General features: G+C 64.2%; 44 protein-coding genes (3 of these 44 running past the window's edge). 24 read left to right on the top strand and 20 right to left on the bottom strand.

Going from position 1 to position 57,671, the window contains the following annotated elements:
- The 3 genes from XH81_RS24690 to XH81_RS24680 all read left to right on the top strand — a co-directional run.
- A protein-coding gene (locus XH81_RS24690; RefSeq protein WP_038971540.1) for a TolC family outer membrane protein crosses the window boundary here: on the top strand, nt 1-733 show its 3' portion. The gene continues 665 nt to the left of window position 1, outside the view; 733 of the gene's 1,398 nt are visible here — the last part of the coding sequence; its start codon lies off the left edge, out of view; its stop codon occupies nt 731-733.
- Between the two features lie 106 nt (nt 734-839).
- The gene (locus XH81_RS24685; RefSeq protein ID WP_370091933.1) at nt 840-1,124 is read left to right on the top strand and encodes a hypothetical protein; all 285 of its coding nucleotides are present in this window, start codon (nt 840-842) and stop codon (nt 1,122-1,124) included.
- 51 nt (nt 1,125-1,175) lie between these two features.
- Nucleotides 1,176-2,138 (top strand): amidohydrolase family protein, encoded by a 963-nt coding sequence (locus XH81_RS24680; protein ID WP_038947807.1) that lies wholly within the window; start codon nt 1,176-1,178, stop codon nt 2,136-2,138.
- Nucleotides 2,139-2,141: 3 nt separating this feature from the next.
- Here the strand turns inward: XH81_RS24680 and XH81_RS24675 are convergent, their stop codons facing one another.
- From XH81_RS24675 to XH81_RS24665, 3 genes are all read right to left on the bottom strand, one after another.
- A complete protein-coding gene (locus XH81_RS24675; RefSeq protein ID WP_028143190.1) occupies nt 2,142-5,258 on the bottom strand; it encodes an efflux RND transporter permease subunit in 3,117 nt (1,038 codons plus the stop codon).
- 38 nt (nt 5,259-5,296) lie between these two features.
- Nucleotides 5,297-6,541: an efflux RND transporter periplasmic adaptor subunit gene (locus tag XH81_RS24670; protein WP_028143191.1), complete on the bottom strand. Its 1,245-nt coding sequence runs from the start codon at nt 6,539-6,541 to the stop codon at nt 5,297-5,299.
- Nucleotides 6,542-6,686: 145 nt separating this feature from the next.
- Nucleotides 6,687-8,087, bottom strand: coding sequence for a CoA transferase (locus XH81_RS24665; protein ID WP_028143192.1), 1,401 nt, complete (start codon nt 8,085-8,087; stop codon nt 6,687-6,689).
- Nucleotides 8,088-8,145: 58 nt separating this feature from the next.
- Here XH81_RS24665 and XH81_RS24660 point away from each other — a divergent pair, with 58 nt between their 5' ends.
- Together XH81_RS24660 and XH81_RS24655 are read left to right on the top strand one after the other, a co-directional pair.
- Nucleotides 8,146-8,433: a hypothetical protein gene (locus XH81_RS24660; protein ID WP_008136644.1), complete on the top strand. Its 288-nt coding sequence runs from the start codon at nt 8,146-8,148 to the stop codon at nt 8,431-8,433.
- Between the two features lie 202 nt (nt 8,434-8,635).
- Nucleotides 8,636-9,406: an SDR family NAD(P)-dependent oxidoreductase gene (locus XH81_RS24655; RefSeq protein WP_028143193.1), complete on the top strand. Its 771-nt coding sequence runs from the start codon at nt 8,636-8,638 to the stop codon at nt 9,404-9,406.
- Nucleotides 9,407-9,552: 146 nt separating this feature from the next.
- Here the strand turns inward: XH81_RS24655 and XH81_RS24650 are convergent, their stop codons facing one another.
- Genes XH81_RS24650 through XH81_RS24640 form a run of 3 tightly spaced genes read right to left on the bottom strand, consistent with a single transcriptional unit; the run spans nt 9,553 to nt 15,210 of the window.
- Nucleotides 9,553-12,933: an error-prone DNA polymerase gene (locus tag XH81_RS24650; protein WP_271596399.1), complete on the bottom strand. Its 3,381-nt coding sequence runs from the start codon at nt 12,931-12,933 to the stop codon at nt 9,553-9,555.
- Complete coding sequence (locus tag XH81_RS24645; RefSeq protein WP_049801718.1) at nt 12,930-14,525, bottom strand: Y-family DNA polymerase; 1,596 nt, start codon at nt 14,523-14,525, stop codon at nt 12,930-12,932. The genes XH81_RS24650 and XH81_RS24645 overlap by 4 nt, the downstream gene beginning before the upstream one ends.
- Nucleotides 14,422-15,210 (bottom strand): ImuA family protein, encoded by a 789-nt coding sequence (locus XH81_RS24640; RefSeq protein WP_028143196.1) that lies wholly within the window; start codon nt 15,208-15,210, stop codon nt 14,422-14,424. Before XH81_RS24640 ends, XH81_RS24645 begins: the two co-directional genes overlap by 104 nt.
- Before the next feature lie 163 nt (nt 15,211-15,373).
- Here XH81_RS24640 and XH81_RS24635 point away from each other — a divergent pair, with 163 nt between their 5' ends.
- From XH81_RS24635 to XH81_RS24625, 3 genes are all read left to right on the top strand, one after another.
- On the top strand, nt 15,374-16,609 hold the full coding sequence (locus XH81_RS24635) for a putative DNA modification/repair radical SAM protein (protein ID WP_028143197.1): 1,236 nt from the start codon (nt 15,374-15,376) through the stop codon (nt 16,607-16,609).
- The gene (locus XH81_RS24630) at nt 16,609-18,051 is read left to right on the top strand and encodes a UdgX family uracil-DNA binding protein (RefSeq protein ID WP_028143198.1); all 1,443 of its coding nucleotides are present in this window, start codon (nt 16,609-16,611) and stop codon (nt 18,049-18,051) included. The genes XH81_RS24635 and XH81_RS24630 overlap by 1 nt, the downstream gene beginning before the upstream one ends.
- 98 nt (nt 18,052-18,149) lie before the next feature.
- Nucleotides 18,150-19,778 (top strand): inorganic phosphate transporter, encoded by a 1,629-nt coding sequence (locus XH81_RS24625; protein WP_028143199.1) that lies wholly within the window; start codon nt 18,150-18,152, stop codon nt 19,776-19,778.
- 149 nt (nt 19,779-19,927) lie between these two features.
- Here the strand turns inward: XH81_RS24625 and XH81_RS24620 are convergent, their stop codons facing one another.
- Nucleotides 19,928-21,097: a M20 aminoacylase family protein gene (locus XH81_RS24620; RefSeq protein WP_028143200.1), complete on the bottom strand. Its 1,170-nt coding sequence runs from the start codon at nt 21,095-21,097 to the stop codon at nt 19,928-19,930.
- A gap of 214 nt (nt 21,098-21,311) precedes the next feature.
- Here XH81_RS24620 and XH81_RS24615 point away from each other — a divergent pair, with 214 nt between their 5' ends.
- The 6 genes from XH81_RS24615 (at nt 21,312) to XH81_RS24590 (ending at nt 26,772) form a co-directional block, all read left to right on the top strand.
- Complete coding sequence (locus tag XH81_RS24615; RefSeq protein WP_028143201.1) at nt 21,312-22,931, top strand: GMC family oxidoreductase; 1,620 nt, start codon at nt 21,312-21,314, stop codon at nt 22,929-22,931.
- Nucleotides 22,932-22,943: 12 nt separating this feature from the next.
- Nucleotides 22,944-23,825 carry an alpha/beta fold hydrolase gene (locus tag XH81_RS24610; RefSeq protein ID WP_038947795.1) on the top strand — a complete coding sequence of 294 codons (882 nt, stop codon included), beginning with the start codon at nt 22,944-22,946 and terminating at the stop codon, nt 23,823-23,825.
- A 236-nt stretch (nt 23,826-24,061) separates the two neighbouring features.
- Nucleotides 24,062-25,006 carry a metallophosphoesterase family protein gene (locus tag XH81_RS24605; protein ID WP_028143203.1) on the top strand — a complete coding sequence of 315 codons (945 nt, stop codon included), beginning with the start codon at nt 24,062-24,064 and terminating at the stop codon, nt 25,004-25,006.
- A gap of 14 nt (nt 25,007-25,020) precedes the next feature.
- The gene (locus XH81_RS24600; protein ID WP_028143204.1) at nt 25,021-25,356 is read left to right on the top strand and encodes a cupredoxin domain-containing protein; all 336 of its coding nucleotides are present in this window, start codon (nt 25,021-25,023) and stop codon (nt 25,354-25,356) included.
- A 103-nt stretch (nt 25,357-25,459) separates the two neighbouring features.
- The gene (locus tag XH81_RS24595; protein ID WP_028143205.1) at nt 25,460-26,011 is read left to right on the top strand and encodes a sigma-70 family RNA polymerase sigma factor; all 552 of its coding nucleotides are present in this window, start codon (nt 25,460-25,462) and stop codon (nt 26,009-26,011) included.
- A complete protein-coding gene (locus XH81_RS24590) occupies nt 26,008-26,772 on the top strand; it encodes an anti-sigma factor family protein (RefSeq protein WP_028143206.1) in 765 nt (254 codons plus the stop codon). Before XH81_RS24595 ends, XH81_RS24590 begins: the two co-directional genes overlap by 4 nt.
- 155 nt (nt 26,773-26,927) lie before the next feature.
- Here XH81_RS24590 and hpnO read toward each other — a convergent pair whose 3' ends face one another.
- Nucleotides 26,928-28,319, bottom strand: a complete 1,392-nt coding sequence (gene hpnO / locus XH81_RS24585; RefSeq protein WP_018315705.1) for an aminobacteriohopanetriol synthase HpnO — start codon at nt 28,317-28,319, stop codon at nt 26,928-26,930.
- A 141-nt stretch (nt 28,320-28,460) separates the two neighbouring features.
- Here hpnO and XH81_RS24580 point away from each other — a divergent pair, with 141 nt between their 5' ends.
- On the top strand, nt 28,461-29,099 hold the full coding sequence (locus XH81_RS24580) for a DUF2147 domain-containing protein (RefSeq protein WP_028143207.1): 639 nt from the start codon (nt 28,461-28,463) through the stop codon (nt 29,097-29,099).
- On the opposite strand, the gene XH81_RS24575 is transcribed toward XH81_RS24580, so the two are convergent.
- Nucleotides 29,067-31,655, bottom strand: coding sequence for an MMPL family transporter (locus tag XH81_RS24575; RefSeq protein WP_271596398.1), 2,589 nt, complete (start codon nt 31,653-31,655; stop codon nt 29,067-29,069). The two genes, XH81_RS24580 and XH81_RS24575, sit on opposite strands and share 33 nt — an antisense overlap.
- A gap of 464 nt (nt 31,656-32,119) precedes the next feature.
- Between XH81_RS24575 and ispH the strand changes: the two genes are divergently transcribed.
- From ispH to XH81_RS24555, 4 genes are all read left to right on the top strand, one after another.
- On the top strand, nt 32,120-33,046 hold the full coding sequence (gene ispH / locus XH81_RS24570) for a 4-hydroxy-3-methylbut-2-enyl diphosphate reductase (RefSeq protein WP_028143209.1): 927 nt from the start codon (nt 32,120-32,122) through the stop codon (nt 33,044-33,046).
- 36 nt (nt 33,047-33,082) lie between these two features.
- The gene (gene hpnH / locus XH81_RS24565) at nt 33,083-34,243 is read left to right on the top strand and encodes an adenosyl-hopene transferase HpnH (RefSeq protein WP_271596397.1); all 1,161 of its coding nucleotides are present in this window, start codon (nt 33,083-33,085) and stop codon (nt 34,241-34,243) included.
- Between the two features lie 1,220 nt (nt 34,244-35,463).
- A complete protein-coding gene (locus XH81_RS24560) occupies nt 35,464-36,438 on the top strand; it encodes an alpha/beta hydrolase family protein (RefSeq protein WP_095424633.1) in 975 nt (324 codons plus the stop codon).
- 91 nt (nt 36,439-36,529) lie between these two features.
- The gene (locus XH81_RS24555; RefSeq protein ID WP_271596396.1) at nt 36,530-37,426 is read left to right on the top strand and encodes a hypothetical protein; all 897 of its coding nucleotides are present in this window, start codon (nt 36,530-36,532) and stop codon (nt 37,424-37,426) included.
- Nucleotides 37,427-38,393: 967 nt separating this feature from the next.
- Here the strand turns inward: XH81_RS24555 and XH81_RS24550 are convergent.
- The 6 genes from XH81_RS24550 to XH81_RS24525 all read right to left on the bottom strand — a co-directional run bounded on the left by XH81_RS24550 (nt 38,394) and on the right by XH81_RS24525 (nt 44,570).
- A complete protein-coding gene (locus XH81_RS24550) occupies nt 38,394-39,143 on the bottom strand; it encodes a phosphorylase (RefSeq protein ID WP_028143214.1) in 750 nt (249 codons plus the stop codon).
- Entirely contained in the window at nt 39,140-41,122 is a 1,983-nt protein-coding gene (gene shc / locus XH81_RS24545; protein ID WP_038947789.1) for a squalene--hopene cyclase, read from the bottom strand. The genes XH81_RS24550 and shc overlap by 4 nt, the downstream gene beginning before the upstream one ends.
- Before the next feature lie 51 nt (nt 41,123-41,173).
- Entirely contained in the window at nt 41,174-42,430 is a 1,257-nt protein-coding gene (gene hpnE / locus XH81_RS24540) for a hydroxysqualene dehydroxylase HpnE (RefSeq protein ID WP_271596395.1), read from the bottom strand.
- Nucleotides 42,430-43,269 carry a presqualene diphosphate synthase HpnD gene (gene hpnD, locus XH81_RS24535; RefSeq protein WP_028143217.1) on the bottom strand — a complete coding sequence of 280 codons (840 nt, stop codon included), beginning with the start codon at nt 43,267-43,269 and terminating at the stop codon, nt 42,430-42,432. The genes hpnE and hpnD overlap by 1 nt, the downstream gene beginning before the upstream one ends.
- The gene (gene hpnC, locus XH81_RS24530; protein WP_095424639.1) at nt 43,259-44,143 is read right to left on the bottom strand and encodes a squalene synthase HpnC; all 885 of its coding nucleotides are present in this window, start codon (nt 44,141-44,143) and stop codon (nt 43,259-43,261) included. The genes hpnD and hpnC overlap by 11 nt, the downstream gene beginning before the upstream one ends.
- Before the next feature lie 193 nt (nt 44,144-44,336).
- On the bottom strand, nt 44,337-44,570 hold the full coding sequence (locus tag XH81_RS24525) for a hypothetical protein (RefSeq protein WP_028143219.1): 234 nt from the start codon (nt 44,568-44,570) through the stop codon (nt 44,337-44,339).
- A 460-nt stretch (nt 44,571-45,030) separates the two neighbouring features.
- Between XH81_RS24525 and XH81_RS24520 the strand changes: the two genes are divergently transcribed.
- A complete protein-coding gene (locus tag XH81_RS24520; protein ID WP_028143220.1) occupies nt 45,031-45,528 on the top strand; it encodes a hypothetical protein in 498 nt (165 codons plus the stop codon).
- A 93-nt stretch (nt 45,529-45,621) separates the two neighbouring features.
- A complete protein-coding gene (locus tag XH81_RS24515; protein WP_095424915.1) occupies nt 45,622-46,455 on the top strand; it encodes a hypothetical protein in 834 nt (277 codons plus the stop codon).
- A 28-nt stretch (nt 46,456-46,483) separates the two neighbouring features.
- Here the strand turns inward: XH81_RS24515 and XH81_RS24510 are convergent, their stop codons facing one another.
- From XH81_RS24510 to XH81_RS24495, 4 genes are all read right to left on the bottom strand, one after another.
- Nucleotides 46,484-48,850 carry an efflux RND transporter permease subunit gene (locus XH81_RS24510; RefSeq protein WP_028143222.1) on the bottom strand — a complete coding sequence of 789 codons (2,367 nt, stop codon included), beginning with the start codon at nt 48,848-48,850 and terminating at the stop codon, nt 46,484-46,486.
- Nucleotides 48,851-49,057: 207 nt separating this feature from the next.
- Nucleotides 49,058-49,843: an ethanolamine ammonia-lyase subunit EutC gene (gene eutC / locus XH81_RS24505; protein ID WP_028143223.1), complete on the bottom strand. Its 786-nt coding sequence runs from the start codon at nt 49,841-49,843 to the stop codon at nt 49,058-49,060.
- 6 nt (nt 49,844-49,849) lie between these two features.
- Complete coding sequence (locus tag XH81_RS24500) at nt 49,850-51,436, bottom strand: B12-binding domain-containing radical SAM protein (RefSeq protein WP_028143224.1); 1,587 nt, start codon at nt 51,434-51,436, stop codon at nt 49,850-49,852.
- Between the two features lie 151 nt (nt 51,437-51,587).
- The gene (locus tag XH81_RS24495) at nt 51,588-52,970 is read right to left on the bottom strand and encodes an ethanolamine ammonia-lyase subunit EutB (protein ID WP_271596394.1); all 1,383 of its coding nucleotides are present in this window, start codon (nt 52,968-52,970) and stop codon (nt 51,588-51,590) included.
- A 222-nt stretch (nt 52,971-53,192) separates the two neighbouring features.
- Between XH81_RS24495 and XH81_RS24490 the strand changes: the two genes are divergently transcribed.
- Together XH81_RS24490 and XH81_RS24485 are read left to right on the top strand one after the other, a co-directional pair.
- Nucleotides 53,193-54,932 carry a methyl-accepting chemotaxis protein gene (locus tag XH81_RS24490; protein WP_271596393.1) on the top strand — a complete coding sequence of 580 codons (1,740 nt, stop codon included), beginning with the start codon at nt 53,193-53,195 and terminating at the stop codon, nt 54,930-54,932.
- 437 nt (nt 54,933-55,369) lie between these two features.
- Nucleotides 55,370-56,620 (top strand): hypothetical protein, encoded by a 1,251-nt coding sequence (locus XH81_RS24485; protein WP_028143227.1) that lies wholly within the window; start codon nt 55,370-55,372, stop codon nt 56,618-56,620.
- 162 nt (nt 56,621-56,782) lie between these two features.
- Here XH81_RS24485 and XH81_RS24480 read toward each other — a convergent pair whose 3' ends face one another.
- Nucleotides 56,783-57,671, bottom strand: the 3' portion of a protein-coding gene (locus XH81_RS24480; RefSeq protein WP_244439131.1) for an alpha/beta fold hydrolase. Its footprint extends 2 nt past the window's final position; 889 of the gene's 891 nt are visible here — the last part of the coding sequence; only part of the start codon is in view: it crosses the right edge, with 1 base visible at nt 57,671; its stop codon occupies nt 56,783-56,785.
- Nucleotides 57,660-57,671, top strand: the beginning of a protein-coding gene (locus XH81_RS24475; RefSeq protein ID WP_244439132.1) for a hypothetical protein. It continues 135 nt past the right edge of the window; only the first 12 of its 147 coding nucleotides appear in the window; the start codon lies at nt 57,660-57,662; its stop codon lies off the right edge, out of view. The genes XH81_RS24480 and XH81_RS24475 overlap by 14 nt on opposite strands.

Raw genomic sequence — 57,671 nt, 5'->3', positions numbered from 1 at the left:
CGGCAATGCGCCATCGCAGCTTCGGGCCGCCGAGGCCGTCGATCGCTATCTGCCGAAGAGCCGCGAAGACGCCATGACCATGGCAATCCGCCAGCATCCGGCGGTGATGGCCGCCAGCTTCGACGTCGATGTCGCCTCCACCAACATCCGCATCGCCGAAGGCTCATTGCTGCCGAGCGCCACCATCCAGGGCAACGCCAGCAAGAGCCGCAACAACGACCCGACGCTCGGCACCTTCGCCGAGGACCAGGCCTCGATCGTCGCCAATGTCACCGCGCCGATCTACGACGGCGGCCAGGCCGCCGCGCAGACCCGGCAGGCCAAGGAGATCACGGCGCAGAGCCGGCTCGTGCTCGACCAGGTCCGCAACCAGGCTCGCACGGCGGCAGTGAGCGCCTGGGTCGCCAATGAAGGCGCCAAGATCACCGTGTCGGCCTCGGAATCCGAAGTGAAGGCTGCGACCGTCGCACTCCAGGGCGTGCAGCGCGAGGCCGCCGGCGGACAACGCACCACGGTCGACGTCTTGAACTCGCAGGCCGATTTGATCCAGGCCAAGGCCCGCCTGATCGGCGCCAACCGCGACCGCGTCATCGCATCCTACACGCTGCTCAGCGCCATCGGCCATCTCGACGTCAAGACGCTCAGCCTGAACACGCCGGATTATTTGCCCGAGGTTCACTACCACCAGGTCCGCGACGCCTGGCACGGGCTGCGCACGCCGTCGGGGCAGTAGTTTCAATCTATCGGGCCGGTGCCCATGAAAAGCCGCCGCATCCATCTGACGGGCGCTTCGGGCTCCGGCGTGACGACGCTCGGCCGGGCGCTCGCGGGCCGGCTTCGTGACCGCGCCGCGCGAGATCCGGATGAAGCGATTGCGCGCCCGCGAGGCCGCCCATTTCGGCGCTGACGCCGTCGCGCCGGGCGGCTGGCGCCACGACGAGACCGAAGACTTCGTCGAATGGGCCTCTCATTACGAAGCGGGGGATCGCGAAGGTCGCAGTCTCGCCAAGCATGAAGCATGGCTCGCGGGCCTGCCCTGCCCGGTCGTGCGCGCGGACGGCTCACGTCTGCTTGCGGACATTGTCGAGCAGCTATGCAACGAAGCGCAGCTTCGATCCGGCTGATGTGGTACCGTCCCGGCACACTGCCAAATAAAACAACCAGGGAGAGAAACCGTGCTCGATCGACGCAGCGTCCTGCTTGCCTCCCTCGCCGCCGGAGTAGCCATGACCAACAGAGCCCACGCCCGCGCGGCGCAGCCTGCGACGCCGGTCAATTTCGACGTCCCCGCGCATGCCTGCGACTGCCACACTCACATTCATGGCGACGTCGAGAAGTTTCCGTTCTTCGCCGGGCGCGTCTACACGCCCGAGCCGGCAAGCCCCGAAGAAATGGCTGCACTGCACAAGGCGCTGCATATCGAGCGCGTGGTGATCGTCACCCCCAGCGTCTACGGCACCGACAATTCGTCGACCTTGTTCGGCATGAAGGCACGCGGCGCCAATGCGCGCGGCGTCGCCGTGATCGACGACAAGACGACCGAGGCACAGCTCGATGCGATGCAGGCGGACGGTTTCCGCGGCATGCGCCTCAATCTCGCAACCGGCGGCGTCAACGACCCCAATGTCGGCAGGTCACGCTTCACCACCGCCGTCGAGCGCATGAAGGCGCGCGGCTGGCACGTGCAGCTCTACACCACGCTTCCTATGATCTCGGCGATCAAGGACCTCGTCGAGACGGCGCCGGTACCTGTCGTGTTCGACCATTTCGGCGGGCTGGAAGCTTCGCTCGGCCTGGAGCAGCCGGGTTTCTCCGATCTCGCTGCGCTGGTGAAGTCCGGCAAGGCCTATGTGAAGATCTCCGGCGCCTATCGCTCGTCAAAGCTCGCGCCCGACTATCAGGACATGGCGCCTTATGCACGTGCGCTGATCGCGGCGAATCCGGACCGCATCGTCTGGGGCACCGACTGGCCGCATCCGGATTCGAGCCGTGTCGAGGGACGCAAGCCGACCGACATCGCGCCGCTCTATCAGATCGACGACGCCCGCCTGCTCAACCAGCTTCCGGTGTGGGCACCGGATGCCGATGTGCGCAAGAAGATCCTGGTCGACAACCCGGCACGACTCTACGGATTCTGACGGTCAGCGCGCGCGGCGCGAGAAGAACGAGATCAGGACCGGCAGCGTGACGAGGATCACGACCGGCGCCAGCATCATGCCGGTGACGACGACGACCGCGAGCGGCTTCTGCACCTGCGAGCCGATTCCTTCCGACAGCGCCGCCGGCAGCAGCCCGACGCCGGCGACGACGCAGGTCATCAGCACCGGCCGGAGCTGAAGCTCGCCGGTGCGCACCACCGCACTCATGCGGTCCATGCCCTCTTCGATGAGCTGGTTGAACTGCGACAGGATGATGATCCCGTCCATCACGGCGATGCCGAACAGCGCGATGAAGCCGATCGCCGCGGAAACGCTGAATGCCGTGCCCGATATCAAAAGTCCCAGCACGCCGCCGAAGATCGCCATCGGGATCACGCTCATCGCGAGCAGCGTGTCGGTCATCGAGCCGAAATTGAACCAGAGCAGCACGCCGATCAGCGCCAGCGAGATCGGCACCACGATCGACAGCCGCCGGATTGCGTCCTGAAGGTTGCCGAACTCGCCGACCCAGTCCATGTGCGAACCGGGCGGCAGCTGCACCTGCTCGGCAATCTTCTGCTGCGCCTCGCGGATCGCACTGCCGAGGTCGCGCTCGCGCACCGAGAACTTGATCGGCAGATAGCGTTCCTGCTGCTCGCGATAGATGTAGGCCGCGCCCGAGACGAGGCTGATGGTGGCGACCTCGCTCAGGGGAATCTGCGTGACGGTGCCGTTCGGCCCGGGTGCGCCGATGCGCAAATTCTGGATCGCCTCGGCACTCCTGCGGTATTCCGGCGCGAGGCGGACGATGATCGGGAAGTGACGATCGGAGCCGGACTCGTAGAGATCGCCCGCCGTGTCGCCGCCGATCGCGACCTTGATCGTGGCGTTGATGTCGCCCGGCGCAAGGCCGTAGCGCGCGGCCTTGGCGCGGTCGATGTCGATCTGGACGGTCGGTTGGCCGAGCGAGGTGAACACCGCAAGGTCGGTGACGCCCTGCACCGTGGCCAGCACCGACTTGATCTTGTTGGCGGTGTCGGTCAGCGCCTGCAGGTCGCTGCCGAACAGCTTGATCGAGTTCTCGCCCTTCACGCCGGAGACGGCCTCGGAGACGTTGTCCTGGAGATATTGCGAGAAGTTGAACTCGACACCGGGGAAGCGATCGTCGAGCTGCTTGAGCAGTTGCGCGGTCAGCTCTTCCTTGTCGCGGGTCCCGGGCCACTGACTGATCGGTTTGAGCGGCGCGAAGAACTCGGCATTGAAGAAGCCGGCGGCGTCGGTGCCGTCGTCGGGACGGCCGTGCTGAGACACGACGGACTCGACCTCGGGTCGGGCGCGGATCACCTTGCGCATCTCGTTGACGTAGCTGTTGCCTTCCTGGAGCGAGATGGTCGGCGGCAGCGTGGCGCGAATCCAGAGATTGCCCTCTTCCAGCTTCGGCAGGAATTCGAGGCCGAGCATCCGGCTGAGCGCCACCGTCATCAGCACGAGGCCGACCGCACCGCCGAGCACGATGTTGCGGTTGGCGACCGCCCACTGCAGCAACGGCGAGTACAACCGGTGCAGGATCCGCATCACCCTGGTCTCGGTTTCCTCGACATGCGCGGGCAGGATGATCGCGGACAGCGCCGGCGTGACGGTGAAGGTCGCAAGCAGCCCGCCGGCCAGCGCATAGGCATAGGTGCGGGCCATCGGCCCGAAGATGTTGCCCTCGACGCCCGACAGCGTGAACAGCGGCAGGAAGGCCGCGATGATGATCGCCGCGGCGAAGAAGATCGAGCGCGAGACGTCGGCGGCCGCGCTGAGGATGGCGTGGCTCTTCATGCCGAACAGAGTCTCATTGGACATATGTTCGGTCTCGGACATCGGCGTCGTCTGGGTCAGACGGCGGAAGATCGCCTCCACCATGATGACGGTGGCATCGACGATCAGGCCGAAATCGATCGCGCCGACCGACAGCAAATTGGCCGATTCCCCCCGCAGCACCAGGATGATGACGGCGAAGAACAGCGCGAACGGAATGGTGGCGCCGACGATCAGCGCGCTGCGCAGGTCGCCGAGGAAGATCCACTGCAACAGCACGATCAAGAGAATGCCGACCACCATGTTGTGCAGCACGGTGTGGGTGGTGAGCTCGATCAGGTCGCCGCGGTCGTAGATGCGTTCGATGCGCACGCCGGGCGGCAGGATGCTGGAATTGTTGATGGTCTGAACGAGCTGGTGGACACGCTTGATGGTCGGCGAGCTCTGCTCGCCGCGGCGCATCAGGACGATGCCCTGCACGATGTCGTCGGACTCGTCGAGGCCGGCAATGCCGAGGCGCGGCTTCTGGCCGACGGTGACGGTGGCGACGTCCTTGACCAGCACCGGATTGCCGCCGGTCTGCGCCACCATGGTATTGGCGAGATCGTCGATCGACCGGATCAGGCCGACGCCGCGCACGACCGCCGATTGCTGGCCGATATTGACGGTATTGCCGCCGACATTGACGTTGGAATTGCCGACCGCCTGGAGCAATTGCGGCAGCGTCAGACCGTTGGCGACCAGCTTGTTGAAGTCGACCTGGAGCTCATAGGTCTTGCTCTTGCCGCCCCAGCCGGTGACGTCGATGACACCAGGCACGGCGCGGAAGCGGCGCTGCAGGATCCAGTCCTGGATGGTCTTGAGATCGAGCACGCTGTAGTTCGGCGGACCCACGAGACGGTAGCGGAAGATCTCGCCGATCGGGCTGAGCGGCGAGATCTGCGGCTGCACGTTGCCCGGCAGCGGCGCGAGCTGCGCCAGGCGGTTCAATACCTGCTGCAACGCCTCGTCATAGGTGTAGGCGAAGGAGAACTGGAGTTTGACGTCGGAGAGGCCGTAAAGCGAGATCGTGCGGATGGTCGTCAGGTTCTTCAGACCTGCGACCTGGGTCTCGATCGGGATCGTGATGTAGCGCTCGATCTCCTCCGCCGACAGCCCCGGGCTCTGCGTCACGATGTCGACCATCGGCGGGGTCGGATCGGGATAGGCCTCGATGTTGAGCTGGTTGAACGCGATGACGCCGCCGATCAGCACGGCGACGAACATCCCGACCATCAGGAAGCGCCGGTTGACGGCAAGGGCGACGAGACGATCCATCAGGTCTTCAATTTGTCTTCAGTTTTTTGGGTCGTCGATCAGCTGCCGGACGCCGCGCGGTCGATGAACAGGCTGCCTTTGGTGACGATCTGCTCGCCGGGTTTCAGATTGCTGGTGACCTCGACGAGGTTGCCGTTGATGAGGCCGATCTTGATCTGGCGCAGCTCGACCGACTTGTCCTCGCGCGCGACCCAGATGCGGACCTTGTCGGCTTCATAGATCAACGCCTGCTTCGGCACAGCGGGCGCGGCGCGATCGCCGGCCGAGTAGATCGTGACGTTGGCGAACATCTCGGGCTTGAGCAGCCCGTCCTTGTTGTCGATGGTGGCGCGGACCTGCAGGCGGCGGGTGTTGGGGTCGATCGCGGCGGCGACGTAATTGATCTTGGCGGTCAAGGGGCGGCCCGGCAGCGCCATCACGTTGACGGTGATGTCCTGGCCGATGCAGACCGCGGCGGCGTCGCTCTCGCGCACGAAGGCGGTGAGCCAGACCGTGGAGAGATCGCCGACCACGAAGACTGGATCGCTGGCGCCGGAATTGACGTACTGGCCGGGGCCGATCTTGCGCTGCACGACCGTGCCGGAGATCGGCGAATAGATCGTGACTTCCGGATTGATGGCGCCCTTGTCCTGGAACGCCTTGATGGTCTCGTCGGTGAAGCCGAGGATGCGCAGCTTGTTGCGCGCGGCTTCCAGCGCGGTCCCCGAGGAGCGCATGTCGTTGCGCGCCTGAACCTGGGTCGCTTCGGCCTGCTGATAATCCTTCAGCGGAATGGCATGGCCCTCGTAGAGGTCCTTGGCGCGCTTGAACTGGATGTCGGAGAGCTCGAGCGCCGACTTCGCCTTGTTCTGCGAGGTCATCGCCGCGATGAAATCGTTCTGGGCCTGCACGGTGTCGGCGGCCTCGATCGTGAACAGCGGTTGGCCCTGCTTCAGCATCTCACCCGGCTTGGCCAGCAGCTTGGTGACGCGGCCGGCATAGGGCGAGAACACCGGTGTCGAGCGGTCCTCGTCGACGGCGACCTTGCCTTCCGTGACATATTCGGCGCGGAAGGCCTTGGCCTTGACCGGCTCGATCGTCAGCGTCGCCCATTCGGACGGCGTCGGCGTGAAGTTCTGCGCATTCCTGCGCGACTGGCTGGAGATCTCGGAGTGCTTCTTTTCCTTGGACCCGGAAGAGAGGAAGCCGTAGGCACCGGCGCCGACAAGAGCTAGTAGAACTACGGATGTGATCACCCGTTGTTTTGTAAACACCTGCAATCGCTTGGTATTTTCAACTACCATGGAGCCCGGTCGTGTCTGCGACGATCTCGGCAGATGCCTGCCTTATCGGTTGCGCTAATAGTGCCGAATTGGGAGTTCAAACAACCTAAAAAACGCCGGGCGCCTTTCGGTTTGCGTTAAAATTTCGCGACATGTCAGCTTCACGTCAGCTTCGCGCCGGCCACTGTGCCGGATGACTGCCGAGCGGCATTGCCGGACGGCTCCATTGCGCCGGCGTCTTCGACAGCATCGCCGAATGGCGCACCGCCTTCAACATGCCGAAGCCAGATGGCACGCTCTCGATGAACGCAGCATGTACAGCGTCGCCCGTAAGATCCGGGGTGTTCAGTCCGCCATCGAGCCGGCCGAGATTCCAAAGCCAGCGCCCGGTCTGCGCCAGCGACACACGCACGTGCCAGCTGCCGCCTTCGCGGGCCTGACGCGCCTTGGCCATCATCGCGCCGAACGCCATCAGATAGCCGGTGGCGTGATCGAGCATCTGCGCCGGCAATTCCTTGGGGCCATCGAGACCGGCAGCGCGTCCCTCGGCGTGATTGAATCCGGTCGTGGTCTGCACGAGGGAATCGAAGCCGCGCCGCTCGGCCCAGGGGCCGGCGTGGCCATAGGCCGACAGCGTCACATAGACGATGCCGGGATTGATCTGCGCTGCATCCTCGGGCGCAAAGCCGAGGGCGGCGAGCGCGCGCGGGCGATAGCCCTGCGAGAAGATGTCGGCGTCCCGCAACAGTTCGCGCAAATGCGCCCTGCCCGTCTCGCTCTTCAGTTCGATGAAGGTGGTGAGCTTGCCGCGGCCGGTATCGATGGTGAGCCAGGGAATGGCGGGCAGCTCCGGCCCTGACACCAGCAGCACATCCGCACCATGCGCAGCGAGCGTGCGGCCGGCGACGGGGCCCGCGATGACGCGGGAGAGATCGAGCACGCGCAGGCCTGACAACGGACGATCGCCTTTTGGCCACGGCTTTGGCGGGGCCTCACCGATCTTCTCGATCGAGAGCAGCGGCAACTCGGCGAGCGCGCGCGCCTGCGGCAGCGCGGACCATTCGTCGTAGGAGCGCATGAGCGCGACGACGCCGCCCGCGGCGTAAGCCGCAGTCTCGAAATCCTCGTCCCTCCATTGCATCAGCGCGGCCTGCACCTTGTCGCGCTCCGCCTCGCAGCCGAGCACCTTGCAGACGGCGTCGCGATGATGCGGGAAATTGGTGTGGCAGCGAACGAAGCGATTGTCGCCGGTCCTGTAGACGCCGGCGATGGCGTCCCAGGCCGGGGGCGGCGGCTTGTCGTCGAGAAGCAGATAGCGCTCGGAGCGGCATTCGGCAACGGCGTGGCGCATGTCGACGGAGACATCCTGCGTCTGCCCGCTGCGCAGTCGCCAGATCTCCGCGGCGGCGAGGCCGGCCGCGGCGATGGTCGTCTGTCCGGCAATTGCGACGCGGAACGAGGACGGAAGCTGAGGCTCTTCGCCGCTCAGCCGTACGCGTTCGAGCGCTGGTGCATCGCCCCCGGCGGAGGTCCAGATGTCCTTGAGAATGTCGGCAGGGCTTTGCATGGCCGCTTCTCTCCCTTAGTTTTTCAAGCGACCATCCATTAGCCCATAAGGAAATGCAATGGCCGCCATCGACCCCCTTACCGCAGGCGCCGTGTTCATCGCAACGGCGGCCACAGACGCGGTCTATGTCATGTTCACCTCGGCCGTGATCGCGCGAAAACGCGTGCCGGCCGCGAACTGGAGTGCGGTCTGGTACCTGCTCTCCTCCTACGCCGTGATCAGCTACACCGAAAACGCCTTTTACGTTGCCTTCGCCGCGATCGGCTCCTGGGCCGGCGCTTATGCCTCGCTGACCTTCCTGCACCGCCCGCCCGGCGGCCCGCCGGTGGGCGCCGCGCCGGAGTGAGGAGGCCCCACCTCTCTCCACGTCATTGCGAGGAGCTCGCGACAAGATTGCGTGGCAATTTTGTGCTGATGCGACCAAGCCAGTCTATTTCCGCAGATGCATTTCCGGATTGCTTCGCTGCGCCCGCAATGACCATGTGGAGGCTTCTGGGCGTCTTCCGAAACAGCTACACTCCCGCGACCAACAAAAAGGAAACCCAACAATGGATCTCGGTCTCAAAGGCAAGAACGCCATCGTGCTCGGCGGCACGCGCGGCATCGGGCGGGCGATTGCGGAGACGCTCGCCGGTGAAGGCACCAATGTCGCGGTGTGCGCGCGCAATGCAGATCAGGTTGCGGCTACCGTTGCCGAGCTGAAGGCGAAGGGCGCCAACGCCACCGGCGGCCCGGTCGACGTGACCGACGGCGCAGCGCTGAAATCCTGGATCGAGGGTGCCGCAAAAGAGCTCGGCGGCGTCGACCTGTTGTTCTCCAACGCCGGCGCGATGGCGCAAGGCCACGATCCCGCATCGTGGGAGCAGAACTTCCGGCTCGACCTGCTTGGCGCCGTGCACGCGTTCGACGCCGCGCGGCCGTTCCTCGAAGCGAGCGGCGAGAGAAGCGGCGACGCCGCCTTCGTCATCATCTCCTCGATCTCGGCGGCGCAGGCGGACACGGCCAGTTCCTACGGCCCGATCAAGGCGGCGCTGATCCACATGGCCAAGGGGCTGGCGCGGCAATATGCAAAGAAGAAGATCCGCGTGAATGTCGTGTCGCCCGGCACGGTCTATTTCAAGGGCGGCGTCTGGGAGATGGTCGAGAAGAACATGCCCGAGCGTTACGCCGACGCGATGAAGCGCAATCCGACCGGCCGGATGGCCACGCCGCAGGAAATCGCGAGCGCCGCGGTGTTTCTGGCAAGCCCGGTGTCGGGGTTCACGACGGGATCGAATCTCGTCGTGGACGGCGCGATCTCGAACCGGGTGAATTTTTAAGGCGCGACGTCATCATCGAGGAACTCGTAGGGTAAACAAAGCAAAGCGTGCCCACGTCTTCGCGACGAGCCGCAAAAGGAGGTGGGCACGGCGCTTACGCGCCTTTGCCCACCCGCCGTGCGTGTGGCAGCACTTCGCCCCACCCCTCAATGAAAATCCCGCGATGGCGGCAGGATGCGGACGTTGCGGGGGTGGCGGATTTTCTGTGCCGGCATGTCCGCAAGCGCGCGGGAGTCTTCGTTGAGCGGCTCGACCACGGTGGCACCTGCCGGCACCGGATGCTTGCGGCTCAGCGCGTCGTTGGCGAGGCCGACCAGATCATGCGAGCGATCGATCATGCGTTGGGCGATGAGATGCGTCACCTTCTCGGGACTGCTCTGGATATAGCCTTCGACCAGGATGAGGCGCGCGCCCATGACTTCTTTCCGGTACTGCTCCATGATCTTGGGCCACACCACGACATTGGCGATGCCGGTTTCGTCCTCCAGCGTCATGAACACGACGCCGCTGGCGCTGCCCGGCCGTTGCCGCACCAGCACCACGCCGGCGCAGCGGACGCGGCGACGCTCGTTCTCGTGACTGATATCCTTGCAGGCGACGACGCGCTCGCGCGAAAACATTTCGCGCAAGAATTCCATCGGGTGCCCCTTCAGCGATAGCCGGATGGTCTGGTAGTCCGCGACCACCTGCTCGGAACGCGGCATCACCGGCAGCGGTTGCGCGTGCTCGTCCGGCTGCTCGCGCGCGGTCGCCGCCTCGAACAGCGGCAGCGGCACGTGGTCGGGCAGCCGCCGCACCTGCCACAGCGCCTCGCGGCGGTCGAGCCCGAGCGAGCGAAACGCGTCGGCATCGGCCAGCAGGATCAGCGCGCGCTTGGGCAGGCCGGTGTCGCGGGCGAAATCCTCCAGCGAGGTAAAGGGGCGGCGGTTGCGGGCGGCGATGATGCGGTCGCCCCAGTCTTCCTGAGTGACATAGACCTTGCCTTGCCGCTTCGCCTGCTCCTTCTTGAGGGCCTCCTCATCGGGATCGAGCCAGTGGAAGCCGTCGATCTGGCGAAAGCCAAGGCGGACGGCACAATACCTGCCGTCAGTATTCTCCAGCGTGTTCTGCGCAAAACTACAGGACACGTCGATGTCGCGCACCTCGACGCCGTTCTTGCGGGCGTCGCTGACGATCTGTGCGGGCGCATAAAAGCCCATCGGCTGCGAGTTCAGGAGGCCACAGCAGAAAGCGTCGGGGTGATGATATTTCAGCCATGACGAGATGTAGACGAACTGGGCGAAGCTCGCGGCGTGGCTCTCCGGGAAACCGTAGGAGCCGAAGCCCTTGATCTGGTCAAAGCAGCTTCTGGCAAAATTGGCATCGTAACCGCGCGCGACCATGTTGCCGATCAGCTTCTCCTCGTATTGGCCAATGGTGCCGACATTGCGGAAGGTCGCCATCGAGCGGCGCAGGCCGTTGGCTTCCTCGGACGTGAATTTTGCCGCCTCGATCGCGATGCGCATGGCCTGCTCCTGGAACAGAGGCACGCCCTTCGTCTTGTGCAGCACCTTGTAGAGTTCGTCCGCGGGACCATGCTCGGGCGATGGCGAGGGATAGGTCACCTTCTCCAGGCCGTTCCGCCGACGCAAATACGGATGCACCATGTCGCCCTGGATCGGACCCGGCCGCACGATCGCGACTTCGATGACGAGGTCGTAGAAGGTCCGCGGCTTCAGGCGCGGCAGCATGTTCATCTGGGCGCGGCTCTCGACCTGGAACACGCCGAGCGATTCCCCATCACACAGCATGTCGTAAACCTTGGGATCGTCCTGTGGAACGCTCGCCAGCACAAAACGCTCGCCTTTGTGGTCTGCGATCAGATCAAAACATTTCCGGATGCAGGTCAGCATGCCCAGCGCGAGCACGTCGACCTTCATCATGTTGAGCGCGTCGACGTCGTCCTTGTCCCACTCGATGAAGGTGCGGTCGTCCATCGCCGCGTTGCCGATGGGGACATAGGTGTCGAGCCGGTCCTGCGTCAGCACATAACCGCCGACATGCTGGGAGAGATGGCGGGGGAATTCGATCAGCTCGGTTGCAAGCTCGACCGCAAGGTTGATCATGGGATTTTGCGGATCGAGCCCGGCCTGCCTGACCTGCATGTCGTTGAGGCCCTTGCCCCAACTGCCCCAGACGGTGTCGGCGAGCGCGGCGGTGACGTCCTCGGTCAGGCCCAGCGCCTTGCCGACGTCGCGGATGGCGCTGCGCGGGCGATAGTGGATGACCGTTGCGATGATCGCGGCACGATGGCGGCCGTAGCGGCGATAGACATATTGCATCACCTCCTCGCGCCGGGAATGCTCGAAATCGACGTCGATGTCAGGCGGCTCCAGCCGCTCCTTGGAGATGAAGCGCTCGAACAACAGATCGACCTTGGTCGGATCGACCGAGGTGATGCCGAGCACGTAGCACACGGCCGAGTTCGCTGCCGACCCCCGCCCCTGGCACAGGATGCTCTGGCTGCGCGCGTAATGCACGATGTCGTGCACGGTGAGGAAATAATGCGCGTATTTCAGCTCGGCGATCAGCGCGAGTTCTTTGTTCAACGTCGCGCGCAGCTTGTCGTCAATGTTCTCGATGCCGCCAAAGTATTTATCGACGCCCGCCCAGGTCAAATCCTCCAGATGTCCTTGCGCGGTCTTGCCCGGCGGCACCGGCTCATCCGGATACTGGTATTTGAGCTGGTCGAGCGAGAAGTCGATCTTCCCCGCAAAACGCATGGTCTCCGCGATCGCCTCGGGGACATCGCGGAACAGCCGCGCCATCTCCCTAGGTGTTTTCAGAAAACGCTCGGCGTTGGCTTCCAGACTCCTCCCGACCGCCTCGATCGTGGTCTTTTCCCGGATGCAGGTCAGCACGTCCTGAAGCGGACGGCGGCCGGGATCGTGATAGAGCACTTCGTTGGTCGCGAGCAGCGGCACTTTTGCTTTGGCCGCGAGGTCATCGAGCCGTGCCAGGCGGCGCCGGTCGTCGCCGCGATAGATCAGGCTCGCTGCCAGCCACACGCCCTCGGCGCGGCTCGCCCTCAGCTTTGCAAGCACATCCAGCGCCTGCGCCGGCTCGAAGCGATGCGGCAACGTCAGGACCAAAAGCTGCCCCTCGGAGAATTCCAGGAGATCGGCGAAGGTGAGACGGCACTCGCCCTTCTCGATCCGCGTGATGTCGTCGCCGCGCTTGCCTTTGGTCAGGAGCTGGCACAGCCGGCCATAGGCGGCGCGGTCGCGCGGGTAGACAAAAATGTCGGGCGTGCCGTCGATGAAGACGATGCGCGCACCGATCAGCAGTTTCGGCTTGTGCAGCACCTTGTCATTGTGGAGCTCATTCCAGGCCCGCACCACGCCGGCGAGCGTGTTGTGGTCGGCGATTCCGATCGCGGGAATGCCGAGCTTGCTCGCCTGATGCACATAGGCGCGCGGATCCGAGCCGCCGCGCAGGAAGGAGAAATTGGTGGTGATGCCGATCTCGGCATAAGCGGGGCTATTCATGCGAAGAGACCGTGCACATACCAGCCGGGAGAAGCAGGCTCGCCGTCGCCGTCGAACACCTCCCCCTCGTAAAGTCCGTCGCGAAAAATCCAGAAGCGCAGGCCTTCGGCATCCTCGATGCGAAAGTAATCCCGGGTCAGCTGCTTGCCGTCCTGCCGCCACCATTCCATCGCGATACGCTCGGGTCCTTCCACCCGCACCACGGCATGCAGCGCGCGGCGCCAGGTGAACTGATGCGGCGGACCATCCGGCACGGCCGCGAACGGCACCTTGATCGGCTCCGGCTTGTCGAACAGCCTTAAGGGACGCAGCGGCGGCTCGCTTTCGGTCCGTGCCGGCCATTCGGCCTGCATGGCGGCGGCGAGATGATGCTGCGCCGGGGCGGCCAGCACCGCACATTCGGGGATATGGGTATCCTCAGGCAGGTGCACGACGACGCGCTTTCCGCCGATGCGCGCGGCAATGCGGTCGATCAGGGCGGCAAGCTCGTCATTGTCGTGGACATGGGCGTCGAGATCGCGCTGCTCCTGCACCACGATCTCGGTGCGGCTCGCCGACAGGCGCACCATGTCGAAGCCGAAGCCGGGATCGAGGGGATCGGCGAGCGCATCGAGACGCTCGCGGAACAGACGGTCGATCACCGCGCTTCGCGTCACCGGACGTCCGGTCTCGACCATGATCGCGCGCACCACGCCGTCGGTGCGGAAGAACGCGGCTTCCAGCCGGCGCGCGCCCTTGCCCTGCTTCTCCATGGAGGCAATCAGCGTGTCCGCCAGCCGCGACAGCGTCATCGCGATCATGGTGTCGGTCGCGATCGGCTCGGCGAAACGCTTCTCCACGATATAATCAGGCAGCGGTTTTCGCGGATTGATCGGCGCATCGCCCTGCCCCAGCGCATGCGCCAGCAGCGTGGAGAACCGCGCTCCGAACCGCGCCGTGATCTCGCTCGGCGAGCGCGTGGCGACGTCGCCGATGGTCTTGAGGCCGGCGCGGCGCAGGCCGGTGGTGATGGCCTCACCCGCACCGAGCGCGGACACCAGAAACCGGCTGATCGCCTCCGCCTCGCCGCCATCGGCAACGATGGTGCCCATGGTCTGCCGCGTCAGCGTGCGCGCGCAGACCGAGGTGCCGGCGATTGCCGCGCTGACGGCAAAGCCTTGTCGGCCGAGCGCCCGAACCAGCGCTTGCAACAGCGCAGCCTCGCCGCCGAACAGATGCGCACAGCCGGTGATGTCGAGGAACAGCCCGTGCGGCGGATCGAGCGCGACCAGCGGCGTGAAGCGGTCGCACCAGTCGGCGATGTCGCTAAGCGTCTTCGCATCGGCCGCGACATCGGCGTCGAACACGCGCAAATCCGGGCACATCGCCCGCGCATTGGCGAGCGGCTGACCTACGTACAGGCCGAGACGCTCGGCAGCCTCGTCCAGCGCATGGATCACCAGCGCATTGTTGTCCTTGATGACGACGATGCTCGGCTCATTATTGGTTTTACCCAGCCCGGAGCTGTTGAAGAACCGCTGGATCCGGTCGATGGGCAGGCGTGGCAGCCACAGGCTGAGAATACGTCGACGGTTCACTGAACTGGCACTCATCACAATTCCATTCCATGATCCACCGGCCGCAGGGGCCATGACGATTACGCAAGAGTTCGGCATCGAAGCGCGGCGCGCCCCATGCGTCCCACACCGACCCCGGCGGCGAATGCGCCGCGCGCAGCATCCACCTGGTCTCCGCGGTCGAAGGCAGCGGCTGCGCCGCCATCCGCAGCATCAGGCCGGTGACGCCGGAGCCTTGCGCGGCCAGCGTCAGCTTGCGGCTCGCCACGAGATCGAACTGCCTGGTTTCGCCCCAGAGCTCGAGCACGATGGCGCCCAGCGCATCGCAGGCGAGCGCATCGGCCGAGGTACGCAGCGCGCTCTCGACATCGGCGGCGCGCACCATCACCACGCGGCGCGGATCGAGGCCGAGCTCGGCGAGCCCGCTCATCGACAGCGCACCGGCCTCTATCTCTGAAAAATCCTGCCGTACCCACAGCAGCGGCCGCTGCGCCGAGACGCGCCCGGCAAGCCCCATGACGAAGCCGGTCGCGGCCGTCCCCTGAGACCCAGTGCAAAACACCTCGTGGATCGCCGCGCGCGCGAGCCCGCCCTTCAGCGCGTTGTCGGCTTCGCTGTGACCGAGCGCGACGCGATCGTGCGGATGCACGACCGTCGCCGTCTCGATGCGCTCGATCTGGCCGCGCAAGGTCGCAAGCGCGCTTGTCCGTGCGCCGCTCATGCTCGCCGCTCCTTCAGGGGTGATTGCCGATGGCTCTCAAAAAGAGAACCAGCGACTGGCTCATTTGTTCATGATATGTTCTAATATAAAGCTAACGGCGCGTAGAGAGTCAATCGAATTGGCGCGCAAGCGGATTCATGAGCTGAATCAAAGGGATTCCAAGATGGACGTACAACGCAAGCTGGAAATCCTGGCGGACGCCGCCAAATACGACGCGTCCTGCGCCTCCAGCGGCACGGAGAAGCGGGATTCCAGCGACGGCAAGGGCATGGGGTCGACCGCGCCCGGCATGGGCATCTGCCATTCCTATGCGCCGGATGGACGCTGCATCTCGCTGCTCAAGGTGCTGCTGACCAACGCCTGCAATTACGATTGCCTCTATTGCGTCAACCGCGCCTCCTCCAACGTGCCGCGCGCCCGCTTCACCATCGACGAATTGGTCAAGCTCACGCTCGACTTCTACCGGCGCAATTACATCGAGGGTCTGTTTCTCTCCTCCGGCATCATCCGCAGCCCCGACTACACCATGGAGCAGGTCGTGAGCGTCGCGCGAAAGCTGCGCGAGGAGCATCACTTCCGCGGCTATATCCATCTCAAGACCATTCCCGAGGCCGACGATGCGCTGATCGCGGAAGCCGGCAAATATGCCGATCGTCTCTCCATCAACATCGAGATGCCCGAGGAAACGAGCCTGCAGCAATTCGCGCCGGAGAAGGACGTGCGCGCGATCCGCCGCACCATGGGCCGGCTGCGGCTGAAGCTGGACGAGGCCGAGGAAGGCCGCAGCGCGAAGACCAAGGCAAAGCCGCAGCGCTTCGCGCCGGCGGGCCAAAGCACGCAGATGATCGTCGGTGCTGATGCAGCCTCCGACCACACCATTCTCCACACCAGCGCCAATCTCTACGGCGCCTACCGTCTGCGGCGCGTCTACTACTCCGCCTTCAGCCCGATCCCCGACGCCAGCCGCGCCTTGCCTCTGGTGCAGCCGCCGCTGCTGCGCGAGCACCGGCTCTACCAGGCCGACTGGCTGATGCGATTCTACGGTTTCGACGTTGCGGAGATCGTCGACGACAGCGCGATGCTGCCGCTCGACATCGATCCGAAGCTGGCCTGGGCGCTGCGTCATCGCGACCGCTTCCCGCTCGACGTCAACCGCGCCAGCCGCGAGGAGCTGCTGCGCGTGCCGGGCTTCGGCACCAAGGCGGTCGAGCGCATCATTGCAACACGGCGCACCACCACGATCCGCCTCGCCGATCTCGCCCGCCTGCACGTGCCCCGCAACAAGGCGCTGCCGTTCATCGTCCTCAGCGATCACCGGCCCTCGCCGCACCGTCTCGATGCCGCGGGGCTGATCGAACGGTTCAAGCCGAAAGCAACGCAACTGGGATTTGGCTTCTGATGCAGTACATCACCCTCGACACCGAAACCGATTTCGACGGCTGGCGCAAAGCCGCGCGCAGCCTCGTGCTTCATCACGTGCAGCCCACCGATGTCACCTGGACCGTGCAGGGCGGCGAGGCGGAGTTGTTCGCGCCGCAAGCACCGTCTCCGATCCTCGAGGCGAACGAAGGCACCTTCAACGTATCAGGCAAATTCGTCGAGCTAGCCCAGGCCGCAATCCTGCACCGCGATATCCAGCGCTTTGCGATCCTCTATCGCCTGCTCTGGCGGCTGAAGGACAACCACGATCTCATCGAGGTCGCGACCGACCCTGACGTCGCGCAGGTCACGGCGATGGCTCGCGCGGTCCATCGCGACGAGCACAAGATGCACGCCTTCGTCCGCTTCCGCGAGATCGGACGCGAGCGCGCAGCGCATTACGTCGCCTGGTTCGAGCCGGAGCATCACATCGTCGAGCTCGCCGCCCCGTTCTTCGCAAGACGCTTTGCCGACATGCCCTGGTCGATCCTGACGCCGGACCTCTGCGCACATTGGGACGGCCACGCGCTCGCGTTCACGCCGGGCGTCAGCAAGAGCGAAGCACCGCGCGAAGACCGGCTGGAGGAGACCTGGCGGCGCTATTACGCCAGCATCTTCAATCCGGCCCGGCTCAAGGTGAAGGCGATGCAGGCCGAGATGCCGAAGAAATATTGGAGGAACCTGCCCGAGGCCTCGATCATTAAGCCCTTGATCGAGGACGCCGAACGCATGACCGGCGCCATGATCGCCAATGCCGCAACCGATCCGCACAAGCCTCAGAAGCGGCCGGAGGCTCCGATGAAACGCAAGCCAGCTGCCGACGATCTCGAAGCGCTCCGCGCGGAGGCCGCGCATTGCCGCGCCTGCCATCTCTACAAGGACGCGACCCAGACCGTGTTCGGCGAGGGCCCGAGATCCGCCAACATCATGCTGGTCGGCGAGCAGCCCGGCGACAAGGAAGACCTCGCCGGCCATCCCTTCGTCGGCCCGGCCGGCCAGATGCTCGACCGTGCGCTGGAGGAGGCCGGTGTCGACCGCAAGAAGGTCTATGTCACCAACGCAGTAAAGCACTTCAAATTCGTGCCGCGCGGAAAGATCCGCCTGCACCAGAAGCCGAATACGCCGGAGATCAAAGCGTGCCGGCAATGGTTCGAACGGGAAGTTTCGGCAATCCAGCCTGATCTGATCGTGGCGATGGGCGCCACCGCCGCGCAAAGCGTGTTCGGCAAGATCACTCCCATCAGCAAGACCCGCGGCCGGCTCATCGACCTTCCCGACGGACGCAAGGCTTTGGTGACGGTGCACCCGTCCTATCTGCTGCGGCTGCCCGATCCGGAAGCCAAGGTTCTGGAATATCAGCGCTTTGTCGACGATTTGAAGATCGTGGCCGGCTTGCAGAAGAAAGCCGCGCGGGCCGCCTAAATACTGGCAGGAAAACGGTTTTCAACCGCCGCTTGTCATCCAGCCTTCAAATCCATCGCGGACAATACCCTTACTTCAAAGTTAAGGGGCGTCCAGACATGACCGATGTTGCATTCGACCGCGCGGTAGCCGATCCCGCGCCGATCCAGCCGGCCTCGCGGCCAAATCTCGACAAGGGCTTCAATCCGCTGACGATGATCCTGTTCTTCGGCATCCTCGCCGCGGGGCTGCTGTTCGTCGCCTACAGCATCTATGTCGACGTCAACGCGACCGGCGCACGCGTGACGAGCTACCTGCCCTACATCCTGTTGTTCGTCGCGCTCCTGATCGCGCTCGGCTTCGAATTCGTCAACGGCTTCCACGACACCGCCAATGCGGTGGCGACCGTGATCTACACCCATTCGCTGCCGGCCGAAGTCGCGGTGATGTGGTCGGGCTTCTTCAACTTCCTCGGCGTGCTCATGTCCTCCGGCGCGGTCGCCTTCGGCATCGTCTCGCTGCTGCCGGTCGAGCTGATCCTGCAGGTCGGCTCCAGCGCCGGCTTCGCGATGGTGTTCGCGCTGCTGATCGCCGCGATCCTGTGGAATCTCGGCACCTGGTTCTTCGGCCTGCCCGCCTCCTCCTCGCACACGCTGATCGGCTCGATCATCGGCGTCGGCGTCGCCAACGCCGTCATGCGCGGCCGCGACGGCACCTCGGGCGTGGACTGGACCAAGGCGACCGAGATCGGCTACGCGCTGCTGCTGTCGCCGCTGTTCGGCTTCATCTGCGCCGCGACGCTGCTGCTGCTGCTCAAGTTCATCGTGCGCAACCCGGCCCTGTATGCTGCGCCCGAAGGCAACAAGGCGCCGCCGCTCTGGATCCGCGGCCTGCTGATCGCGACCTGCACCGGCGTCAGCTTCGCGCACGGTTCGAACGACGGCCAGAAGGGCATGGGCCTGATCATGCTGATCCTGATCGGTACCGTGCCGACCGCCTACGCGCTCAACCGCGCACTGCCGGAATCCCAGGTCGCCCAGTTCCAGAAGGTCTCGGATGCCGCCTCCAAGGTGATCGCGGCCAAGGGTGCCGGTCACTCGATCATCGGCGATCCCCGTCCTGCGGTGACCCAGTACATCACCTCGCACCACATCAGCGAAGGCACCTACCCCTCGCTGTCGGTGCTGGTGAAGGATGTCGGCGACCAGGTCGCGAAATACGGCTCGCTCAACAAGGTGCCGGCGGAAGTGGTCGGCAACACCCGTAACGACATGTACCTGACCTCGGAAGCGATTCGCTTCCTGATGAAGGACAAGGAAAACGACCTCAACAAGGAAGAGGTCGCGACCTTGAACGCCTACAAGGGCGGGCTCGACAGCGCCACGAAGTTCATCCCGACCTGGGTGAAGGTCGCCGTCGCCATCGCGCTCGGCCTCGGCACCATGATCGGCTGGAAGCGCATCGTGATCACGGTCGGCGAGAAGATCGGCAAGAGCCATTTGACCTACGCACAAGGCGCCTCGGCCGAGCTGGTGGCCGCCGCTACGATCGGCGCCGCCGACGTGTTCGGCCTGCCGGTTTCGACCACGCATGTGCTGTCGTCGGGCGTCGCCGGCACCATGGCGGCCAACGGCTCGGGCTTGCAAATGGCGACCATCCGCAATTTGCTGATGGCCTGGGTGCTGACGCTGCCCTGCGCGATCATGCTGTCGGCCACGCTCTACGTGATCTTCTCGCGGATGTTCTGAGAAGAACGACACTCATCAACGCGAATGGCCGGGCTTGTCCCGGCCATTTGCATTCCAGGTTGTCATTCCGGGGCGGTCCGCAGGACCGAACCCGGAATCTCGAGATCCCGGGTTCACCTCTGCGAGGCGCCCCGGGATGACGTCGGTAGTCACGCCGCCAGCGATTCCTCGACCAGCTTGACCCAGTAGGACGTGCCGAACACGATCGCCTCGTCGTTGAAATTGTAGGCAGGGTGATGCAGGCCGGCGCTGTCGCCGTTGCCGCAGAAGATGAAGGCGCCGGGGCGTGCTTCCAGCATATAGGCGAAATCCTCGCCGCCCATCAGCGGCGGCATCTCGTGCACATTGGCATCGCCGGCGACCTGCTTTGCAATGCGTCGCGCCACCTCGGTCTCCGCGGCGTGGTTGTTCACCACAGGGTAATTGCGCTGGTAGCGCAGGTCGATCTTGGCGCCGGTGATCTGCGCGACGCCCGCCACCACCTCATGCACGCGCTTCTCGACCAGCTTGCGCACCTCGGGCGAGAGCGTGCGGATGGTGCCCTTCAGTGTCGCGGTCTGCGGAATGACGTTGCGGGCGTTGCCGGCGTGGAATTCGCAAATCGAGATCACGGCCGATTCCAGCGGATCGACGCTGCGCGCGACGATCGACTGCAGCGCGGTAATCACCTGCGCACCGACCAGGACGGAATCCACGCATTTGTGCGGACGCGCAGCATGACCGCCGAGGCCCTCGATCATGATGTCGACCTCGTCGGTCGCCGCCATGATCGGGCCCGGCCGGATCGCGAACGAGCCGATCGGAATACCGGGGCCATTGTGCATGCCGTAGACCTGCTCGATGCCGAAGCGCTCCATCAGGCCGTCCTTGACCATGGCTGCGCCGCCGGCGCCGCCCTCCTCGGCGGGCTGGAAGATCACGACCGCATCGCCGGCGAAATTGCGGGTTTCGGCGAGGTAGCGGGCGGCCCCCAGCAGCATCGCGGTGTGGCCGTCATGGCCGCAGGCGTGCATCTTGCCCGGGGTCTTGGAGGCGTAAGGCAGGTTGGTCTGCTCCTCGACGGGCAGCGCATCCATGTCGGCGCGCAGGCCGATCGTCTTCAGCCCCTCGCCGGCCGGCTTGCTGCCCTTGATCACGCCGACCACGCCGGTCTGGCCGAGCCCGGTCACGACCTCGTCGCAGCCGAACTCACGCAGCCGGTCCGCAACGAATGCTGCAGTGCGATGAACATCGTACAGCAGCTCGGGATGCTCGTGGATGTCCCGGCGCCAGGCCTGAATATCGGGTTGAAGGTCGGCGACGCGGTTCACGATGGGCATGGAGGGTCTCGAGCTTTGTTGAAAATGCAGGACTGTCTACCATGCAAGCGCCAGTCCACCCAACTGCCGCGGGCCGAGGGTAACCCCTGTCCTCTCGTCATGGCCGGGCTTGGCGCCAGCTTGTCTTGGCCATCCACGTCTGACTATTAGGATAGAAAGCGCGTGGATGCCCGGGACAAGCCCGGACATGACGCGCTGGTTGGGTGGAAGCAGAATGCCGAGACGGCTCGAAGGTGAATTTGACTACATTGTCGTCGGGGCAGGTACGGCGGGCTGCATCGTCGCCAATCGGCTGTCGGCGGATCCCGGCAATCGCGTCCTCGTCCTCGAAGCTGGCGGCGACGACAACTGGATCTGGTTCCACATCCCGGTCGGCTATCTCTTTGCGATCGGCAATCCGCGCTCGGACTGGATGTTCAAGACCGAGGCCGAGCCCGGCCTGAACGGCCGCTCGCTCGCCTATCCCCGCGGCAAGGTGATCGGCGGCTGCTCGGCGATCAATGCCATGATCTCGATGCGCGGCCAGGCCGCCGATTATGATCACTGGCGGCAACTCGGCATGACCGGCTGGGGCTATGACGACGTGCTGCCGCTGTTCAAGAAGCTCGAGGATCACTTCCTCGGCGCCAGCGAGCATCACGGCGCCGGGGGCGGCTGGCGCATCGAGGCGCCGCGGCTGTCATGGGACGTTCTCGATGCCGTCGGCGATGCCGCCGAGGAGATGGGCATCAAGCGCATCCCGGATTTCAACACCGGCGACAATGAAGGCACCAGCTATTTCCACGTCAACCAGAAGCGCGGCCGGCGCTGGTCGTCGGCACGCGGCTTCCTCAAGCCCGCCTTGAGGCGCCCGAACCTGCGGCTCGAGAAGCATGTGCTGGTCGACCGCGTCATCATCGAGCGGGGCCGCGCCGTCGGCGTGCGCTTCATCCAGAACGGCGAGATGATCGAAGCGCGTGCGAAACGCGAAGTGATCCTGTCGGCCGGCTCGATCGGCTCGGTGCAGGTGCTGCATCGCTCCGGTATCGGCCCCGCCGACTGGCTGTCGCCGCTCGGCATCGACATCGTCATGGACAAGCCCGGTGTGGGGCGCAATCTGCAGGACCACCTCCAGCAGCGTGCGATCTACAAGGTCGAGGGCGTGCGCACGCTGAACGAGACCTATTACAATCTGTTCCGCCGCGGCCTGATGGGGCTCGACTACGCCTTCCGCCGCCGCGGTCCCCTGACCATGGCGCCGTCGCAGCTCGGCATCTTCACGCGCTCCGATGCGACACGCGCACGCGCCAACATCCAGTTCCACGTGCAACCGCTGTCGCTCGACAAGTTCGGTGATCCCCTGCACCGTTTCCCCGCCATCACGGTCAGCGCCTGCAATCTGCAGCCGACCTCGCGCGGCACCGTGCGGCTGCGTTCGGCGAGCCCTGACGAGAAGCCGATCATCGCGCCGAATTATCTGTCGACCGACGACGACCGCCAGGTCGGCGCCGACGCCATCCGCACCACGCGCCGCCTGATGCAGCAGAAGGCGCTGGCACGATATCGCCCGAGCGAATATCTGCCGGGTCCCTCCGTCGGCGATGACGACGCCTCGCTCGCAAAGGCTGCCGGCGATATCGGCACCACCATCTTCCACCCCGTCGGCACGGCGAAGATGGGCGCCGTGAGCGATCCGATGGCCGTGGTCGACGAGCGGCTGCGCTTCTATGGCCTCAGCGGCTTGCGCATTGTCGACGCCTCGATCATGCCGACCATCACGTCGGGCAACACCAACACGCCGACGGCGATGATCGCCGAGAAAGGCGCGGCGATGATCTTGGAGGATGCGAAGTAGCATCCTGTCGCCATGATCAATCCCCACCGCTTTTCAATCGGCCCGGCCGCCGCAGAGATCGCCATGCTGCAATGGGGCGAGAGCGGCAAGCCACCTGCCCTGCTCGTTCATGGCACTGGCTTCGTCGCCGACGTCTGGGACGAAGTCGCGCGCGAGCTTGCATCGACCTACACCGTCTATGCACTCGACCGCCGCGGCCACGGCGCCAGCCACAAGCCCGGCGCCTATCATTTCCTGGACTATGCGGAGGATGTTTGCCGGGTGGTCGATGCGATCGGCCTGCGAGACGTCTACGGCATCGGCCACAGTGCGGGCGCGACCGATCTCCTGCTCGCGGCAAAACTCTTGCCCGGACGCTTCACACGCCTGTTCGTGATGGAGCCGACCATCATGGACCCGCGCGCGGCGCGCGCCGGAGGGTTGGACGAGGAATCCTTATCGCGAGTAGAGGGCACGCTACGTCGACGCGCCGAGTTCGACAGTGCCGATGCCGTCTTCGAACGCTATCGCACCGCGCCAGCGTTTGCAGATTGGACCGTGACCTCGCTTCGAGCCTATGTGCGCCACGGCTTCGTGCCGCTGGAGAATGGCCGGGTGCGGCTCTGCTGTACACCGGAGACCGAGGCGGCGATCCTGCGCCCGATCTACGAAGCGATGGCGCAGGTTTACGTTGGCGATGCCCGCGGTAATCCGTTTGGGTTGCTCGCCGAGATCGACTGTCCCGTGCGCGTCACGACCGCTGCGAAGTCGGGGCCGATCTATTGGGAGATGGCGCGGCGCGCGGTGTCGCTGATTCCGCAGGTCAGCACGATGGTGTTCGAGGACGCCGGGCATTGTGTGGCGCAGGAAGCGCCCACGGCCGTGGTGGAGGCTGTGCGAGAATTCGCGAAGTAGGTCTCGTGCCCCGGACGCGGCGCGCCACGCAGTGGTGCGCCGCTGAGCCGGGGCCCATCTCACCGCGTAACGTGAGGCCTTCCGGGTCCCGGCTCTGCAACGCATCACCAAGAGGTGCTGCGTTGCGTCCGGGACACGAGCCGCCCTCACGAAATCGTCATCACCTCCCGCGAATAAGTCCCCTCCTCCCCCAATCACCTCTCCGACGCCCAATTCCGGGCAAGCGGAGATGCGCGATGAGCGGACATGATCACGGCGACGACGGCGTCAGCCGCCGCAAGGTGCTGGAATGCATGACCTGGGCCGGCACCGGGGTGCTCTGGACGGTCACCGGCGGCGTGCCGCGCTCGCTCGGCATCATCGATTCCGCGCAGGCCGCGACCGCGGCCGTGCCCGGCATGAGCTTCCTCCAGATCAGCGACAGCCATGTCGGCTTCGACAAGCCGGCCAATCCCAACGCACTCGGCACGCTGGAGGAGGCTGTGGGCAAGATCAACGCGATGCCGGCCAAACCGTCCTTCATGATCCACACTGGCGACATCACCCATCTGTCCAAGGCCGCCGAATTCGACAATGCCGAGCGCATCATCTCGCAGAGCAAGCTCGACGTGCACTACGTACCGGGCGAACACGACTTCCTCGACGAGGAGGTGAAATTTTATCGCGAGCGTTACGGGCGCGGCACCAAGGGCCAGGGTTGGTACTCGTTCGACGCCGGCGGCGTGCACTTCATCGGCCTCGTCAACGTCGTCGACCTCAAGGCCGGGGGTCTTGGCAATCTCGGCGCCGAGCAGCTCGCCTGGCTCCAGGACGATCTGCGCGGCAAGTCGAAATCGACACCGATCGTGCTGTTCGCGCACATCCCGCTCTGGACCGTCTATCCGGAATGGGGCTGGGGCACCGAAGACGGCGGCCGCGCGCTGGAACAGGTGAAAGGCTTCGGCTCGGTCACCGTGCTGAACGGCCACATCCACCAGGTGATGCAGAAGGTCGAGGGTAACGTCACCTTCCACACCGCGCGCTCGACTGCTTTCCCGCAGCCAGCGCCGGGAGCTGCCCCCTCGCCCGGACCGATGAAGGTTGAGGACACAAAACTGCGCTCCATGCTCGGCGTTGCCAGCATCAACTTCAAGCAGAACGAGCAGCGGCTCGCGATCATCGACACGCCGCTCCAGGGCTAGGGTGGAAGCTGACAATGAAGACACTCAACCGCCGCGACTTCGGCGTCGATCTCGGACTTGCTCTGGCCGCGGCCATCCTGCTGCCCGCAACAAAGGCCCGTGCCGACGACATGGACATTCATATCGACAATTTCGTGTTCCAGCCGGCCGAGCTCAAGATCAAGACCGGCACCACCGTGACCTGGACCAACCGGGACGACATTCCGCACACCATCGTGTCGGTCGGCAAGTTCAGGTCCAAGACCCTGGACACCGACGACAAGTTCTCGTTCACCTTCATCAACGCGGGCGACTACAAATATTTTTGTTCGCTGCACCCGCACATGACGGGGATGATCAAGGTTGAGTAACGTCTCCAACCAAGGCATCAACGCCTTGCCCGGCCGGTGGTCCCACGCCGGCCGGGCTCCTGCGTCCCCGGCGACATCAGGCGAAACGGCAAAGCGAGCGGCGATGCCACCGACAAGCGACGATCCAGACAAGGCCCGGCGTTTTCGCGAAGCGGCGCTGCCCCATCTCGACGACGTCTACACGCTCGCGCGCTATCTGCTGCGCGACGCCTCCGATGCGGAAGATGCGGTGCAGGAGTGCTATCTGCGCGCGCTGAAGCACTTCGACAGCTATCGCGGGCCGGCGATGAAGCCATGGCTGTTCGCGATCCTGCGCAACGTCTGCAACGCAGAATACGCCCGTCGTGCGCACAGGCCCAGCGCGTTCGAGGATACGCCCGGCGCCGCCGAGCAGACGCCGATCTGGCAGGAGAGCGAGGCGAGCCCGGAGACCGAAGTGCTGCGCAGCCGCGATGCCGGCGCCATCCGCAAGCTGATCGAGGCGCTCGCCGAACCGTTCAAGGAAACCTTCGTGCTGCGCGAGATCAACAACCTGTCCTATCGTGAAATCGCAGAAGCCGTCGGCGCGCCCATCGGCACCGTGATGTCCCGCCTCGCTCGCGCCCGTGCCCTGCTGCGCGCGGCCTGGACGGCGGAAGAGGAGCAAGCGAAATGACCTGCGACGAAGCAAGGATCATGCTTCACGCGCTGCTGGACGGCGAGCTCGACGCCGGCCATGCGCGCGAGGTCGAAGCCCATATCGCGGGCTGCCCCGGGTGCGCTGCGGAATTGGCCGCACAGCGCGAAATGCAGCGCGTGCTTGCCGACACCAATTTGCGCTACGTCGCGCCCACCAGCCTGCGCAACAAGATCGAGGCCTCGCTGCCGAAGCCGCAGCCCCAGCCGAGCCGCCGCTCCGTGCTGCGCGGCTTTGCGATGGGCTCGGCGGTCTCCGCGCTCGCGGCAACCGGAATCGTCGCCATCGTGCTGCGCCAGGACGACCAGCAGCGCATCCTCTCGGAGGTCGTCTCCGCGCATCTGCGCTCGCTGCAGGCCGGCCACCTCACCGACGTGGTCTCGACCGACCAGCACACCGTCAAGCCGTGGTTCAACGGCAAGCTCGACGTCGCCCCGCCCGTGATCGACCTCACCGCGCAGGGTTTTAGGCTGGTCGGAGGCCGGCTCGACTATATCGACGCCCGCGCCATCGGCGCCGTCGTCTACAAGCGTCGCCAGCACGTCATCAACCTGTTCGTGGCACAGACATCGAGCACCGAGCACCAGCCGCCGAAGACCCAGACCATGCAGGGCTTCAATTGCCGCCGCTGGGGCGAGCGCGGCCTGAACTTCTGGGCCGTCAGCGACATCGGCGCCGACGAGCTCGCCGAGTTCGTCGACAAGTTCGAGGCGGCGATGAAGTCGAATGTGGAGGGGTAGATCTTGCTACACCGTCATTGCGAGGAGCTCGCGACAAAATTGCGAAGCAATTTTGCGCTGGAGCGACGAAGCAATCCCCAGGTTGCCTTCGCAGAGACAGTCTGGATTGCTTCGCTTCGCTCGCAATGACGATTGTCGAAATGGCTCGGCCGAAGTCAGGCCGACCGTCGCACCGCGTTGTCCACCAGCGTTTTGCCGAGCGACCAGATCGCGCCGGGGACCTTGTGGCTGCCGGCGATGACGTCGTCGAACGCCTTCTCGATCCAGCTGCAGTCTTCCTCGGTGATGGTGAGAGGCGGCAGCAGCTTGATGGTGTGGCTGCCGTGACCGGCGACCTGGGTCAGGATCTTGTGATCCTTGAACAGCGGCACGGTGATGAGCTGGCAGAACAGGCCCTTGTTGGCGGTCTCCAGCACGTTCCAGGAGGCGCGCAGCCGCAGCGATTTCGGCGGGCCGAACTCGACGCCGATCATCAGACCCTTGCCGCGCACTTCCTTCATCAGCTCATAGCCGGGCACCATGCGCGTCAGTGCGAGGCGCAGCTCGGCGCCGCGCTTGGCGGCAGACTCGATCAGCTTCTCGGATTCCATCACGTCCAGCGTGGCGATGCCCGCGGCCATCGCGAGGTCGTTCTTGGAGAAGGTGGAGCCGTGCACCACCGCGCGGTCCATCTGGTTGAAGATCTTGTCGAAGATGGCCTTGCGCGTCAGCACCGCGCCAACCGGCACGTGGCCACCCGACAGCGACTTCGACAGCAGCACCATGTCGGGCTCGACGTTCCAGTGCTCGACCGCGAGGAAACGGCCGGTACGGCCCATGCCGGTCTGGATTTCGTCGGCGACGAACAGCGTGCCGTATTTCTTGCATAGTGCGGCCGCGCCCGGCAGGAACTCGTCGGTGGGCATGTTGACGCCCTTGCCCTGGATCGGCTCGACCACGAAGGCTGCGACCTCACGCGAGGCCAGTGCCTTTTCCAGCGCGGCCAGATCGTTGAACGGGATCGAGGTGCAGCCGGGCAGCAGCGGCTCGAAGCCGGTGCGGAAATTCGAATCGCCCGTCAGCGACAGCGCGCCATAGGTCAGGCCATGATAGCCGTGGGCGCAGTAGACGATGCCCGGGCGGCCGGTGGCGCCGCGCGCGAACTTGATCGCAGCTTCGACGCATTCGGCGCCGGAATTGGCGAAGAACGCCTTGTCCAGATAGGGGACATATTTCAGCAGCCGCTCGGCGAGCACGCCGGCGAGCACGGAGACGTCGAACTGGACGAGGTTGGGCAGGTCGGCATCGAGCACGCTCTTGAGCGCGTCGCGCATGACCGGGTGATTGCGCCCGATCGCGAACACGCCAAAGCCGGACAGCAAGTCGAGATATCGCGCGCCGTCGCGATCGTACAGATACTGCCCCTGCCCCTTCTGGAAGCCGACATCGTAGCCGATGGTCTTGAGGACCCGAACGAACTGCTCGTTCAGATACCGATTATGCAGGGTGCTGCGCTGGGCCTGACGGTCCGCGAAAAGCTCAGACATGTCTGGATTTGGGCTGTGCATCCGTTACATACTTCGGTTGAGGGCCGTCTCGTCAACTGAAAAGGGACCGTTACTGAAAACGGTCTGTGCGGCCTTTTGCCCTTTTTCGGACCATCTTCGCAAGCACAGCTTTAGCCCATGTTGCACTGCCAAGGAACTATCATGCGTTTAGCCCTTTACACCGGACTAATACTGGCTGGCGGTTACACCTGCCTGACCCCGGCGCTCGCCGCCGATCCCACCGGCGACTGGCGGGTTGCCGACGGCGTCGCCAACATTCGCGTCGCCCAATGCAATGGCAGCATGTGGGGCGCCGTTTCCTGGGAAAAGCAGCCCGGCGGCCGCGACGAGAACAATCCGGATGCCTCGAAAAAGACCAGGCCGACACTGGGCATGGCGACGCTGATCGACATGAAGAAGAAACCCGGCGCCGATCAGTGGGAAGGGCAGGTCTACAACGCCAAGGACGGCCAGCTCTATAGCGCGACCATCACGCCGGCCGGCGCCGACCAGCTCGAAATCAAGGGCTGCGTAATGGGCTTCCTCTGCGGCGGCGAGACCTGGACGCGAGTCGGCCCGCCGATCCCCTCGAGCACCGCCAATGCCATGGCCAAGGGTGCGCCCAAGTCCACCGGCGCGGCACCGAAGGCTCAGGGCACGATGGGCGCGACAGCGGCGCCTGCTCCGGCTGCGGCGGCCCCGAAGAGCGCCACCGCCCCCGCAAAGCCGAGTCAGAAGGGTTCCGCCGACCCGGTCGGCGACATCTGCCTACTCCCTGAGATTGCGGGGTTTGCCCATTAGGGCCGGCTGGAACAGCAACACGGCGGCGAGCGTCGTCACCAGCGAAAGTGCCAGCAGCTTGCCCATGCTTGACGTGCCGGGATGGCTCGACAGCCACAGGCTGCCGAACGCGGTCGCCGTCGTCAGTGCACTGAAAAAGATTGCGCGCGTCAGGCTGGTCTGGAGCAGATTTGTCCTGCCCGAGCGCCAGGCCACGACATAGTAGATCTTGAAGGCGACGCCGACGCCGAGCAGCAGCGGGAACGCGACGATGTTGGCGAAGTTGAGCGGCAGGCCGATCAACACGCAGATCTCGAGCGTCACCGCGCCGGCAACCAGGAGCGGCACCAGCGTCATCAGCACGTCGACGAAGCGGCGCAGCGTGATCCACAGCAAGAGGCCGATCACCAGCAGCGCGTAGATGCCGGCGTGGATGAATGCCTTCACCACGGTATCGCCGGATTTCAGGATCGAGACCGGCCCGCCGATCGCGGTCGGCTCGGCAACGAGCACCGCCGCCGCAAATCTGCGCAGCGTGTCGTTGTCGTTGGGATCGCCCTTGGGCAGCGCCTCGACGCGGATGATGCCGTCCTTGCTCTTCCAGGCGCTGACGAGATCGGATGGCAGTGAACTCAGGGTGACGGGCCCGGCCTGCATCGCGTTCCTGAGCTGGTCAAACACGACCTTCATCGGCGTGACGAACACGTCCTGCGCCTTGTTGCGCGTGGCCTCGTCGCCATTGGCGAGCTTTTCGAGCGCGTCTGCCAGACGGCGCGAGGCGATCGAGCCCGGCCCCTTCGCATCGCCCGCGGTCCGGCGCAGATTGTCGACCGAGGATTTCAGCGCCTCGACGTTTTCCTTGTCGGTCGGCGCCGCATCGATCTGATCAGGGTTGAGTGCGGGGTTCAGCACCTTGGCGCCCTGCGCGAGCAGCTTCAGCTTCGGCGGCTGATCCTGGGGCACGAAGCTGTTGAGCGACATCACCCGGAGCACCTCGGGGACTTTCTCGAGCTTCGCCTCGACCTGCCTTGCCTGCTCCTCGGACGTGGTCATCACGTTGATGGCATTGGCGCCGGTGTTGGGATCCTTGCGCAGGTCGAGGAAGGTCGCGATCGATTCCGCCCTCGGGTTGCGCAGGTTCATCGGATTGAAGTCGAACTTCATGAAATAGAGCAGCGGCAGGCCGGCGAGCGCCAGCAGCAGCGTGCCGCCCACGACCAGCACGCGGTGCTTCTCCAGAAAGTGATCGAGCGGCGCCAGGAAGGCGTAGCCGACCGGCTCCTTCTCGCCGGGCGGGTTCAGCAGCTTCAGCATGGCCGGCAGAACGGTGATCGAGGAGAGGAACGCCACCAGCATGCCGACGCCGGCGATCTGGCCCAGCTCCGCGATGCCCTTGTAGTCGGTCGGCATGAAGCAAAGGAAGCCGGCCGCAGTCGCCATCGCCGCGAGCGACAGCGGCACCGCCGAGCGCTTCGCCGCCAGCACCAGCGCGCCCGAAAGGTCGTTGTGCTTGAAGCGCTCCGAGCGGTAGCGGACGCTGTACTGGATGCCGAAATCGACGCCGAGGCCGACGAAGAGCACAGCGAACGCGATCGACAGCAGATTGAACGATCCGACCATCATCAGGCCGGCCGCGGTCGTCAGCGCAAGGCCGACGAAGAGATTGACGAACACCGCGAAGATGATCTTCGCCGAATGCAGCGCCAGCCACAGGATCAGCAGCACGACGAGAACCGTGCCGACGCCGTTGACGACGGCGCCTTCCTGAACCGTGGCGTATTCCTCGTTGGCGATCGGGATTGGGCCGGTGAGCCGCACCCGCGCCTGGTATTTGGTCGGAAAATCGAGATCGGCCGCGGCCTTGCGGATCGCGTCGGTGGCATCCTTGCCGGGCTCCAGCGCGTTGTAGTCGAGGATCGGCTTGAACTCGATGAAGGCGCGCTTGTCCGAATCCTTCAGCGGCTCGTCGCTGACGAGCTCGCGCCAGGAGAAGCTCGCATTGCCCTTGTTGAGCACGGTCTCGACCGTCTGCGCGATCAGGTTGAACGGACGCTCGGTGTTGTCGAGCTTGACCTGGCCGCGCTTGACGCCGGCAAGTCCCGTCTCCAGCGCGCCGGTCAGGCCGCGGATCGAGGGATCGCCAGCCATGATCTCGATCAGGGGCGCTGCAGATTCGAATTGGCTGGTGATCTTGCCGACCTCTTCGGTCGGCAGGAACAACAGTCCGTTCTTTTCGAAGAACTCGCCGCTGCCGAGTTGCTGCAGAGACTGGAAGTTGGTCTTGTCGTCCTTCAGCCTGGCATAGAGCGCGTCGGCCGCTGCGCTCGTCATCTCCGGGGTCCGGGCCTCGACCACAGCGAGGATCGTTTCGTTTTGATCGAACGCCTTGTCGAACTGCTGGTCACGCTTGCGCCAGTCGAGATTCTGGGAAATCAGCGAATTGATGTCGGTGTTGATGGCGAAGTGGTGCGCAGCGTAATAGCCCGCTCCCACCGACAGCAGGAGCCCGAGAACGACGACGAGGGAGGCAAACCGGGTGCAGGCCCTGACGATGGCAACGACTACGCTTTGCAGCACTTCTTTTCTTTCTGCGGTTAACAGCTTTGCCGGAAACGCCCGCTGTTTATCGGAGTTCCCGGGCGAAACCTATTGCTGTTTTGAGAGGCTCTCGCCGCCAGAAGGTTCGAGGTAAACGGCGGAAGACCGTGGCAAAATCATGCGGGGCGGTCGGTATAGCCGGGGAGTTGAGGCGGGAACGTGACCAAGGGCTGGTCACTGATGTCGCTGGCTTGCATACACCCTCGTCTCTACTATATTACCGCAAAATTGGCCTAGCGGGGAACCCGGGTCCATTCGGACTTTCCTTACCGCCGATTTTTTGACACAAAGTATTGCGCCTCCATGCGCCGGAGCCCCGACGGGGGTGGGTGGCTACCGCGTGCGGGGACCGATGGTGCGGATATTGCAACGCATTGGTCAGTATCGGGGTGCCGCCGGGAACTTGCGAAGCGGATTGGTGCAACTTGCGTGATGGACGTCCAATGGAAGTTTATCTGGCGCAGCCGCGCGGCTTCTGCGCGGGCGTGGTGCGTGCGATCGAGATCGTGGAACGGGCGCTGGAGAAGTACGGCCCGCCCGTCTACGTGCGCCATGAGATCGTGCACAACAAGTACGTCGTCGAGAGCCTGAAGAACAAAGGGGCAATCTTCGTCGAGGAGCTGTCCGAGGTCCCGCCGAAGGCGGTGACGGTCTTCAGCGCTCACGGCGTCGCCCGCAGCGTCGAGGAGGAGGCCGCCGCGCGCGACCTTCCCGTGCTCAATGCCACCTGCCCGCTGGTCACGAAAGTTCACAATCAGGGGAAGCGCTACATCACCAGGGGCCGCACACTTATCCTGATCGGCCATGCCGGCCACCCCGAGGTCGAGGGCACGATGGGCCAGGTTCCCGCCCCCGTGCTGCTTGTCCAAAGCGTTCAAGAGGTTACGGCCCTGACGCTGCCGGCCGATACGCCAGTGGCCTACATCACCCAGACCACCCTGTCGGTCGACGACACCAAGGATATCATCGCGGCCCTTCAGACCCGCTTTACAGATATTCAAGGTCCGGATATCCGGGATATCTGCTATGCGACACAGAACCGCCAATCTGCGGTAAGGGACTTGAGCAAGCTGGTCGACGTGATCTTGGTGGTGGGCGCTGCCAATAGCTCGAATTCGAACCGGCTTCGCGAAATCGGCACCGAAGCCGGCGTCGCGAGTTATTTGATTGCCGACGGCAGCGAGCTCAATCCGGAGTGGTTGAAGAATGCCAGGACTGTCGGCATCACGGCCGGCGCTTCGGCGCCTGAGGTACTCGTGGATGACGTGATCGAAGCGATGCGGCGAATCGGACCGGTCAAGGTCCAGGTACTGCCGGGCCGCGAGGAAAACATCGAATTCCGGCTTCCGGCCCAATTGGCTGCGAGCTGACCCACCCGAATTCCAAGCCCAGAAAGAAACTTTGTAATGGCTATCCCCTTCTTCAAGGAAATGCGTATCGGCGCCTATCTGCTCAAGCAGAAAATGCTTGGCCGCAAACGCTATCCTCTCGTGCTGATGCTGGAGCCGCTGTTTCGCTGCAACCTCGCCTGTGTCGGCTGCGGCAAGATCGATTATCCCGATGCGATCCTCAACCGCCGCATGACGGCGCAGGAGTGCTGGGACGCGGCCGACGAGTGCGGCGCGCCGATGGTCGCCATTCCCGGCGGCGAGCCGCTGATCCACAAGGAGATCGGCGAGATCGTGCGCGGCCTCGTTGAGCGCAAGAAGTTCGTCTCGCTCTGCACCAACGCGCTGCTGCTCGAGAAGAAGCTCGATCTGTTCGAGCCCTCCCCTTATCTGTTCTTCTCCGTGCATCTCGACGGCCTGAAGGACCACCACGACAAGGCGGTGTCGCAGAAGGGCGTGTTCGACCGCGCCGTCTCCGCGATCAAGGCGGCCAAGGCGCGCGGCTTCACCGTCAACGTCAACGCCACCATCTTCGACGGCCATCCGGCCGAGGAGATCGCGAAATTCCTGGACCTCACCGTCGAGCTCGGTGTCGGCGTCTCGATGTCGCCGGGCTACGCCTATGAGCGCGCGCCGGACCAGGAGCACTTCCTCAACCGCACCAAGACCAAGAAGCTGTTCCGCGACGTCTTTGCGATGGGCAAGGGCAAGAAGTGGAATTTCATGCATTCCGGCCTGTTCCTGGACTTCCTCGCCGGCAACCAGGAATACGAGTGCACGCCGTGGGGCATGCCCGCGCGCAACATCTTCGGCTGGCAGAAGCCCTGCTATCTGCTCGGTGAAGGCTACGCAAAGACCTTCAAGGAGCTGATGGACACCACCGACTGGGAAACCTACGGCACCGGCAAGTACGAGAAGTGCGCCGACTGTATGGCCCATTGCGGCTACGAGCCGACGGCGGCGACCGCCGCCCTCAACAACCCGATCAAGGCGATGTGGGTGTCGCTGCGCGGCATCAGGACCTCCGGTCCGATGGCGCCGGAGATCGACATGAGCAAGCAGCGCCCGGCGCAGTACATCTTCTCGGCGGAAGTGCAGAAGCGCCTGTCGGAGATCCGCAAGGACGAGGCCGAGGCCGCGCAGGCGAAGGCCGCGCAGAAGGCTTCGACTGCGGCTTAAGCGGGACAATCAACTCTCACCACGAAGGCCCGGCCGCGATCGCGACCGGGCCTTCTCTTTTGTGGGTCGTTGTGCCGGCGGTCCGTGTCCCGGACGCGCTGCAGCGCTCTTTGCGCTGCTGCGCAGAGCCGGGACCCAGCAGCCGCGTGCCGTGTCGATGCATGGGCCCCGGCTCTGCAGCGCATCGTCGAAGGGACGCTGCGCTGCGTCCGGGGCACGAGAGGAGATCGAGTCATTCTCCCTCGCCGTCATTGCGAGCGCAGCGAAGCAATCCAGAATCTTTCCGCGGAGACAGCCTGGATTGCTTCGCTGCGCTCGCAATGACGGAGTGTGCGGCAGCAGCTTGCTCTTGCCGTTCGCGCTCTCCATCGCAGACACACCTTCGCATTCCCGCGGCTTCTTTCGCCCGAGTTTTGCTGATCGTCGCCGCCCTCAACTGGACCAGAGGGCGCAGGGAAGGCCGGGCGCCGGCGGCACCCGCGGTCCGCGTGCATGGAAAACGCACACGGGGTGGACTACAGGTGTTGCCGGTCGCCCGGCCTTCCCTGCGCGGATGGTTTTAACGGTGTCCTTCGTGCTCTCCCCGGGGAGCGTTGCACTATTGCCCCCGTCACCTTGCAGCTGATCGATGTGCGCACCGGTTGGCCGCCACATCACCGCAAGCCTTGACGCCAGAACCCCGGGCGTCAGGACCACACGACTTCTCCGTCCGCGGACGGCCCTGCCTCAGTATCCGGGGCTCCATGTGCGTGCCCCCGACCATCAACAAGACCGCTGTGACCGCGCCGTGTCGTACCGCGTCGCGCATGACTCAACGGTCTCCCGCCCCTGTCATCGCCTTCCACGCCGGCGCTACCGCGTCCACCGCACCCCGGCCCGCATCTCGTGACGATCGCGAAGCGCCCCTCTGGGAGGGCCGGGATGACCGCTAGATGCCACAAATCCGAAATTCTGGAAAGTGGAATATTTTTACGGGAAGGGATTGACGGGTGCTGGGGTGTTTTGCCCGACGGGTCATTTCGACCCGCCGCTTGCCGCGCCACTCGCCGCCATTCCACGCGCAGCACGAACCCAGCATCCATCGCGCGTGCCCTGCGGCCCTCCCGGATTCCGTCAGCAACTCGATAAAACATCCCCCGACATCAATCGATAGGTTTCGCTTCGCTCTACCTATCCTACCATCTAAGATCGCAGCAGGTTTCAATCCTGGAGTCCTGGCCTTGCGCGTCTTGTTTCTCATGCTGGCACTGCTGGTCGCAGGCCCATCCGCGAAATCCGATGCTCAGCCATTTCACGCAGGCGTCACGCGCATCACGGTGCAGGACACTATCCCCTTTGACGCATTGGTTGCGTATCCGACCGACGTGGCCGAACCTCCCTTTCAGGATGGCCCCCACATTGTTGCCGCTGGTCGTGACGCGCCGATAGCGGCCGGAGCACGTTTTCCGATCGTGCTTTTTTCGCACGGCGGAGGAGGAACGATCAAAGCGGGTGGCACTCCCCTGCCCTATGCCGATCTTTTGACGTCGTTGGCGCGAGAAGGTTTTGTCGTGGTCGCGCCGTTTCACCCGGGATCCAAGCGTCCTCGCGAGGCGCTCGAAGATCGACCACGCCAGATCCACAAGGCGCTCGATGCCATGTTGGCCGATCCCCGCTTCGCGACGCATGCCGATCCAACTCGCCTTGGCATGATGGGATTCTCTTACGGCGGCGCTGTCACACTGATCGTTGCGGGCGCAGCTCCCAGCCTGGCTCACTTGGCGACCTACTGCCGAGACCGCACAGACGACCCGTTGGCCTGCGACGGCGTCCCGACTGACGGCTCCCTGGCCAACGCCGTCGGCAGGAGATCGCCGGATGCGCTCGCCGTGAAAGCACTCGTGCTGTTGGAGCCGTGGGGCTCCTTGTTCGATCGGGACGGGTTAGCGTCGCTGGAAATGCCGACGTTGCTCTATCGTGCGGAGAGCAGTGCTCTCAAGGCTGACGGCAATATCCTCGCTCTTGCGGCGGGATTGCCTCGTCCGCCGCGGCAAGAGACCATACCGGGCGGCCATTTCATATTTTTCGGACCATGCCCTCCCGCGCTGGAAGCTGAGGCGCCCGCCGTCTGCAAGGATGCTCCCGGCGTCGACCGGGCAGCGGTCCACCGACGGATCAAGGTTGAGATCGGGGACTTCCTGCACCGGAATCTGTAGCTGGACAGATCGAGCTTTTGGCGAAACCCACCCTCACCAATCGATGGGTTTCGCCGCAGCGAAACCCATCCTACGAGCCAAGAGTTTGCCGATGTTAGTAGCCGCCTATGAATTTGCTAAGGAGCGCTTGCCGGCGTCGCGCTTTCGAAGCGCAGCAAGAGCATTTTTCGCGATCTTGCCGGGGCCAATTGGAGGGGTCATTAACGCTCAATCGAATGCTCAGCCCCTTCCCGTCGGTCATGTGCAGGGAATAGGACATATCCTGACTTGCTCAGTTAGGCGGCGACAAGCTCAAACTGGTCGGGATATCGCCGTGCGAGCAATGGCCGTCGCGCTGATCTCGTTCTCATTGCTTGCGTGCGGTGTATCGCCTTCCGTGGCTCAGGAGGACCAGAGCCTCCCCCATTTCATCTGGCAGAGAGACAAATCCAACGGGATGGAAATCGCGATGTCGAAAGGCGAGCCAACCTTCAATTTCTTTGATGTCGGCGACCTTTCGCCGAACAGTCTCTACCTCGTTCAACACGTTCTCGGTGACATCTCGCGCGCTGCTGGAAAGAAGGTCGATCGGAGCCTGACGAGCTCTTCAATCGCGGTGTTTCATGACACGAACGTGTTTCTTCGTTTGAAGAATGACAGAGCCGCCTTCACGACCATGGGAATCCCGGATCATGTTATTGATGATCTCACAGGGCGAATTACTGACGACGCAAGATGCCTCTCAAATACTCGAACGGACGCCAAGGGCAATGTCATATTCACGGTGATTCTCTTGTCCGAGAAATTCCATGATTGCCTGATCGGCGGATTGTATTACTCATTTGGCGTTCGTGCGTCGAACGTCAGTATTGCGACGCTCCTTAGCGTTTGCATTCTATACGAGGGACGAAATCGCGGTCTTCGCGATCGCCAAAGTCTTTCCCGGGAAGCCCCGAAACTTCGCGATCTGTGCCTGGCCAAGGCTGAAGCGCACAGCCCGGATGGGTAGAGCGAAGCGAAGCGCATCCCACTTGTGTCGAGTTTCGCGAACCCGACATTTCTACTAATCGTCTCTGCTATGGTTTCGAGCCTCTCGTCGGGTGAGGCGCGCATCCGGGCAATCAATAGTCCCAACGCGTGGAGACCTCGCGATAGATGAGCAGCCCAGCCCAAAGTTTCCGTTCACCCCACAGACTACTAAGGGCGGTTAGCAGTAGCAAAGTCAGTGTGTGCACCACGATCGTCGTGAGCAAGCGTTGCTGAACAAACACCCTGGTTTGCTCATCCTTGGGAAACATCTCCCAAGTCATGTGCTCCCAAAGGCCAACTCGGCGCGACGGCTTAAGGCCGCGCATCCAAAGAGAGAGATGTGTGATCGCCACGGTAATTGGCAAGGAGATCAACATAGTCCAGCCAGTCCGCGTCATTTGGCAAGCCTCTTTTGAAGGAATTGGCTGGGCGGCCTTCCTGAATGACCCGCGCCACTCATCGAGATGCAAGCGGGGCACCTTCGATTTACCCGTCAGTCTCGTCGATGCTTATCCAAACGCACTCGAAAACTCTGTGCAGGCTGAGAGCACGTGCCGACGGTTCAACCCGACATTCCCTGAACCGAGCGGTCCGCTGAACTTCACAAGGAGACGCTCCGGATGTTTTGGATTCGGTCTGGCATCCGTCGTCCATGACAAACGCCCAACTCTGGTCTTGATGGCTTCTTGACGTTCACAGGCTAGCGCAATCGAAGCGAACAGCGCACGCACGTCTTCGACGGACATATCCATTGCGGACGACTCTCCCAGATTGCACCAAAGCCGAAATCCTGGACCGAGAAACTCGACGTAAAAGCCATAGCCAGGGCCGGCAAGTGAAATTCGCTGTTCTTTCATACGCGCTCTGTGGGTCCATAGATTACGGCAAAACAAAAGGCCCGGTCACTCGACCGGGCCTTTTCATTATTCTCGGCTCGAAGCCCCCGCTCAGGCCGCCTTCGACACCATTACCTCGCTCTCGATCAGCTCCGTGCCGATCAGATAATCCCGGCAGCCCCGCAGGCTCCGCAGCGCGCGGTTGAAGTCGATGCCGGTCGAGACCAGGGCATGCAGGGTCGCGGGATTGCGCACGATGCCGCGCAGCACGGCGGCGAGGTCGATCTGGCCGTTCGGCTTGATCGCGGCGCGGGCGAGCGCCGGCAGCGCGCGGTGGGCGGGGTCGCTGATGACGCGAACCGCGGCAAAGGGCAGCCCGGCTTCAGTGGCGTAGGCGGCCGCGATGTGGCTTTCCATGTCGACGGCAGAAGCCCCGGTCTCCGAATGCAGCGCCGCCTTGCAGGCGCGCTTGGTGACCACTTCCTCGGCACCGGCGAGGCTGCCACGCACCACGCGGCGGCGGCCCGAGGTCAGGCGGTCGATCAAATCGTCGCCGAGCGAGAGCCCTGCGGCCCAACGGGTATCGCCGTCGAGCACCTCGGTCGCCAGCACGACGTCGCCGGAGCGCAGGCTCGGGTCGAGCCCGCCGGCCACGCCGAACGAGATCACGCCGCGAATCGTCTCTGGATCCACCACCGTCAGCAGCGCCCGCAACTGGGTCGGGCTGCTGGATGAACAAATAACGGCCATTCCCGGCCCGGCTGCGATGCGGGCCTCCTGAACCAGTCCGGTCACGATCAGTATCGGCCGCGGGTCGATGGCATTACCCACGGTAAAATAGTCCCCCGTCCCCAAAGTCACATTCCGACCCCTACCACCCTGCTGTTGGTGTTCCGCAAGTTCCGATACCGCGCCAGTGCCCACAACGGAAAGAACTTTGGGTAACCATGATACCGCAGATAGAACACGCGGGGGAAGCCTGTGGCGGTGTACCGCTGCTCGTCCCACAGTCCTTTTTTGTTCTGTGTTGCAATCAGGTACTCCACCCCGCGGGCGACGGCCGGGTGATCAACCTCGCCTGCCGCCATCAGGGCAAGCAAGGCCCATGCCGTTTGCGAGGCGGTCGAGGGGGCGGCCTCCCATCCCCGGTAGTCCAGCCGGTAGCTGACGGCGTCCTCGCCCCAGCCGCCGTCCTCGTTCTGGATCGAGGCCAGCCAGCCGGCGGCCTTCCGAATCATGGGGTCCTTGCGGTCGACCCCGGCCATGTTGAGGGCGCAGAGCACCGACCAGGTTCCATAGATGAAGTTCATGCCCCAGCGGCCGTACCAGGAGCCCTCGGGGTGCTGGGTCTTCCGCAAATAGGCGACCCCGTCAGCCACGTGCTTGCTGGTCTTCTCGGTCTCGCCGAGCTGGGCCAGCATCGAGATGCAGCGCGCCGTGACGTCCTCGGTCGGCGGGTCGAGCAGCGCGCCGTGGTCCGAGAACGGGATGTTGTTGAGATAGTATTCGAGATTGTTGACGTCGAAGGCGGCCCAGCCGCCATCGTCGCTCTGCATCCCCTCGATCCACTCCCGTCCCCGGTCGATCGCGACGTCGTAGCCGGGCGCACCGTGCTCCCGGCGCATGCGGTCCATCGACATCACCACCACGGCGGTGTCGTCGAGATCGGGGTAATGCGCGTTGTTGTACTGGAAGGCCCAGCCGCCCGGACGCACGTCGGGCCGCTTCACGGCCCAGTCGCCCTTCACCTCGAGCTCCTGCTTCGGGATCAGCCAGTCGAGGCCCTGCTTGGCCGCCGGCACCGCCTTGTCGCCGCCAGCTTCCAGCAGCGCATGCGCCGTCAGCGTCGTGTCCCACACCGGCGAGACGCAGGGCTGGCAATAGGCCTCGTCGTCTTTGATCACGAGCAGCTTGTCGATGCCCCGGCGCGTGATCGCGCGCGGCGGGAAGTTCTCGTCCTTGCCGAGCGCGTCGTACATCATGACGATGTTGGCCATGGGCGGGTAGATCGCGCCCATGCCGTCCTCGCCGTTGAGCCGCTCCTCGGTGAAGGCGAGCGCCGCATCGATGGCGCGCTTGCGCAAGGCCTTCGGGAACATCGGCTCGATCACGCGCAGAATCGCGTCGAGCGACCGAAACAGCAGAAACCAGGCCATGCTCTGGTGCGGCGCCTTCGCCGTCATGCCGATCGAGCGGGGATCCTGCAGGAACAGCTCGTCGATGCCGACGCCCTTCGGGTTCTTCGCGCGCGGCTTCAGCGCTGCGAGCACCATCAACGGCACCATGGTGGTGCGCGCCCAGTATGAGATCTTGTTGAGGTGGAACGGCGACCAGAACGGCAGCAGCACGATCTCGATCGGCAGCACCGGCACCGCGCGCCAACTCACCACGCCGTACATCGCAAGCAGGAAGCGCGTGAAGACGTTGCTGTTGACGGCGCCGCCGCGCGCGTGGATCGCCTCGCGCGCGCGCACCATGTGCGGGGCGTCGACGGAATCGCCGATCATCTTCAGCGCGAAATAGGCCTTCACGCTGGCGCTCATGTCGAACTCGCCGTCATGCACCAGCGGCCAGCCGCCATGGGCGCCCTGAATGCGGCGCAGGTAATTGGCGATCTTGGCTTCGAGCACGGCATCGACCGGCTCGGCGAGATAGTGGCGCAACAGGACGTATTCGGCCGGAATCGTGCAGTCGGCCTCGAGCTCGAACACCCAATGGCCGTCCGCCTGCTGGAAGTCGAGGACGCCCTGCGTCGCCGATGCAATGCTCGATTCCAGGATGCCCGATTGCAAGATCCCCAATTGAAGGGCTTCGCGGCTGGTCGCGTTCACGGAATCCATCTCGCTCGATTGCTCCGATAGTCGATTGAAATTGGCCGGGACGTCTGCCCGTCAGGGCCGCTTTGCGGCGAGAACCAGATCGGCGGCGCGATCACCGGACCGGACCGATCCCTCGATGGTTGCAGGCAATCCCGTAGCAGTCCAATCACCCGCAAGGAACAGGTTTTTCAGCGCAGTGACCGGCCCCGGACGCAGGGCATTCTGCGCCGGCGTCGCCGCAAATGTGGCACGGCGCTCGCGCACGATCTGCCAAGGGGGCAGCTCGCCGGACACGCCGCCGGCCTTGCAGACGTCGTTCCAGATCGTCTGCGCGAGTTCCTCACGCGGCATGTCGACCAGACGGTCGCTGTTGCTGATGGTGACGGACAACCGGTTCGGGAATGCGAACAGCCACTCCACGACGCCGCCGATCACGCCGAGGATCGGCGCCGAAGCCGGCGGCGGTGTGATCCGGAAATGCGCATTCACGATGGCGCGGTATTCGGTCGGCGTCTTCACGCCCGGCAGCAGGTTCGCAGCAGCACGCGGCGGAACCGCCATCACGACGACATCGCCCTCCCCGATCTGAACGACATCCTCGCCGCCGAAATTCAGCGCACTGGCCTTGCCGTCAGTGCTCGTGAAGGACCGCAGCTCATGGCCGAGTTGAACGGTATGGCCACGGTCCTGCAGGAACTTCACGGCCGGCTCGATCAGAACGGCGCTGAGGCCGTCGCGCGCAATGAGGGGACGGCAGGCCTGTCCGCCGGCAAGCAGCGTCTCGCGCACGATGGCGCCGGCAAGCCCGGCCGAGCCCTCGGGCGGATCGACGTTGAGCGCCGCGAGCAGCAGCGGCTGCACCAGACGCTGATAGAGCACGCCTTCGCAAGGAATCGATTTGCCGACCAATGTGTCTTCCGACGCCCAGATCAGCGGCGCCAGCTTCAGATAATCGGTGAGGCCGGTGTCGGGCACGCGGCGGCCTTCGTCGAGCACCCAGGTCGGCAGCCGGCCGGTGCCGAGATCGATCTGCCAGCGCTGCCCGGTCTTGATGTCGACGAAGGGAAACTGCGCACTGTCAGGGCCGACGAGGCCGGCCTCGCTGCCGATCGAACGCGCATAGGCGCGCGCATGGCTGTTGCCCGACAGCAGCAGATGATTGCCGTTGTCGATGGTGAGATTGGTGGCGCCGTCGAAATAGGAACGGCAACGGCCGCCGGCCTGCTGCGTCGCCTCGTGCACAGCGACCTTGAAGCCGGCATTGGCGAGCCGCACGGCGGCGGAGAGGCCGGAAATTCCGGCACCGATGATATGAGCTGTCTTTTGCATCAGATGAAAGCGTAGCGAAGCAGGATCAGGATACGTGTGACCTTCGACACACGCACCGGCTGGCGCGGCGCGTTGAAGCCGCGCGCAATCAGGAGATCCAGAATGGAATGATAGTATTTCGACATGATCCGCGGCGCGCGCACCGTGCGGCGCTTGTTGCGGTTCATGATCTCGTCCGACTTCTCGAAATGCGCCTTCGCACGCTGCGTCAGCGGCAGGCAGACCTTCGGCAGCGCGCGCTCGGCGATCACGCGGTTCGGATCGTCGGAGGTGATGCCGGCATGCAGCAGCGCCTCGCGCGGCAGATAGAGCCGGCCGAGGCCAGCGTCCTCGTCGATGTCGCGCAGGATATTGGTGAGCTGAAGCGCGCGGCCCAGATGATAGGCGAGCTGGATGCCGTCTTCCTCGGGCAGGCCGAACACCCGCACCGACAGCCGCCCCACCGCGCTGGCGACGCGATCGCAATACAGATCCAGCGTCGCCATGTCGGGCGCGCGGATGTCCTGCGGGACGTCCATCTCCATGCCGTCGACGATGGCGAGGAAATCCTCGCGCTTGAGGCCGAAGGTCTTCACCGAGCCGACGTAGTCCTTCAGCCGCGGCGGCGGATTGCCCTGATAGAGCGCGTCGATGTCGTTGCGCCATTCCTGAAGCGCGGCGAGCCGCTCCGTGCGCGGACCGTCGGAATCGGCGATGTCGTCGACCTGGCGGCAGAAGCTGTAGATCTGGAACATCGCTTCGCGCTGGTCATGCGGCAGGATGCGCATCGCGGCGTAGAACGAGCTGCCGGATGCGGTCGAGCCATAATTGGCGCCGGGCGAGGTCGCCTCAAGCGTCATGTGCAGTCCCCGGTCTGGAAATGGCCTTGCGTCCAATTGCGCGGCGGCCGACCTCGCCGATCATTCCGGCAAGGCTGAAGATGAGCAGTTCGAATTTGTTCAGGTGCACCCGCTCGCGCAGGGGATCGCGCACCTTCAAGAGGCGCACGATACGGTCGGCATAGGCCTGGATCACCGCGACGTCGACGCCGAGGCGGAAATCCCGGATCTCCGCAGCGAGCGCCCTGCCCTCGTCGAGCAGCACTTCATTGCGCACGGCCAGCGCCTGCAGGCAGGCCAGCATCGCCGGCGGCGACTGCGAAAGCCCGAGCTGCTCGACCGAAGCACCGTGTGCTGCCAGTGCATCGCGCGGCAGATAGACGCGGTTGAGCTCGCGAAAATCCTTGCCGCAATCCTGCAGGTGATTGTTGATCTGCAAGCCTGCACAGAGCGCATCCGATGCGGCCCAGGTCGAGGTGCTCTCGCCGTGGACATCGAGCATGAAGCGGCCGACCGGCATCGCCGAGTAACGGCAATAGTGGATGACCTCGTCCCAGTTCTCGTAGCGAAGCTTGGTCACGTCCATGCGGAAGGCGATGAGCACGTCGAGCGCATGGCGCGGCGCCATGCCGCGCTCGGCCAGTGCACGGCGCAAAATGACGGCCTCAGCCTGGGTGTCGCCCTTGCCGAGCAGTTCCGCCTCGAGCAGGTCGAGATAAGCGAGCTTCTGATCGGGCGGCAGGGTCGCGTGATCGGCAATGTCGTCGGCGGTGCGGACGAAATTGTAATACGCCAGGATCAGGGCGCGATGACGCGGATGAATGATCCAGGACGCGACGGGAAAATTCTCGTCGCGGTCACCTTTACCGGATCGCAATTCGCTCGCAGAGGTCATCGAGGGCTGGTTTACAATCGTTTGGACAGGAAGGGCTTCTTCGCTCGCGCGGGCTCATGCCGGCGATCCGCCGCGGCCCCCATATAGGGGAATACGGCCGCAAAACCAATCCTGTCTCTCGATGGCTGCCCTTCCGCGGATCGGGCCCGAAAAGGCGGCCCGGAGGCCGCCTTTTGTGGGCCAGTGGCCGAGCTTACTGGTTGTGGGTCTTCAGAACCTGGTCGCAGGCCTGCGAGATCTTGGCCCGGTTCTCCTTGAGGCAGGCCAGGATGGTGAAATCGCCCTGGTCGATGACCGGGCGGCAGAACTTCTGCACGTCGCGCGTGCAGGCCTTCTGCTCGGCGTCCGTGCCGCGCCCTGCCTGGGCAAAGGCCGCCGTCGAAAGGGATGCCGACAGCAGGGTGAGAGCGACGAGAAGCTTACGCATTGTATTCCTTCATTCTGACGGCAGAATCGCACCGGACCCGGACTGCACAGGGCGGAGGACCGGAACGGATTGTTCTGGTGGCAAGTCGCCGCGACAGGTGCGGCCTCAGAGAAGGCACAAGCACTGGCAAATGCGGCCAAATTGGCGCCACGCCCACCAAATCAGGTCTTCCCTGCGCCTTCATTGGCAGATGTAAGAGATTGATACTACGTCATAATTCGGAAGCACTGCGTTTTACTGCATACCTGTTGCAGAGCTGCATCTGTCCGCCCCGCCTTTCCCGCCGGAAACACGCAGAAACAGGGCAAATCGACCGGTCCGGGTCTGGCGAGAGGCGTCGTGAACCGCCATCTCTGGCGGCCGGGCTTTGAACCTGACACTGGCTCGGAGCACTAAACTTTCGATGTGGCGAGACGTTATCACGCGTAAGCGGGCGTCGTTCCAAAACGGGATATTTGAGATGAAATTCTTTGGGCGATCTGGACTGGCAATCAAAGCGGCCGGCATCGGGGCGGCGCTGCTCTTCTCGGTTTCGGCAGGCCACGCTCAGTCGTCCGGCCCGTTTGCCGGTTTCGACGGCGCGTGGACCGGCACCGGCACGGTGTCGCTGTCCGACGGCTCCACCGAGCGGATTCGCTGCAAGGCCGACTACAAGGTCGCCGGCAGCGGCCTCAATTTGAAGCAGGCTCTGCACTGCGCCTCCGACAGCTACAAGTTCGACCTCACCAGCGACGTGACGAGCCAGGGCGAGCGCATCTCCGGAAATTGGAGCGAGTCCAGCCGCAACATCTTCGGCAATCTCCAGGGCACCGCCGGCGGTGGCCAGATCGACGTGTTCGTCGAGGCCAACGGCTTTGCCGCAAATCTGTCGCTGCGCACCAACGGCACCAAGCAGACGGTGCAGATCAGCTCCAAGGGCGAGATCCGCGGCGTCAACATCACGATGACGAAGGGCTGATTTCGTTCAGCTTGAATGGAATCATTAGCCCCCGGTTCTCGCGAGCCGGGGGCTTTTTGCTGGCATGAACTCACCCGGAACGGACTTGCCGAGATGGACCCGATACGCAGACATCTGCTCAAGGCCGCCGGGCTCTTCGTCGCCACTCGCGCCTTCGCCAATGATCAGCAGGGAGCGAACATGCAGCCTTCGTCCGTGAAGCCGCGTCACGTGCTCTGCTTCCTTGGAAAGAATGAAAGCCTGCTGCGACCGCCGAAGGCGGTGGCCGAGACGATCGCCGATTTGGGCTTCGAGATCGACCGCACCCATTCGCAAGCAAAGCCCGATCCGCACATGGAGCGGTCGTTCGGGGTGTGCTGGGACCGCGTCTTCCCGAAGGCATGGTCCGCATCCGACCAAGCGGCCGTGGCCAACCACAAATCAGTCCTCTACGTGCTGGGCCCGCCGATGGCTCAGCAGAAGACGGCCGCCTTTTCGGCCGCGGCCCTGCAGATCGTGGACGAGATGCTCGACGCGGGCGCCGTCGCGGCGAAGGGCGAGAGCGCCGGCGTCGCTCACGGCATCGCGCGGTGGCGAGGTCTCATGGATCAGGCGCGCAAGGGCGCCATAACCAGCCAGGGCCTCAGCATGACCCCCGCCGTCACCAAGGCCTGCCGCCTTGCCTTCGCCAAGCGCCCGCTCGCCGGTAACAGCTATTACGAGACCGTCGGCTATCACCTCGTCGGCCTGCCGGAGGTTTACGTCGCGAAACCGCGCGGCAACGAATGGTCCGCGGTGATGGCGATGGAGGAGATCGCCAACGCCATGGCCGAGCGCGGCATCGAGGCGACGCTGCGCGAGCGCAAGCTCACGCTCTCGCACGAGCAGGACTACGCCGAGGACGACTTCAAGTTCAATCCGTACGGGATCGTCCGGATCGAGGCGTGAGGCAGGGCAGCCTTAGCTGCCTCGCCGCTCAGATTGCCGGCTTGTCGGTCCCCTGCAGCTTGGCGTGCAGGTTGATCAGCCACATCGCGGTCGGCCGCAGGATGAAGAGGTCGGCGACCAGTGCCATCACCATCGAGAAGGCGCTGAGCCAGCCGAACAGCCGCAGCGACGGCAGGTCGGAGAACACGGTGACGACGAGGCCGCAGGCCAGCACCACCGTGGTCAGGATCAGCGCCGGGCCGACCAGCACGGTCGCCCGCTCCACCGCGAGCGCCGAGCCGACGCCCGGCTTGCTCTCGAGCCGGAGGCGGTTGAGGAAGTGGATGGTGGCGCTGAGGCCGAGACCGAACGAGACCGTAAGCGCGACGACGCTGGCGAATTGCAGGCCCTCGCCCATCGCCCACAGCACCGTTCCCGACATCACCACCGGGAAGATGCCCGGCAGGATGCAGGCGAACATCACCACCCAGGAGCGGAAGGCGAGGCCGATGAAGATCGCGACCAGCGCGAATTCGACGGTGAGCCCGCGGTTCAGCTTCTCGATCATGCTGGCCGAGTTGCGCGCCGCGATCGCGGCAAGGCCCGTCACCGCGACCTCGTAGCCCGGATGCTTCTTGCGGACGGCGTCGAGCTCGGCATCGAGCTTGTCGACGATCGGCAGGAGCTGGCTGGAATCCTTGTCCGGCACGCGGCCGGCGACCACGACCGCGTCCTGCTCGGCGTCAATGAAGCGCCGCACCAGATGCTCGGGAATGACGCTGACATATTCCTTCAGCGTCGCGACGTCGGCGCTGCCGGCCTTTTCCGCAAGCCAGCGGCGCAGGGTCTCGACCGACCAGACATTGCCGACACCGGCCGCCTTCTCCACGGTCGCATGCACGTCCGCGATGGTCTGCAGCGTCTCCGGCGAATAGAGCGATTCACCCTTGGGGAACTGGATCAGTACATTGACCGGGTTGGCGCCGGTGAGCTTGGCGTCGAGCCGGTTGCTGGCTGCGACCGCCTGACGCTTGTCCGGCACCTGGTCGGCAAGCCGGTAGCGCGGCTCCAGATTGGCGTAGATGACGCCGAGGCCGCCGACGAACAGCACTGCGATCAGGCTGAACAGGCCGGGCCGGCCCACCATCCGCACCGCGATCCAATAGCAGAAATTACGCAGCGCCTGGACGCCGGCATCCGCGCTCTGGAACTTGACCGCGAACGTCTTCTCGTTGCGCACGAGCAGCACGCCGAACACCGGCACCAGCGACAGCACCGCGACCAGCGCGATGATGGTGGCGGCGAGGCCCGCCTCACCGAACTTGCGGATCAGGTCCGAGTTGGAGAACTGCAGCGCGATGAAGGAAATGCCGGCGGTGCCGTGCGTCAGCACGCAGGCCGGGCCCACCACCAGCACCGCGTTCTTGAACGCGGTGAACTTGTCCTGGCCCGCGATCAGCCGGTCGCGCGCGGCGAAGGTGAGCTGCATCGAGTCCGAGAAGCTGATGACCATGATGAGCGGCGTCATCACGTTCAGGAACATGTTGAGATTGAAATTGGCCCAGCCGAGCGCGCCGAGCGCCAACAGGATCGCGATCATCGGCGGAAACGCCGCGGCGACCATGAACGAGATCTTGCGGAAGAAGATGATGGCGATGATGCAGCCGGCGAGAATGCCGAGGATGTTGTAGGTCAGCCCGTCGCGTTCGACGGCATTGCGGATCTCAAGCTGCATGACCGGCACGCCCGAGAGCTGCACGTTGAGACCGGTGTCGCTGAGATCCTCCTTCATCAGGGCGCGGATGTCGCCCACGGTCTTGGTCAGCTTGCTGGACGCCACCACCTCCGGATCGAGCGACAGCACGATCAGCGCCAGCGTGCCGTCTTCCGACAACAGCTTGCCGCGGATGATCTCGTTGTTTTTGACGGTCTCGATGAACTTGTCGTAGTCGGCGCCCTCGGGCAGTTCGGCCGGGAACAGCGCCGCCGGCAGCTTGCCCGGTGCCGGCGCCTGGCGCGCCGAGAACAGCGAGACCAGCCCGCGCGTGCCTTCGACCAGTTGCAGGTCGGTGACGAAGTCGCGCAGCTTCTCCAGATTATTCCGGGCCAGCAGGTTCTTGCCCTCGACCACGACGAGGACGTCGAATTCCTCGGCCGGGAACTTCTTCGTGACCTCTTCATATTGATGGAATTCGCGACTGTCGGAGCGAAACAGCTGCGACAGCGAATCGTCGATCTTGATCCGGTGGATGCCGAACACGGCTCCGACGATCAGGACGAGCAGGACGATGCAGGAGACGATCGGCGCCCGGACGGCGATCAGCCCGATGCGCTCCAGCCCGAAGGCGATCGAGGACGTAGGTCCCTGCTCGACCTTGTCGACATGAACCTCATTCTCGCTGTGCTTTTCGAGCATGCCTTATCCAGTTCCTAAATCGGCTCGGGCTGAGAGCTTAGTGCGCCCCGCGAACGGCTTGAAAACGCCATACCAATGGGAGGCTTGCCCTTTGAAAATGCGCGGAAAATCGCCGCGAGGGGTTTAGCAGGTGAACCGGTCTTTTCGCAAGCAGGCGAAGCGTGGCCGAATCGATCAAGAAGTGGCGATCTGGACCGGGGATGCCCGTCATTCGGGCAATGCCGTGCCAATTCGACGCGGCGCGCGGTCCGCGCTCTCGTCCTTCAGCGCCACGCCGCTGACCTGCCGGGCCAGCCCCTCGCGGACCAGCCAGGCGATCTTGAAGGCGGCCTCGTCGTAGCTCAACCCGGCGTGGTGGATATTGGACACGCAATTTCGCTCGGCGTCAGTGCGGCCGGGCTTCGGCGCAAAGGTCAGATAAGCGCCGAGGCTATCGGGCGCCGACAGGCCCGGCCGCTCGCCGATCAGCATCAAGGCCATGCGCGCACCGAGAATGGCGCCGATCTCGTCGCCGAGCGCGACGCGCGCGCCTGACGCGACGACGACATGGCCGACCGCGACGTCGTCCCCTTCCGCGAGCAGCGGCAGCAGGCGCCTCACCAGGGCCACCGCATGGGCGTGGACCGCCGCCGCGGACAGGCCGTCGCCGATCACGAGCGCAAGCCGGCACGGCGCCGAAGCCGCTCGCGCCAAGACCTCGGCCGAGCCGGGGTCGAGCCGTCGTCCCAGATCCGGCCGCCGCAGATAGTCCCTGCGGTCGACCGCCTGGCTCCTCACCTCGGTGACGGCAAGCCCCAGCGCGCCGAGATCGGCGACCATACGCGCTGCATCGAAGGCGGCATGCACGGCATCGCGGGCGCGGGCATGATCGAGCGTGAAATCGAGCAGCGCCTTGGTCGGCACGCTAGCGCCGCTGCGCCCGAGCGCCACGCGCGCGGGCGTGAACGCCCGCAGATCGAGGGTCGGACGGCGCGGCAGGGCCGGATCAGACATGTCGCATCATTCGGCGGGAACGGCGGCCTCGCGCAGCCGGATCGAGTAATTCGAGGCGTTCTGCCTGCCGCTGGAGGCCGCGCGCGCAAAGGTGATGAGATGGTGCGCGATCAGGGTGCATCCGATCAGGCCTTCGACATCGCCGCGCTTGAGGCGCCCCAGCGCGAACTTCCAGAACACGCGCTTGTAGTCACCGAGCACGCCGACCTTCCAGAAGATGTTGCGCAGCATGACGAGGCCACGCCTGATGTTGGCCCAGGTCTTCATCTCGTCCGGGGTCGGCACCTTGAGGCGGTGAACATAAACGTGGTCGCATTGATACTGGAAGCGCGCGTAGACCTTCTCGGGCGCATATGCGACCGCCATCGCGTGCTTCCAGGACGCGACGACCTCGTCATAGGGCAGCAGGAAGTCGACGTTGGAATCGCGGCCGTCGTCTTCGACCAGGCGCCCCTCGCGCTCCAGCCGGTCCCACAGCGGCGTCTTCGGCAGCGCCTGAAGCAGGTTGATCGTGAGCAGCGGAATCCGGGACTCCTCGACGAAGCCGAGCAGCGCCTCAGACGTATTCGGCTTGTCGGTGTCGAGTCCCATGATGATGCCGGAGACGACCTCCATGCCGTAGGAGTTGATGGTGCGCACGCCCTCCAGGATCGGGACCATCATGTTGTGGTCCTTCTGCATCGCCTTCAGCGCGTCGGGATCGGGCGTCTCGATTCCGCAGAAGATGGTGATGAAATAGGCCTCGCGCATCTTCTCGAGGATCTCGGGCCGCTTGGCGATGTTGAGCGTCGCCTCGCAGGCGAGCCGCACCACGTAGCCGGTCCGCTTCTGCCATTCGATCAGATGCGGCAGCAGATCCAGCGCCGCCTTGCGGTTGCCGATGAAATTGTCGTCGACGAAATAGACCGTGTCCGTCATGCCGCATTCGCGCAGGCGGTCGAGCTCGGCGATGATCTGCTCCGGCGCTTTGAGGCGTGGATTGCGGCCGTAGAGGCCGGGGATGTCGCAGAACTCGCACTGATAGGGACAGCCGCTGGAATACTGGATGCTGCCGAGCATGTATTTCTTCACGTCGGCAAGCTCGTAGGCCGGGATCGGAAACTCCGTCATCGGCACGCGGTCCTTGGTGGTGAGCACCACCTGTTCCTCAGGACGCGTGGTGTCGCGCGACAGGATCTCGATCAGCTGGTTGGTGGCATCGCCGAGCTCGCCGACATGGAGATAGTCGAAGGACGGATAATAGTCGGGACAGGCGCTGACGGAGGGACCGCCGAGCGCGACCGGCAGATCGAATTCATGAGCGCGGCGGCAGATGTCGTTCATCTGCTGGCGCTGGATGTGCATGCCGCTGACGAAGACCACCTCGGCCCACTCGAACTCCTCCCTGGTCGTGCGACGCAGGTTCTCGTCGACGAATTTGACCTGCCAATCCTGCGGCAGATAGGCCGAGATCAGCAGCAGCCCCTGCGGCGGCATGAAGGCACGGACACCATCGGTCAGGGGATAGGAATGCTCGAACGTCCCGAACGACGAGGTGTAGCGCGGAAACACACAGAGAATCCGCCGCGACGTTCCGTTACTTTCAGCTCGCATCAAAGCTCCCCCGCCACGCTCGACCTGGTTGCGGAAATAGCCAGCCAGACACATAGCGTAATGCTGCCGCCGGAATTTCTCAATATTGTGGCACAAGCATAATTCGGAGAGGGACCAATGGTTTCCTGAAGGCCTTAGGGAGCTTCCAGCCTCAGGCGATCAGCCGCGAGGCAAAATCGGGCAGCAGGCCTGCATCGCCGGCAAGTCGGAAATCGGCGCCAGTAATCCCTGCCTGCACCAGCCAGTCGTCGAATTCCGGCGCGCGGCGCAGACCGAAGACGTCCCGGACATAGAGCGCGTCGTGAAAAGACGTCGATTGGTAGTTCAACATGACGTCGTCGGCGCCGGGGACACCCATGATGAAGGTGACGCCGGCGGCTGCGAGCAGCGTCAGCAGATTGTCCATGTCGTCCTGGTCCGCCTCGGCGTGGTTGGTGTAGCAGATGTCGATCCCGAGCGGCAGGCCGAGCAATTTGCCGCAGAAATGATCCTCCAGCCCGGCGCGGATGATTTCCTTGCCATCATAGAGATATTCCGGGCCGATGAAGCCGACCACGCTGTTGACCAGCAGCGGGGCAAAGGCGCGGGCGACCGCATAGGCGCGCGCCTCGCAGGTCTGCTGATCGACGCCGTGGTGGGTGCCCGCCGACAGCGCCGAGCCCTGGCCGGTCTCGAAATACATCACGTTCTGCCCGACCGTGCCGCGCCCCTGCGACAACCCGGCCTGCTGCGCCTCCTTCAGAAGCGCAAGGTCGATGCCGAAACTGCGATTGGCGGCCTCGGTGCCGGCGACCGACTGGAAGACGAGGTCGACCGGCACGTCCTGCCCGATCAGCGCCAGCGTCGTCGTGACATGGGTCAGCACGCAAGCTTGCGTCGGGATCTTCAGCCGCGTGATGATCTCGTCGAGCAGTCGCAGCAATTGCGCGATGACGGCCGGATCGTCGCTCGCGGGATTGATGCCGATGCAGGCATCGCCGGCACCCAGCAGGATGCCGTCGAGGATCGAGGCGGTGATGCCCCTGGCATCGTCGAAGGGATGGTTGGGCTGCAGCCGCGTGCTCATCCGCCCCTTCAGGCCGATGGTGTTGCGGAAGGCGGTGGTGACCTCGCATTTCCGCGCCGCCAGGATCAGATCCTGATTGCGCATCAGCTTCGACACTGCGGCTGCCATCTCCGGGGTGATGCCGCCCGCCAGCTTGCGCAGGATTTCGGGCGTTGCGGCATCCGACAGCAGCCAGTCGCGGAAGGCACCAACCGTCAGCGACGCCACCGGCGCGAAGGCCTTCGCGTCATGGCTGTCGATGACGAGGCGGGTGACCTCGTCGGCCTCGTAGGGAATCACGGCTTCCTGCAGGAATTGGCCGAGCGGGACGTCGGCGAGCGCCATCCGCGCCGCGATCATCTGCTCGGCGGTGTCGGCGGTGATCCCGGCCAGCCGGTCGCCGGAGCGCGGCGGCGTCGCCCTGGCAAGGAGGTCGCGCAGGTCCGGGAAGGTGTGGGTCGTGGCGTCGATGGTATGGCGGTAGACCAAGGGTCTCTCCGGGGTGCATCGGCCGGTGGCCGACCTAAGACTATCCTGAAACTCTACCTTCGGATCAAGACGCTGAAATAACTTGCCTTTCCTACGACCAAGGACGGAGGCAGCCAACGGCCGTGTTAACGCCGCATCCATCTTCGTTCTGCATAGTTTTGCATCAAATTCGAACCACCCCGCTCACCGGCCGCTTCAGGCCATTCCGGGCCCCTGAACACCATGACATCAGACCGATCTGGGAATGCCGCCAAGCTGGCTGGCCGTTTCACGCTTGCCACCAAGCTCTATGCGATCTTCGCGCTGTTCGCGCTGCTGACGGCTGCGATCGCGATGCTGTCCGACTACAACAGCCGCCGCGGCGCCGACCTGACCAGCGCGATCGAGACGGCGAACGCCGCAGCTCTGAACGTCGAGCGCGTCAACTCGCTGGTCTATGCGGTCGTGATGGAATCGCGCGGCGTCTACATGTCGACCGAGCCCGCCGTGGTGAAGAAATACGGCGAGGGCCTGCTCAAGTTCAACGCCCAGATCCTCGACGTCGTGAAGCGCTGGGAGACCATCGTTAAAGCCGACGATGCCGAGCAGTTCGCCACCTTCAAGAAGCGCATCGAGCAGTTCGTCGAGTTCCGCAAGGAACTGGTGCGCCGCGGCGTCGAGATCAATGCGGCCGCGGGCCGCGAATGGGGCGACAACGATGCCAACCGCACCGTGCGCTCGGCGCTGAACAAGGATCTCGAGGCGCTGTCCAAGGTCTATGCCGAGCGCGCCAAACAGATCGCGCGCGAGACGGAGACCAATCGCACCCTCTCCTTCGTCCTGACCTGCCTCGGCGGCGTGGCGCTGGCCCTGGTCGTAATCGGCATCGTCATCATCGCCCGCTCGGTCGCCCGGCCGCTCGCCGCGATCACCGCGACCATCAAGCAGGTCGCCGACGGCACCGAGGATGTCGTGGTGCCGCACTCCGACCGCGCCGACGAGATCGGCGCGCTGGCGCGCGCGATCCAGGTCTTCCAGGAGGCCATGGGCCGCAACCGCAACCTCGCCTCGCAGGTCTCGCAGGGCTCCGCCGCGCGCGAGGAGCGCGCGCGCCACATCGAACAGTCCGTCGAGGAGTTTCGCGGGGCGATCGGCGCGATCATGCGCGGCCTCAGCGACAACGCCTCGGTCATGCGCGAGACCGCGCAGACCATCACGCGCGTCACCGCGGATGCCTCTAGCCGCGCCGGCACGGCGGCCAATGCCACCGAGCAGGCCTCGCACAACGTCACGGCGGTGGCCGGCGCGGCCGAGGAACTGTCGGCCTCGGTCGTCGAGATCGGCCGCCAGGTGCGGCAGAGCGCCGGCGCGGTCGAGCAGACCGGCCAGCGCACCGAGAAGTCGATCTCCGAGATCGAGAGCCTCGCCGCGGCGACGCAACGCATCGACGGCGTGCTCAATCTGATCCAGGCCATCGCCGAGCAGACCAATCTACTGGCGCTGAACGCGACCATCGAGGCCGCGCGCGCCGGCGACGCCGGCCGCGGCTTTGCCGTGGTCGCTCATGAAGTGAAGACCCTCGCGGGCCAGACCGCCAAGGCCACCGCGGAGATCAGCGAGAACGTCTCGATGATCCAGGCCTCGACCCGCAACGCGGTCGATGCCGTGCGCGAGATCGGCGGCGCGGTGCGCGAGATCAACGAGGTCACCTCCGCAATCGCCGGCGCCATCGGCCAGCAGGACGCCGCCACGCGCGAGATCTCGTCCAACGCGCAAAGCGCGGCGCAGGGCAACGAGACGCTGGTCGCCAACATCACCTCGCTGCGCGACGCCATCGGCGAGACCGATACCGCCGCATCCTCGGTGTTGACGGCGGCGGGCAGCCTGACCGAGACCGCGGACACGCTGTCGCGCGAGGTGGAGAAGTTCTTCCAGAATTTGCGCGCGGGGTCGGCGGACGGCCGTATTGCCAAGGCGGGATGACGGCGCGGTCCGCAGCTATCGGTGGGACCACGAAAAGAACTGCGCCCCCTAGGCACGTAGGCCGGGACGGAGCTATCAATAGCTGGCGCGGCGCGTGAGGATCTGCGGATTTCACGAGCTCGGTTTGACCCGCCCGCCGCAACACCGGCTTGATGTGGCGGTGGTACGCGGCATGAGCCTACTTATCGACTACCGACGCCATGAAGACGCAACCAGTTTCAGTCAACGAGGCCGTGGCTCCCCGCGCTCCGCCAAAAAGGGACTGAAGCGACCAACTCGTCTCGCTTCGACTTGGCAATTTGCCAATTAAGAAGCTTATTGAGAAATAGACGGCAAGCTGGTCGTCCAGGCAAAGCGCCGCTATGATTTATGGGGAGCGTAACCACAACTTGGGGCACGCCGTTCCTTAGCCGCAACGCACTGCGTACGGAGTCGTTTTGCGCAACATCTTCGATCAGTATTGGCAGCCTGAGAATCGTGTCACCCACGCATTGATGACCTCCCTTCAAGAGGATCGAAAGCTACTTAGCCTATTTTTGACCGAGCTTTTAGGAGTGACGCCGCCATGTCGCCCCGACAAACTCGCTATCCTTGAACAGCAGTATCCAGGCGAGGAGGAACCAAGCGAGGAGGAGTCGGAGAGACGCGGCATTCCTGACGGCTGGATCTTTGATGATGAGGGCTGGTGCGTCTTCATCGAAAGCAAGGTGATCGCAAATCTGACCGCTGATCAGATCAAACGACACCGCCGCACCGCCGAGCGTCGGGGCTTCAGCCAGATCACTGCAGTTGCTATCGCCCCCTATCCACCGTCTGTTTTACCCGCCGATACTGTGCTGCTGGAATGGCGGAGCATCTATGCTTGGTTGCGCCGACACGCTTCCATCAGCGCGTGGGCCGCACGCACGGCGGAATACTTGGAGATCGCGGAAGCAAAACTGATAGACAGTGAACAGTTTGTGGAGGGCACTTTGACAATGTTTTCCGGCTTCCCGTTCGGACATGATCACCCCTTCACTTACCTTGAGGGCAAGCGCGTACTCAAGCTGGCAATGGAGGATTTGAGACGACACCGCGGTCTCCGCGAAGAGCTGAAGATGAATCCTAAGGCTCCGGGTCGATTCGCTATCACCGGACGCCGCGGCGACGCGGTGTGGGATTTCCTTTCGCTCGCCCAGGCGAAGGAGGATGAGAGTTTCACTAGCTACCCGCACCTGACACTTGGCGTTGTGGCGCAAGCCGTAGAGGCGATGGTAACGGTGCCCAATTCGGTCAACAGCACTATGCGTCGCAACTTGATCCAGCTAGGCGAGGCGGGCTTTCAATCGCTAGCAAGTGGTGTAGTCAAGAATTTGAAGCCTGTTTTGCGCAAATGTCCGGGCGCCGCCCCGTGGGGGCGCGGTATACAACGGCGCTATCCCTCTCAGAGGGCCACGCCGCATATCGACGCTCGAATTGATTTTGATTTACGAACAGCCGTTCCTCGAAGTGGTACTCCAAAGGTACAGCCTCGATGGCTATCCGCCGCTTATAACTCGTTCGTGCACAAGGCAGGTTCTAACTATCAGATGCAAATGGGTGTACTATTTCGCTATGATCGGTGCCCTCAATTGCAGGAGGCCGATGCGCTCGACCTCGTGGCAGAGGCTTGGATCGCCTGTAAGCCGCTGATCGATTTGGCGCGATAATGCGTGGCGGTGTCCACACTGCCTATGCGCCCCATGGCGTCACCGCTACCCAATCGACCCACCCCGCCTGATCAGCTCCATCTCTACCGTGGCAAAGTGCAGCTGCCCATCGCCGATGCGGATGAAGCGGGCGTAGACGTAAGAGCGCGGGCGAGGAAGCCGTCATTTCCCGTCGAGGAAAGCACGCACCTTGCTCACGGTCTGCGCCGGCTTCTCTTCCATGATCCAATGTCCGGAGCCGGTGACGATGCCGCCGTCAACCTTGGTGCCGACTTCGCGCATGATCGCCACTTGCTGATCGCCAAAGGACTTTTCAGCGCCAAGGGCCAGGATCGGCATGTTCAACTTGGTCCCGGCAAAAACCCTATTGTCCGTGGCGTCTTTCCCGAACGCTGCGAACTGCTCGAAGGCGTAATGCATGTTGCCTGGCCGGGCGTAGAGTTTCGCATAATGGTTGCGGGTCGCTTCGTCGATTGCCTTGGGGTCGGCCGACAGCTCATTGTAGAACCGGTCGAGATAGATGCGCTCGCGGCCCTTGACCAGGCGGTCGACGTCAGGGCCGCGGAAGTTGAAATGCCACAGCATGGGGCTTTTCAGGATTTCGTCCCAGGGCCCGATGCCGGGCAGCGGCGCGTCGATGACGACCCATTTGGTGATGCGGTCGGGATATTGCGCCGCGAGCGCATAGCCCACCATGTTGCCGATGTCGTGCGTCACCAGATCGGCTTTCTGGACGTTGAGCTTGTCCATGACCATGGCGATGTCGACGCCCTGGTTCTTCTTGTCGTAACCGGCTGCGGGTTGCGACGAAAGCCCCATACCGCGCAGGTCCGGAACGATCACGGTGTGGTCCTTGTAGAGTGCCTTGGCGAGCGGCGCCCACATGTCGCCTGTGTCGGCGAAGCCGTGCAGGAGCACGACCGCCGGTCCCTGTCCGCCAACGCGGACATGCAGGGTGACACCGTTGACCGAGATGCGCTGGATTTTGAAATCCGCGGGAAAGGGCTCCACTGCTGCAAGCGCGGATGGGCCGCTGCAGATGATCAGGATC

The sequence above is a fragment of the Bradyrhizobium sp. CCBAU 25360 genome, from assembly GCF_028128695.1.
Classification (GTDB): Bacteria; Pseudomonadota; Alphaproteobacteria; order Rhizobiales; family Xanthobacteraceae; genus Bradyrhizobium; species Bradyrhizobium ottawaense.
The sequence above is the reverse complement of the archived record's forward strand: the minus strand, read 5'-3'. Positions and strand labels throughout refer to the sequence as shown.

Coding starts and splice junctions, on each gene's coding strand:
- XH81_RS24675 (WP_028143190.1), bottom strand. CDS start 5,258: ATGGATCGTCTCGTCGCCCTTGCCGTCAACCGGCGCTTCCTGATGGTC.
- XH81_RS24670 (WP_028143191.1), bottom strand. CDS start 6,541: ATGGTAGTTGAAAATACCAAGCGATTGCAGGTGTTTACAAAACAACGG.
- XH81_RS24665 (WP_028143192.1), bottom strand. CDS start 8,087: ATGCAAAGCCCTGCCGACATTCTCAAGGACATCTGGACCTCCGCCGGG.
- XH81_RS24660 (WP_008136644.1), top strand. CDS start 8,146: ATGGCCGCCATCGACCCCCTTACCGCAGGCGCCGTGTTCATCGCAACG.
- XH81_RS24655 (WP_028143193.1), top strand. CDS start 8,636: ATGGATCTCGGTCTCAAAGGCAAGAACGCCATCGTGCTCGGCGGCACG.
- XH81_RS24650 (WP_271596399.1), bottom strand. CDS start 12,933: ATGAATAGCCCCGCTTATGCCGAGATCGGCATCACCACCAATTTCTCC.
- XH81_RS24645 (WP_049801718.1), bottom strand. CDS start 14,525: ATGAGTGCCAGTTCAGTGAACCGTCGACGTATTCTCAGCCTGTGGCTG.
- XH81_RS24640 (WP_028143196.1), bottom strand. CDS start 15,210: ATGAGCGGCGCACGGACAAGCGCGCTTGCGACCTTGCGCGGCCAGATC.
- XH81_RS24635 (WP_028143197.1), top strand. CDS start 15,374: ATGGACGTACAACGCAAGCTGGAAATCCTGGCGGACGCCGCCAAATAC.
- XH81_RS24630 (WP_028143198.1), top strand. CDS start 16,609: ATGCAGTACATCACCCTCGACACCGAAACCGATTTCGACGGCTGGCGC.
- XH81_RS24625 (WP_028143199.1), top strand. CDS start 18,150: ATGACCGATGTTGCATTCGACCGCGCGGTAGCCGATCCCGCGCCGATC.
- XH81_RS24620 (WP_028143200.1), bottom strand. CDS start 21,097: ATGCCCATCGTGAACCGCGTCGCCGACCTTCAACCCGATATTCAGGCC.
- XH81_RS24615 (WP_028143201.1), top strand. CDS start 21,312: ATGCCGAGACGGCTCGAAGGTGAATTTGACTACATTGTCGTCGGGGCA.
- XH81_RS24610 (WP_038947795.1), top strand. CDS start 22,944: ATGATCAATCCCCACCGCTTTTCAATCGGCCCGGCCGCCGCAGAGATC.
- XH81_RS24605 (WP_028143203.1), top strand. CDS start 24,062: ATGAGCGGACATGATCACGGCGACGACGGCGTCAGCCGCCGCAAGGTG.
- XH81_RS24600 (WP_028143204.1), top strand. CDS start 25,021: ATGAAGACACTCAACCGCCGCGACTTCGGCGTCGATCTCGGACTTGCT.
- XH81_RS24595 (WP_028143205.1), top strand. CDS start 25,460: ATGCCACCGACAAGCGACGATCCAGACAAGGCCCGGCGTTTTCGCGAA.
- XH81_RS24590 (WP_028143206.1), top strand. CDS start 26,008: ATGACCTGCGACGAAGCAAGGATCATGCTTCACGCGCTGCTGGACGGC.
- hpnO (WP_018315705.1), bottom strand. CDS start 28,319: ATGCACAGCCCAAATCCAGACATGTCTGAGCTTTTCGCGGACCGTCAG.
- XH81_RS24580 (WP_028143207.1), top strand. CDS start 28,461: ATGCGTTTAGCCCTTTACACCGGACTAATACTGGCTGGCGGTTACACC.
- ispH (WP_028143209.1), top strand. CDS start 32,120: ATGGAAGTTTATCTGGCGCAGCCGCGCGGCTTCTGCGCGGGCGTGGTG.
- hpnH (WP_271596397.1), top strand. CDS start 33,083: ATGGCTATCCCCTTCTTCAAGGAAATGCGTATCGGCGCCTATCTGCTC.
- XH81_RS24555 (WP_271596396.1), top strand. CDS start 36,530: ATGTTAGTAGCCGCCTATGAATTTGCTAAGGAGCGCTTGCCGGCGTCG.
- shc (WP_038947789.1), bottom strand. CDS start 41,122: ATGGATTCCGTGAACGCGACCAGCCGCGAAGCCCTTCAATTGGGGATC.
- hpnE (WP_271596395.1), bottom strand. CDS start 42,430: ATGCAAAAGACAGCTCATATCATCGGTGCCGGAATTTCCGGCCTCTCC.
- hpnD (WP_028143217.1), bottom strand. CDS start 43,269: ATGACGCTTGAGGCGACCTCGCCCGGCGCCAATTATGGCTCGACCGCA.
- hpnC (WP_095424639.1), bottom strand. CDS start 44,143: ATGACCTCTGCGAGCGAATTGCGATCCGGTAAAGGTGACCGCGACGAG.
- XH81_RS24525 (WP_028143219.1), bottom strand. CDS start 44,570: ATGCGTAAGCTTCTCGTCGCTCTCACCCTGCTGTCGGCATCCCTTTCG.
- XH81_RS24520 (WP_028143220.1), top strand. CDS start 45,031: ATGAAATTCTTTGGGCGATCTGGACTGGCAATCAAAGCGGCCGGCATC.
- XH81_RS24515 (WP_095424915.1), top strand. CDS start 45,622: ATGGACCCGATACGCAGACATCTGCTCAAGGCCGCCGGGCTCTTCGTC.
- XH81_RS24510 (WP_028143222.1), bottom strand. CDS start 48,850: ATGCTCGAAAAGCACAGCGAGAATGAGGTTCATGTCGACAAGGTCGAG.
- eutC (WP_028143223.1), bottom strand. CDS start 49,843: ATGTCTGATCCGGCCCTGCCGCGCCGTCCGACCCTCGATCTGCGGGCG.
- XH81_RS24500 (WP_028143224.1), bottom strand. CDS start 51,436: ATGCGAGCTGAAAGTAACGGAACGTCGCGGCGGATTCTCTGTGTGTTT.
- XH81_RS24490 (WP_271596393.1), top strand. CDS start 53,193: ATGACATCAGACCGATCTGGGAATGCCGCCAAGCTGGCTGGCCGTTTC.